This window comes from Finegoldia magna, from assembly GCF_003182075.1.
In the GTDB taxonomy this organism is placed as follows: domain Bacteria; phylum Bacillota; class Clostridia; order Tissierellales; family Peptoniphilaceae; genus Finegoldia; species Finegoldia magna.
This window is the reverse complement of record NZ_QGTH01000004.1, coordinates 1-57,671: the sequence shown is the minus strand read 5'-3', so window position 1 is coordinate 57,671 and position 57,671 is coordinate 1. Positions and strand designations below refer to the sequence as shown.

52 protein-coding genes, 1 pseudogene, 1 riboswitch and 1 other annotated feature are annotated in these 57,671 nt (G+C 30.6%); of the genes and pseudogenes, 1 reads left to right on the top strand and 52 read right to left on the bottom strand.

Annotated elements, in window-relative coordinates:
* The 33 genes from DES33_RS02500 to hflX form a co-directional block, all read right to left on the bottom strand.
* A complete protein-coding gene (locus DES33_RS02500) occupies window positions 1-2,142 on the bottom strand; it encodes a U32 family peptidase (RefSeq protein WP_227930680.1) in 2,142 nt (713 codons plus the stop codon).
* Window positions 2,126-2,758 (bottom strand): cell division protein ZapA, encoded by a 633-nt coding sequence (locus tag DES33_RS02495; protein WP_110057978.1) that lies wholly within the window; start codon window positions 2,756-2,758, stop codon window positions 2,126-2,128. The genes DES33_RS02500 and DES33_RS02495 overlap by 17 nt, the downstream gene beginning before the upstream one ends.
* Window positions 2,759-2,766: 8 nt before the next feature.
* Window positions 2,767-5,139 (bottom strand): phenylalanine--tRNA ligase subunit beta, encoded by a 2,373-nt coding sequence (gene pheT, locus DES33_RS02490; RefSeq protein WP_110057977.1) that lies wholly within the window; start codon window positions 5,137-5,139, stop codon window positions 2,767-2,769.
* 8 nt (window positions 5,140-5,147) lie between these two features.
* Complete coding sequence (gene pheS, locus DES33_RS02485) at window positions 5,148-6,170, bottom strand: phenylalanine--tRNA ligase subunit alpha (protein ID WP_110057976.1); 1,023 nt, start codon at window positions 6,168-6,170, stop codon at window positions 5,148-5,150.
* 37 nt (window positions 6,171-6,207) lie between these two features.
* Window positions 6,208-6,395: a binding site (T-box leader), on the bottom strand.
* A 19-nt stretch (window positions 6,396-6,414) separates the two neighbouring features.
* Window positions 6,415-7,146, bottom strand: a complete 732-nt coding sequence (locus tag DES33_RS02480; protein ID WP_110057975.1) for a TrmH family RNA methyltransferase — start codon at window positions 7,144-7,146, stop codon at window positions 6,415-6,417.
* Complete coding sequence (locus DES33_RS02475; protein WP_094205770.1) at window positions 7,124-7,801, bottom strand: potassium channel family protein; 678 nt, start codon at window positions 7,799-7,801, stop codon at window positions 7,124-7,126. Before DES33_RS02475 ends, DES33_RS02480 begins: the two co-directional genes overlap by 23 nt.
* Before the next feature lie 9 nt (window positions 7,802-7,810).
* The gene (locus tag DES33_RS02470) at window positions 7,811-9,145 is read right to left on the bottom strand and encodes a TrkH family potassium uptake protein (RefSeq protein ID WP_094224775.1); all 1,335 of its coding nucleotides are present in this window, start codon (window positions 9,143-9,145) and stop codon (window positions 7,811-7,813) included.
* 121 nt (window positions 9,146-9,266) lie between these two features.
* Window positions 9,267-10,277 carry an aspartate--ammonia ligase gene (gene asnA, locus DES33_RS02465; RefSeq protein ID WP_094205772.1) on the bottom strand — a complete coding sequence of 337 codons (1,011 nt, stop codon included), beginning with the start codon at window positions 10,275-10,277 and terminating at the stop codon, window positions 9,267-9,269.
* 124 nt (window positions 10,278-10,401) lie between these two features.
* Window positions 10,402-10,722: a septation regulator SpoVG gene (gene spoVG, locus DES33_RS02460; RefSeq protein ID WP_094207224.1), complete on the bottom strand. Its 321-nt coding sequence runs from the start codon at window positions 10,720-10,722 to the stop codon at window positions 10,402-10,404.
* A gap of 127 nt (window positions 10,723-10,849) precedes the next feature.
* Complete coding sequence (locus tag DES33_RS02455) at window positions 10,850-11,848, bottom strand: LTA glycolipid anchor biosynthesis glycosyltransferase, IagA/BgsA family (protein WP_110057974.1); 999 nt, start codon at window positions 11,846-11,848, stop codon at window positions 10,850-10,852.
* Window positions 11,849-11,854: 6 nt separating this feature from the next.
* The gene (locus DES33_RS02450; RefSeq protein WP_249033606.1) at window positions 11,855-12,376 is read right to left on the bottom strand and encodes a TVP38/TMEM64 family protein; all 522 of its coding nucleotides are present in this window, start codon (window positions 12,374-12,376) and stop codon (window positions 11,855-11,857) included.
* Window positions 12,377-12,458: 82 nt separating this feature from the next.
* Entirely contained in the window at window positions 12,459-13,613 is a 1,155-nt protein-coding gene (locus DES33_RS02445; RefSeq protein WP_094224778.1) for a glycosyltransferase family 4 protein, read from the bottom strand.
* A gap of 111 nt (window positions 13,614-13,724) precedes the next feature.
* Window positions 13,725-14,270 (bottom strand): hemerythrin domain-containing protein, encoded by a 546-nt coding sequence (locus tag DES33_RS02440; RefSeq protein ID WP_094224779.1) that lies wholly within the window; start codon window positions 14,268-14,270, stop codon window positions 13,725-13,727.
* A gap of 99 nt (window positions 14,271-14,369) precedes the next feature.
* Window positions 14,370-15,017: a redox-sensing transcriptional repressor Rex gene (locus tag DES33_RS02435; RefSeq protein ID WP_094205778.1), complete on the bottom strand. Its 648-nt coding sequence runs from the start codon at window positions 15,015-15,017 to the stop codon at window positions 14,370-14,372.
* Between the two features lie 121 nt (window positions 15,018-15,138).
* A complete protein-coding gene (locus DES33_RS02430; RefSeq protein ID WP_094224780.1) occupies window positions 15,139-16,605 on the bottom strand; it encodes a carbon starvation CstA family protein in 1,467 nt (488 codons plus the stop codon).
* A 192-nt stretch (window positions 16,606-16,797) separates the two neighbouring features.
* Window positions 16,798-17,616, bottom strand: a complete 819-nt coding sequence (folK, locus tag DES33_RS02425; RefSeq protein WP_094224781.1) for a 2-amino-4-hydroxy-6-hydroxymethyldihydropteridine diphosphokinase — start codon at window positions 17,614-17,616, stop codon at window positions 16,798-16,800.
* Entirely contained in the window at window positions 17,616-18,431 is an 816-nt protein-coding gene (gene folP / locus DES33_RS02420) for a dihydropteroate synthase (protein ID WP_094224782.1), read from the bottom strand. Before folP ends, folK begins: the two co-directional genes overlap by 1 nt.
* 11 nt (window positions 18,432-18,442) lie before the next feature.
* Complete coding sequence (locus tag DES33_RS02415) at window positions 18,443-18,922, bottom strand: HD domain-containing protein (RefSeq protein ID WP_094224783.1); 480 nt, start codon at window positions 18,920-18,922, stop codon at window positions 18,443-18,445.
* Complete coding sequence (folE, locus tag DES33_RS02410) at window positions 18,922-19,476, bottom strand: GTP cyclohydrolase I FolE (RefSeq protein WP_094223527.1); 555 nt, start codon at window positions 19,474-19,476, stop codon at window positions 18,922-18,924. Before folE ends, DES33_RS02415 begins: the two co-directional genes overlap by 1 nt.
* A gap of 101 nt (window positions 19,477-19,577) precedes the next feature.
* A riboswitch (THF riboswitch) is annotated at window positions 19,578-19,666 on the bottom strand.
* A 29-nt stretch (window positions 19,667-19,695) separates the two neighbouring features.
* On the bottom strand, window positions 19,696-19,911 hold the full coding sequence (locus DES33_RS02405; protein WP_094205784.1) for a hypothetical protein: 216 nt from the start codon (window positions 19,909-19,911) through the stop codon (window positions 19,696-19,698).
* Window positions 19,904-21,022 carry a YcjF family protein gene (locus DES33_RS02400; protein ID WP_094205785.1) on the bottom strand — a complete coding sequence of 373 codons (1,119 nt, stop codon included), beginning with the start codon at window positions 21,020-21,022 and terminating at the stop codon, window positions 19,904-19,906. Before DES33_RS02400 ends, DES33_RS02405 begins: the two co-directional genes overlap by 8 nt.
* Window positions 21,023-21,201: 179 nt before the next feature.
* A complete protein-coding gene (gene tnpA / locus DES33_RS02395; RefSeq protein WP_110058007.1) occupies window positions 21,202-21,651 on the bottom strand; it encodes an IS200/IS605 family transposase in 450 nt (149 codons plus the stop codon).
* Window positions 21,652-21,832: 181 nt separating this feature from the next.
* Window positions 21,833-23,452, bottom strand: a complete 1,620-nt coding sequence (gene groL / locus DES33_RS02390) for a chaperonin GroEL (protein ID WP_094224785.1) — start codon at window positions 23,450-23,452, stop codon at window positions 21,833-21,835.
* A 13-nt stretch (window positions 23,453-23,465) separates the two neighbouring features.
* Window positions 23,466-23,750, bottom strand: a complete 285-nt coding sequence (locus DES33_RS02385) for a co-chaperone GroES (protein WP_094207236.1) — start codon at window positions 23,748-23,750, stop codon at window positions 23,466-23,468.
* A 178-nt stretch (window positions 23,751-23,928) separates the two neighbouring features.
* Window positions 23,929-24,813, bottom strand: coding sequence for a DNA-3-methyladenine glycosylase family protein (locus DES33_RS02380; protein WP_094224786.1), 885 nt, complete (start codon window positions 24,811-24,813; stop codon window positions 23,929-23,931).
* Window positions 24,813-26,078, bottom strand: a complete 1,266-nt coding sequence (locus DES33_RS02375) for a Glu/Leu/Phe/Val family dehydrogenase (protein ID WP_094224787.1) — start codon at window positions 26,076-26,078, stop codon at window positions 24,813-24,815. Before DES33_RS02375 ends, DES33_RS02380 begins: the two co-directional genes overlap by 1 nt.
* A gap of 4 nt (window positions 26,079-26,082) precedes the next feature.
* Window positions 26,083-27,480, bottom strand: a complete 1,398-nt coding sequence (locus tag DES33_RS02370) for a glycine--tRNA ligase (protein WP_094207239.1) — start codon at window positions 27,478-27,480, stop codon at window positions 26,083-26,085.
* Between the two features lie 228 nt (window positions 27,481-27,708).
* Entirely contained in the window at window positions 27,709-28,302 is a 594-nt protein-coding gene (locus tag DES33_RS02365) for an SOS response-associated peptidase (protein ID WP_227930681.1), read from the bottom strand.
* A 30-nt stretch (window positions 28,303-28,332) separates the two neighbouring features.
* Window positions 28,333-29,079, bottom strand: coding sequence for a prolipoprotein diacylglyceryl transferase (gene lgt, locus DES33_RS02360; protein ID WP_110057972.1), 747 nt, complete (start codon window positions 29,077-29,079; stop codon window positions 28,333-28,335).
* Window positions 29,080-29,081: 2 nt separating this feature from the next.
* A complete protein-coding gene (locus DES33_RS02355) occupies window positions 29,082-29,807 on the bottom strand; it encodes a YebC/PmpR family DNA-binding transcriptional regulator (RefSeq protein WP_110057971.1) in 726 nt (241 codons plus the stop codon).
* 12 nt (window positions 29,808-29,819) lie between these two features.
* A complete protein-coding gene (locus DES33_RS02350; RefSeq protein WP_110057970.1) occupies window positions 29,820-30,545 on the bottom strand; it encodes an NAD+ synthase in 726 nt (241 codons plus the stop codon).
* A gap of 39 nt (window positions 30,546-30,584) precedes the next feature.
* On the bottom strand, window positions 30,585-31,229 hold the full coding sequence (locus tag DES33_RS02345; RefSeq protein WP_110057969.1) for a YigZ family protein: 645 nt from the start codon (window positions 31,227-31,229) through the stop codon (window positions 30,585-30,587).
* Window positions 31,216-32,472: a GTPase HflX gene (gene hflX, locus DES33_RS02340; protein ID WP_110057968.1), complete on the bottom strand. Its 1,257-nt coding sequence runs from the start codon at window positions 32,470-32,472 to the stop codon at window positions 31,216-31,218. The genes DES33_RS02345 and hflX overlap by 14 nt, the downstream gene beginning before the upstream one ends.
* A gap of 127 nt (window positions 32,473-32,599) precedes the next feature.
* On the opposite strand from hflX, the gene DES33_RS02335 reads away from it, so the two are divergent.
* Entirely contained in the window at window positions 32,600-35,515 is a 2,916-nt protein-coding gene (locus DES33_RS02335) for a transglycosylase domain-containing protein (RefSeq protein ID WP_110057967.1), read from the top strand.
* A gap of 62 nt (window positions 35,516-35,577) precedes the next feature.
* On the opposite strand, the gene DES33_RS02330 is transcribed toward DES33_RS02335, so the two are convergent.
* From DES33_RS02330 to DES33_RS02240, 19 genes and pseudogenes are all read right to left on the bottom strand, one after another.
* Entirely contained in the window at window positions 35,578-36,855 is a 1,278-nt protein-coding gene (locus tag DES33_RS02330) for a sensor histidine kinase (protein WP_110057966.1), read from the bottom strand.
* On the bottom strand, window positions 36,855-37,544 hold the full coding sequence (locus tag DES33_RS02325; RefSeq protein WP_002836609.1) for a response regulator transcription factor: 690 nt from the start codon (window positions 37,542-37,544) through the stop codon (window positions 36,855-36,857). Before DES33_RS02325 ends, DES33_RS02330 begins: the two co-directional genes overlap by 1 nt.
* 61 nt (window positions 37,545-37,605) lie before the next feature.
* A complete protein-coding gene (gene uvrA, locus DES33_RS02320; protein ID WP_110057965.1) occupies window positions 37,606-40,425 on the bottom strand; it encodes an excinuclease ABC subunit UvrA in 2,820 nt (939 codons plus the stop codon).
* Window positions 40,426-40,434: 9 nt separating this feature from the next.
* Entirely contained in the window at window positions 40,435-42,405 is a 1,971-nt protein-coding gene (gene uvrB, locus DES33_RS02315; protein WP_110057964.1) for an excinuclease ABC subunit UvrB, read from the bottom strand.
* 150 nt (window positions 42,406-42,555) lie between these two features.
* A complete protein-coding gene (locus DES33_RS02310) occupies window positions 42,556-43,806 on the bottom strand; it encodes a dicarboxylate/amino acid:cation symporter (protein WP_094207252.1) in 1,251 nt (416 codons plus the stop codon).
* A 414-nt stretch (window positions 43,807-44,220) separates the two neighbouring features.
* Window positions 44,221-45,780 (bottom strand): cell wall-binding repeat-containing protein, encoded by a 1,560-nt coding sequence (locus tag DES33_RS02305; protein WP_110057963.1) that lies wholly within the window; start codon window positions 45,778-45,780, stop codon window positions 44,221-44,223.
* 19 nt (window positions 45,781-45,799) lie between these two features.
* Window positions 45,800-46,552, bottom strand: a complete 753-nt coding sequence (locus DES33_RS02300) for a peptidylprolyl isomerase (RefSeq protein ID WP_094224797.1) — start codon at window positions 46,550-46,552, stop codon at window positions 45,800-45,802.
* Complete coding sequence (locus DES33_RS02295) at window positions 46,533-47,390, bottom strand: CvfB family protein (protein ID WP_094224798.1); 858 nt, start codon at window positions 47,388-47,390, stop codon at window positions 46,533-46,535. The genes DES33_RS02300 and DES33_RS02295 overlap by 20 nt, the downstream gene beginning before the upstream one ends.
* A 12-nt stretch (window positions 47,391-47,402) precedes the next feature.
* Window positions 47,403-48,293: a YitT family protein gene (locus DES33_RS02290; RefSeq protein WP_094224799.1), complete on the bottom strand. Its 891-nt coding sequence runs from the start codon at window positions 48,291-48,293 to the stop codon at window positions 47,403-47,405.
* A gap of 115 nt (window positions 48,294-48,408) precedes the next feature.
* Window positions 48,409-49,215, bottom strand: a complete 807-nt coding sequence (locus tag DES33_RS02285; protein WP_094207257.1) for a metal ABC transporter permease — start codon at window positions 49,213-49,215, stop codon at window positions 48,409-48,411.
* Window positions 49,208-49,849, bottom strand: coding sequence for a metal ABC transporter ATP-binding protein (locus DES33_RS02280; protein WP_094207285.1), 642 nt, complete (start codon window positions 49,847-49,849; stop codon window positions 49,208-49,210). The genes DES33_RS02285 and DES33_RS02280 overlap by 8 nt, the downstream gene beginning before the upstream one ends.
* A 1-nt stretch (window position 49,850) precedes the next feature.
* Window positions 49,851-50,903: a metal ABC transporter solute-binding protein, Zn/Mn family gene (locus tag DES33_RS02275; protein WP_110057962.1), complete on the bottom strand. Its 1,053-nt coding sequence runs from the start codon at window positions 50,901-50,903 to the stop codon at window positions 49,851-49,853.
* 141 nt (window positions 50,904-51,044) lie between these two features.
* Window positions 51,045-51,611 carry a hypothetical protein gene (locus DES33_RS02270; RefSeq protein WP_094207259.1) on the bottom strand — a complete coding sequence of 189 codons (567 nt, stop codon included), beginning with the start codon at window positions 51,609-51,611 and terminating at the stop codon, window positions 51,045-51,047.
* 11 nt (window positions 51,612-51,622) lie between these two features.
* Entirely contained in the window at window positions 51,623-52,936 is a 1,314-nt protein-coding gene (locus DES33_RS02265) for a sensor histidine kinase (RefSeq protein ID WP_094224801.1), read from the bottom strand.
* On the bottom strand, window positions 52,933-53,589 hold the full coding sequence (locus tag DES33_RS02260; protein ID WP_094203785.1) for a response regulator transcription factor: 657 nt from the start codon (window positions 53,587-53,589) through the stop codon (window positions 52,933-52,935). The genes DES33_RS02265 and DES33_RS02260 overlap by 4 nt, the downstream gene beginning before the upstream one ends.
* 77 nt (window positions 53,590-53,666) lie before the next feature.
* Window positions 53,667-55,043: an ABC transporter permease gene (locus DES33_RS02255; RefSeq protein ID WP_110057961.1), complete on the bottom strand. Its 1,377-nt coding sequence runs from the start codon at window positions 55,041-55,043 to the stop codon at window positions 53,667-53,669.
* A gap of 10 nt (window positions 55,044-55,053) precedes the next feature.
* Entirely contained in the window at window positions 55,054-55,698 is a 645-nt protein-coding gene (locus DES33_RS02250) for an ATP-binding cassette domain-containing protein (protein ID WP_110057960.1), read from the bottom strand.
* Window positions 55,699-55,708: 10 nt separating this feature from the next.
* Window positions 55,709-56,986: an ABC transporter permease gene (locus DES33_RS02245; protein ID WP_110057959.1), complete on the bottom strand. Its 1,278-nt coding sequence runs from the start codon at window positions 56,984-56,986 to the stop codon at window positions 55,709-55,711.
* A gap of 121 nt (window positions 56,987-57,107) precedes the next feature.
* Window positions 57,108-57,491 (bottom strand): annotated as a pseudogene (locus tag DES33_RS02240) (hypothetical protein); the annotation flags it as partial.
* Window positions 57,492-57,671: the final 180 nt, after the last annotated feature.

Below are 57,671 nucleotides of genomic sequence, written 5' to 3'. Positions count from 1 at the left end.
TTATAAAATTCCTTTTTTAAAATGAAATTCATTAGATTTTCCAGTTGCATATTTGTTTTTTCTAATTGAATATAAGTTGAAATCTATATCATTCTCGTCTATCTTAATTCTATCACAAGAATAAATTAAAGAGTAATCGTCCATTCTTACAACCTTATATTTAGAAAAATCTCCTTCAATATAACAATCATTAAACTTACAGAACTCACAATTTTTCCCATTACATTTTATTATGCTCGAAAAAGGACAATAAATAGTAATCATATTAACTAAGTTTTCTTCAACAACCAATTCATAATTGTAATTTGAATTTTCTACAATTTCTTTAATTTCAGATTTGTTTAATTCAACTGATAAAGTCATTACATCTACTCCCAAATCATTTAAAACTCTTGCTGATAAAGTATTAAATACATTCATCTGATAGTCACTAACAACAAAATCAGCTCTAATATCCCTAGCTATAATAATATCTCCAATATTATTGATTAAAAGTTTGGATACATTATTTTCTCTGCATTTTTTTATAAACTTATCCGTTTTTTCTTGATTTAAAAATCTTGGAACTCTCACGATGTATTCTGATGAAATTTTATCGCTGTAACCATCCACTTCATCTACATAAACTGTTTTATAACTTGAATTATTAATTCTATTTTTTTCTATTAGATTATCTAATTTTTTCAAATCAACATTTTTTTGTTTTCTATGATTAAAATCAGCTTTTTCTTCCAAATAGAATTCTATGAAATCTCTTCTTATCTGATTTATCTGACTTTTCGATAAAAATAATCCATCATCTAGTATAATTTCCAGCTCAGAAATATTTACTGGATAGTTTCCTGTTTTTAGTACTTGATTACGTATAAAATCATCATCTATTGGCTTATTTTTTGCGTCATCGCAAATTATATTAGTGTTATATATTAGATCATTTACAAATATTTGAATAGGTTGAAATTTTTTACAAATAAACTTGACTTGTAAATCAAATTTCACATTTTTTTCTTCATTTGACTCATCAACTATTTTAATGTGACTAACTCTTTTTACATCAGAATTTTCAAGAGCATCACCTATGTTTTTAAATGAAGCTATGCTATTTTTCGTATAATTTTCAGTTAATGTCAACGGAAAAGTATTTTTCCCATTAGAAAGTATTAGAATATCTTTCTTTAATACATCTTTTGTAAATTTTATTTTCCCTTTTCCTAATACTTTTCCTACTGTGTTACCTTTAATTTGATTTTTCCTACCAAGTTCAACGTAATTGTATCCATTTGTATTATTGATTAATCCTTTTGTAAATCCACGATTTTTAACTTCGTCTAAATAATAATCGTATTTACCATTGTCTAATTTTTCTCTGTAAGATTTTACAATAGAGTACACGTATTCCTTGGATTTCATTCTTCCTTCGATTTTCAAACTATCACAATATTTTGCGATTTCGTCAACATTATCAATAGTACACAAATCTTTTGGACTGAGGTAAGACAGCTTTGAATTAATAGTTTCGTTGGCTAAAATAATCTTGTAATCCTTCCTACAAGGTTGAGCACATCTTCCTCTATTTGCACTTCTATCACCATTTAATGAACTCATCAAGCATTGCCCTGATTGGCACACACATAATGATCCATGAATGAAAACTTCTATTTCAATGTCACAGTTTTTCCTAATATTTTTTAATTCTTCTAAATCAGTTTCCCTAGCCAATACAATTCTTTTGAAACCAAGTTCTTTGGCAATTAATGCCCCATTCAAATTATTAATGTTCATCTGAGTAGATGCATGTAAATCCAAATCAGGAAATAATTTGTTTACAAGATATGCCAGACCAATATCTTGAACAATTAGTGCATCAATATCGATATTATATAATCTGTTTACATAATCAATTGCCTTGTGAATTTCTGATTGCTTTATAAGAGTGTTTAATGTTACATAAACTTTTACGTTTCTTAAATGACAGTATTTTACAACTTCCTTAACATCTTCTACAGTAAAATTCTCAGCATAAGCCCTTGCGGAAAATTCTTTTGTTCCAAGATAAATGGCATCAGTTCCCGCACGGACACTTGCTTTTACCATGTCCCAATTTCCGCAAGGAGCTAATATTTCACTAATCAATGATTTCATCCCTTTGATAATCCATTAAAATATTTTCTAGCTTATTTTTTTCAAAAGCTAATTTATTATATTCATCTTTTAAATCTTTGTATTTTTGAGATATATCATCATTTTCTGTTTCGTAAAATTCAATTTGTTTTTTCAAATCTTCCGTAGTTTTATTCTCTTTTTTGAGTTTTGTATTTAAATCTGATGCTTTTTGTTCATATTGCGCTTTGATTTCGTTAGCGTATTTTTCAGCTTTTTTCTTTATATCTTCTTTTTCCTTTTCAGAATTTTCTTTAATTTCATTGTATTGTTTAGTCATTTGTTTTAAGTTTGTTTCTTTAATAACCAAATTTTGATATAATTTTTCGCAATCAGATTTTAAGTTAGAATAATCCTTGATAATTGGATCATTCTCTTTTTTGTATTCATTTAATTCAGTTGTTAAATTATCGTGAGTTTCTGCCAAATTCATAAGAGCTAAGATAGTTGCATTCAAAGTCGTTAATTTTGAATTTCTGTTTTTGCAATCTGCAATATCCTTGTTAATTTTCTCAACTATCTTATCTGTTTCTTCTTTAGATTTTTCAGTAACAATATTGTAAGTTGAACCTTGAATTACAACTTGTAATTTGTTCATATACATTCCTACTTTCTCAATGTTGCGTTGAATTTTTGTTCTAATGAATTTAATATTTCTTCTTGTATTTTTTCAATAGTTTTGTCTTTTAATGTTTCATCTTTTGATTGATATATAATTCTGTATGCTAAGCTCTTCTTATCATTATCAACATGTTCACCTTTATATTCATCAAATAAGTAAACATCCTTGATGATACCATTAGAGTGGTTTAGAATTTCTTTTTCAATTTCAATACTTTCCAATTCTCTATCCACCACAAGAGCTATATCTCTTTCAATTGAAGGATATTTACTAATTGGTGAGTAAAGCTTTTTGAAATCCATATGTTTAATTAATTCTGTAAAATGAATTTCTCCAATATAAACTCTATTATCAAAGTCATAGTTGTCTCTTACTTCATAACTTATTTCACCAAATGTTGCGATCAATTCACCATTTACCAATATATCAGCGCACCTACCGCTGTGATAAGTTTTATTATCTTTGTTTTTTACAATTTCATAATTATCAATTCCCAATTCGTTAAATAATGCCAAAATCATAGATCTAACATCGTAGAAATCATAATCTCCATACATTCCCAAAGCTAATTTTTTAGTTTCAATCCTTTTGTTTCCGACCAAGTGGAAAGTATTGCCCAATTCATATACGCAAATATCTTTGATTTTATTTTTATAATTCTTAGATAGTATATCCAAAATATTTGGTATAATTGTGGATCTCATCACAGAGAAATCTTCTCCTAGTGGATTGATTAGTTTGATCAATTTATCATCATCCATTTCAACCATTGCTTTAGAATAGGATTTTGGGCTGATGAATGAATAAGACAACACTTCAAAAGTATTCATAGAATACAAAGCTTTTTTCGTATTGTCTATGGCAATTCTTTCTTCGCTCTTAACACCTCTCTTTAGTTTTCCGATAAGAGGTTTAGCGCCAATTTTCTCAAATGTGTAAATTCTTCCAACTTCCTCAATTAAATCTTGATAAATTGAAACGTCTTGTCTGTGGAATGGAACTTTAACTTTGATTCTTTCGTCGTCTTCTGACACAATTTTAAATTCCAATAATTGTAATATATTTTTAATTTCTTCATTTGAAATATCTGATCCTAATAAATCATTGCATTTTTTGTAAGATAGCTCTACATCTTCTAATTTTTCTTTACATGTAATCACATCTATAGAATTATTAATCACAGTGGCATTTGTAATATCTTCAATTAATTTACAAACTCTCAATGATGCTAAATCACATAATTGTTGGCTTACACCCTTTTCAAATCTTGTAGAAGCATCAGTTCTTAAAGATAATCTTCTTGATGAAAGTCTAATTGTATCGCTATCAAAACTTGCAGCTTCAATAAGCACATTTGTAGTATCTGATGTTATTTCTGAATCAAAACCACCCATAATTCCAGCGATACCTAATGTGTTTTCACCGTCACAAATTATTATATCATCTGATAATTCACGTTCAACATCGTCTAGTGTTGTAAATTTTTGTGAACCAGATTCTTTTACTATAATTTTCTTATCTGCGATTTTATCCAAATCGTAGGCGTGAATTGGTTGACCAGTTTCCAACATTACAAAATTTGTAATATCAACAATATTGTTAATAGGTCTAATTCCAGATTGAATAAGTCTATTTTTTAGCCATTGTGGACTATCTCCTATCTTTACATTTTTTACAACTCTAGCCACATAACGAGTACACTTGTTAGTTTGAATATCAACAGAATTTACGTAATCATTAATATCTTCATCAAAGTTTTTGATTTCAATAGAAGGATATTTGATTTTTTTGCCAAAAGAGGCAGCATATTCTCTTGCCATTCCTAAAACGGATAAGCAATCCGGTCTGTTTGGTGTGATTTCAAATTCAATTATAGGCTCATTGATTTCAAGTGCATTAATAACAGTTTCGCCAATTTCGTTTTCAGATAAAACAGCGATTCCATCTTTGGAGTTTTTATCTACAACTGAAGTTTCAAATCCCATTTCTTCAAAGCTTGTCAACATTCCAGGGCTCATAATTCCTTTAAGATCAGCTTCTTTTAAAACAATACCTCCCGGAAGAGTTGCCCCTACCTGTGCATAACAAACAAACATATCTTCTTTGATATTTTTTGCACCTGTAACTACTTCGATATCTGAATTTCCTGTATCCAATGTAACTATCGATAATCTATCGGCATTTGGATGCTTATCAATTTTCTTTATTTGAGCTACAATTAATTTATCGTTTAAATATTTACTTTTATCTATAACCGATTCAACGTGACTTCCTGTTTCAGAAAGTCTGTCTGTAATAGCTTTTATCGATTCGTCTACATCGACGTAATCTTTAAGCCAATTAATAGGTAATAACATATTTCCTCCTAGAATTGTTCCAAAAATCTCTTATCGTTATCGTACAACAATCTTATATTGTCGATTTTGTGTTTTACCATTGTAATCCTGTCAACTCCCATACCAAATGCAAATCCAGTATAAACTTCAGGATCTATTCCACAATTTCTTAAAACATTAGGATGAACCATTCCACATCCTAAAAGCTCCATGCTCCAACCTGTATAATTGCAACTTGGGCATCCTTCGCCTTTACAATCGAAGCAAGTAACATCTACTTCCATTGAAGGTTCCGTAAATGGAAAATAATGTGGTCTAAATCTTGTTTCTATTTCTTCTCCAAATAAGTTTTTGATAAAAATATTGATTGTATCCATTAAGTTAGCCATAGTAACGCCTTTATCCACAACCAATCCTTCGATTTGATGGAACATTGGTGAATGTGTATCATCTACATCATCAAATCTAAAAGTTCTTCCCGCAGAAACCATTCTAATAGGTGGTTTTTGAGCTTTCATTGTTCTGATTTGTACACTTGATGTGTGTGGTCTAAGTACAGTTTTATCATCCAAATAAAAAGTATCAGATAAAGATCTTGAAGGATGATATTTCGGTGAATTTAATAAATCAAATGTATTTTCCACCGTATCAATTTCAGGGCCATCTACAATATCAAATCCCATTGTTTGGAATAAATTTTCCAATTGGATTATTGTTTCATTAAGTGGATGTCTGTGAGAGATCTCTCTGACGCCTCTATTTGCAGTTACATCTAATTCTTCTTCTTTTAATTTAATCTTTTTTTGCTCTTGTTTTAATTGTTCAAATTTATTGGACAACAATTCTTCTATTTCAGATCTAACTTCATTTGCTAATTGTCCCATAATCGGTCTTTCTTCTTTAGAAAGTTTACCCATATTTCTTAGAACAAGTGTCAAATCACCTTTTTTGCCAAGAACTTTTACTCTAATATCTTCTAAAGATTTTAAATCACTGGCATTATCGATTAAACCAACAGTTTCTTCTTTAATTTTCAAAATTTCTTCTTTCATTATTTTCTCCTTAAACAATAAAAAAATCCCTCATCCCATATGGGACGAAAGATTGTATTTCCGCGGTACCACCCAAATTATGATAACATCACTCGCAAGTTTAACGCACTCTACACGGCTATATTAGCAACTTCAAAGCGAACCAACAAAATTCGATAAATATGTCACACCAAACCATATCTCTCTTTGTATCTAGTTTTGTATTTTCTTCTTCAACATTTTTAATTATTGTATAATATAACTACTAATTTGTCAATTTTGATAGGTAAAACATGCTCAAACTAGCAGCTATGGAAGCATTTAATGATTCGGTTACATTGTCCATAGGAATTATTAAAAATTCATCAGCGTATTTTTTTATTTCATTACTAATTCCATTTGCTTCATTTCCAATTATTAGAACATGTTTTTCTTTGTCCTTAACCTCAAGAATACTTTTAGAATTTTTCTCCAAAGATGTCTCATAAATTTTAAATCCATTTGATTTATAATTCTCTAAAACATCAATACTTTCATAAGAAATATTTATTCTGAATAAGCTACCCATAGCACTTCTAATAGTTTTTAAATTATAAATATCGCAACTATTGTCAGATAAAATAATTTTATTATAATCAAATGCTTCTGCACTTCTTATTATTGTCCCCAAATTTCCTGGATCGTTTATACATTCGAGAAATAGAATTTTATCTGTATCCTTATCTTTGTTCTCAATGAAATCAACTACACAAATTATACCTTCAGGATTGTTCATTTCGCTGAGACTGTTGAAAGTTTTTGAATCAAAACAAACACAGCCATCAATAATTTCTTCCCCTTCTCTTAGTATTATTTGTTTGATATTTAAATTTGATTTAATCGCTTCTTCATAAAGCTTATAACCTTCTATTATAAATTCGTTACACTTGTACCTATATTTTTTCTTATAAAGTGATTTTACGTGTTTGTATATTTTATTTGAAGTAGAGGTTATCATCTTTATCACCTGTCTCAGTAATTTTATCCAAATCTTTATTTGATCCAATTACTATCAAGTAATCTTCAAACTTTACTGTATATTCTGGTGAAGGGTTGATATTCATTTCTCCATTATTCTTAACAGCAACTACGTTAATACCGTATTTACTTCTAATACCAATATCAATGAAGTTCTTTCCTATCCATTCTTTTTTTGGGGTAATCTCTGCAATTGAATAGTCATCTGTAAATTCAATATAATCGAAAATTTGATCACTTATCAAACTCTTAGCAAGTCTTACAGCTGAATCATTTTCTGGAATTATTGCTCTATCTGCTCCAACCTTAAGTAAAATATTACCATGAAGAGTATCCTTAGCCTTTGTGATTACTTTTTTTACCCCTAATTTTTTACAAACTACAGTAGATAGAATTGATGCTTCAAAATTTGAAGATATAGCAACTATCGCCACATCGAAATTTCCAACACCGACTGAACTCAATGAATTTTCTGTCAAATGTTCAATATACACCGCATGAGTAACAATACGACTCATTTCATCTACAGTATCTTCATTATTATCTATTAATAAAACTTCGTGGCCAGTATTGGATAATTCAATAGCACATGCTCTACCAAATCTACCACAGCCAACTACTACAAATTGTTTCATATTTAAAACCTAACCTATTATAATATTTTCGTGAGCTTCTTTATAAGCTTTTTTGTTTTTTGTATTGGATAGAGCATAAAGTATTGTTAAAGATCCAACTCTTCCAATATACATAGTTGAAATTATTAAAATTTTAGAAATACTATTGATTCCTGGAGTTAAGCTTCTGGTTAGTCCTACTGTACCAAAAGCACTTACTACTTCGAACACTACATCTAAGTATTTTGCTTTATCTATAACTAAAATTGCAAATGTAACAAAAATTACCCAAACCATTGATAAAGTAATGATACCTAAAGCTTTTTTAACTTGAGAAAATCTAATTCTACGATTGAACACTTCTACATCTTCTTGACCTTTAATCTCACTCAGAGCTACAATAATTAATAATGCAAAAGTTGTAGTTTTGATACCACCTGCAGTACCTGCTGGGGATCCCCCTATAAACATATTCAAAATAGATAACACGCTTGAACTGTCTAGTAATTTCGATTGATTAATTGATGCAAAGCCTGCTGTCCTCAATGTAATTGCTTGGAAAATCGAATTAGAAATTTTATCGATAAATCCCAAATTTCCAATTGTTCCCGGGTTCGAAAACTCCATAGCAAAAATTAAAATCGAAGTAATTGATAACATCAAAATAGTTGTGGTAAGTACAATTTTTGAATGCAAAGAATATTTTTTAAATTTAAAGTTATTATGTAATACATCAAGTATTACGTTAAATCCAATACCACCTATCACGATCAAAAGTCCAATTATCAATAAAACAAATACATTAGTATTAATATCAATTAATGAATTTGGCCCCAAAATATCAAATCCAGCATTACAGAAAGCTGAAATTGAATGAAAAAAGCTATAAAATATTCCCTTAAATCCATACATTGGTATAAATTTCGTCATTAACAAAAAAGCACCAATTGTTTCAATGGAAAAAGTAGATATCAGTATATATCTAATTAGTTTTACCATTCCTTGCATATCAATACTATTCGTTTGTTCTTTAATAATTAATCTATCTTTTAAGGTAATTCTTCTTCCCATTACAAGTGCAATTAAGGTTGCAAATGTCATAAAACCAAGTCCACCCATTTGGATCAAAATGATAATAATTAGTTTTCCTAAAACGCTCCAAGCACTATACGTTGCAACTGTAACAAGACCTGTTACACATACGGCAGATGTTGCTGTAAACAAACAATCAATGTATGGAACTTTTGTTGCATTTTGACTTATAGGAAGTGACAATAATAACGACCCTACTATAATCAAAAAAAGAAAACTTAGAATCAATACCAATGGTGGATTGTCTTCTAAATATTTTTTTAAATGTTTCATAAACAAATCATACTACAAAAGAATTTAAAAGTAAAACATATATTGAACATTTTACAAAAAAAGAGTTACTTATTTATTGAAATAAATAACTCTCTTATAAAACTAATTTTATAACTCTAAATTATAATAATTTAATTCCCAACTTGTCACATTCTTCAAGCATTTTTTTCGGCCAAATCGATGATTGAACTTCTCCTATATGTGCTTTTTGTAAGAAGAACATACAAATTCTAGATTGACCAATACCTCCACCTATAGATTGGGGAAGTGTATCATTAATCAGCATTTGATGATATTCTAAATTTTTCCTATCATTATTTTGTTTTTTGTCTAATTGATAAATCAATCTATCCTTATCAACTCTAATTCCCATAGAGCTTAATTCAAGGCAATTGTCTAAAACAGGATTATAAACTAATATATCTCCATTTAAGCTCCAGTCGTCGTAATCGGGAGATCTGTCAGAATGAGATTTCCCCGATTTTAAAGAATCACCAATTCCAATCAAAAATACAGATCCGTATTTTTTAGTAATCAAAGTTTCCCTTTCATCTGAAGTATTATCCGGATACATTTCTTCTAACTCTTCAGTAGTTACAAAAGTAATTTCATCTCTAAGTATTTTTTTGTAATCATCATAAGAATTAATCAACATTGTTTGAGTGTCTAAGAAACATTGATATATATTTCTTACTGTATCTTTTAAAAATCCGACATTTCTGTCTTCCTTTGAAATTACTTTTTCCCAATCCCACTGATCCACATACAATGAATGTGTGTTGTCACAAACTTCTGAAGGTCTGATAGCATTCATATCCGTATAAATCCCTTCTCCTACTGGAATCTCGTAGTTTTTTAATGCTATTCTCTTCCATTTTGCAAGTGATTGTACGATTTCCAACCTACTCATTGAACCATCTTCCAGGAATTCAAAACCTACGGGTTTTTCGATACCATTTAAGTTGTCATTAATCCCAGTATTAGCTCTAACAAATAGCGGAGCAGAAACTCTAGTCAAATTTAAAGTCTCAGACAACCTATATTGAAAAAAATCTTTGATAATTTTAATAGCTTTCTGTGTTTCTAATAAATCCAAAGAGGATTTGTATCCTTTCGGTACTTTTAATTCCATAAATATCTCCTTTATTCAAAATTAACCATATTTAATTATTATATCAAACATACGAAATATGTAAAATAATTTGAATCGAATAATTTAAGCACTAAAAAAAGCACCTTAATAGATGCTTTTTGTACTATTCATTTTCTGCAGTTTCTATATTTTCTTCAGTCACTGGCTCAGTTTCTTCAGAAGATTGCTTTTCAAATTCTTCATTGTATTTATTGATAACTGCCACTTCAATTTTTTCTCTGGCTGGAGAACTAATTGGATGAGCTATGTCACGATATTTATTATTACCGATTTTTCTACTAGGCATAGCTAAGAATAATCCCTCTTCACCTTCTATAACTTTGATGTCATGAATTACTATTTCGTCATCAAAAGTAACAGAAGCAATTGCTTTTAATCTGTTATCAATATTTAGTATTTTAACTCTAACATCTGTAATTTGCATAACCTCACCACCTTGTGTTTTATATATATAATTATACCGCTAAAAAACTCTTTTGTAAATAAATGTAAATATTAAACAAAACATTTATATATAATATATTTTTGTGAGATTAAGATGTCACTAAATCTTAGGCATCTTCTAATTTTAAATAAATGCTTTTCAATTTTTCTCCAATTTTCTGAACACTTCGTTCTTTAACATATCTATACGCTTCTTCAACAGTAGAATATTTGCCATTTATTATATTAACAATTTTGTTTTTAAACTCATCATTGGTTTTTGCTTTGATAACTTCTTTACCATCAGTAAACATATTTTCGTAAATCTTAATGTCTCTTACCAAAACTTTTATTTTAGAAGCGAAAGCCTCTAATAGCACAATTCCTTCTGTCTCTTCTCTGGTCATAAATAGGAACAAATCACTCCCTCGATAACAATCTACCAGTTCTTTTTGATCAACATATCCAGCCATAATTACATTATCCGGCTTATTTTTTATTGATTTTTTAATATTAGTAGTCAATAGTTTAGGATTAGTGTGACCAAACCAAATAAATTTGTATTGCGGAAGCTTCCTTGCAACTTCTATAAAATCATCCAGACCCTTTCTCTTCATCAAATGACCTACAGAAATAATAACTTTATCATCATCTTTAAAATTATACTTATCTCGAAATCTCTTTCTGCTATCTTTGTCGCCCTTAAATTTATCAAGGTCAATACCATTCGATAGGCTATATATTTTCTTATTAATTCCATATCCTTCAAGTATGTTTTTCGAATATTGTGATGGAGTTATAATAATATCTCCAATATTGTAGCAACTAATAATCCATTTTTTAAAAAGTCTGCTCAATAAATTCGCTCCACGAAAAGAATTTCTAAAATCTTCCATCGTGGAATGTCCATAATAAATAACTTTCTTACCTTGTTTCTTTGCTTTTCGTCCGAATTTTTTTGATTTTGGCATTATAGTATTTATATGAACAATATCATAATCGTCAGTTTCATCGGTTGTGTATGCAATATTATTTAGTTTCAAAGCTTTTTCCTGGTGTTCAATCGCTTGACCTACTCCACTTTGCTTTACTAAATCATAATCTCCTTTATATATCAAAATTTTCATTTATTCTTAAATCCTTAATACTAGTTTCTTAAATAATACTTCCAATCCTAATGAATAAAGAGCTATAGACATAGGCTTTCCTAATATAATTATCCAGAAATATTTTTGGAATTTCATTTTTGTTGTTCCAGCTATGTAACATAGCATATCATCTGGTGCAATTGGAAAAAATATCAAAGCCGCAAATACATGATCAAATCTGTTCTTTTTGGTAAGAATTTTGATGTATTTGTTATATGCCCTTTCTCCAAAAATTGCTATAATCAATGGAGTACCATATTTTCTGCCAATAAAAAATACAATTATTGATCCTATACAAATACTTACATAATTGTATACAAATCCCATCCAAGATCCAAATAAAATTACTCCACCCAGGCAAGTTATACCACCGGGAATTATTGGGATAATTACTTGCATAATCTGAAATAAGATAAACATCAGAACAGCTAATTTCCCAAACTGATTCATAAATTCTTGAAACTTATCGATATCTTTAAGTATTCCTGTTTTCCATGCGTAAATCATAACGCATATACTTAGTAATATTCCAATTGCATTTAGCACATGGATAATAATCTGAAATTTTTTGTTGTCAGCGTCAAGTATCTTATTGAACAGATTTTGCATGATTTTCAATTACCTTTTTATATATCTGCTCAATTTTATTTGCAAAAGAATCTTCAGTATAGTTTTCATATACTAATTGTTTACAATTTTTACCCATTTTATCTCTAAGTTTTTCATTGTCCAGAATTTGATTTAGATAATCGATAAATTCTTCTTCTGTATCGTAACCGAATCCTGTTTCACCATCAATCAACACCCCGTCCAAGCAGTCATCGTGCCTACAAATTATTGGTGTAGAACATGCCATTGACTCAATAAATGTCAAGCCTTGTGTTTCGGATGTCGATGCAGATACGAATACATCTGCTTTGGAGTAAAAGTTTCCTACTTTTGAAGAATCAATCATTCCTGTAAATATCAATCTATCTCTTATTTTTGAATTTGAACAAATATCCTTTAATTCTGAAAGAAATGGTCCTGCACCTGCAATAATGAACACAATATCATCTCTATCAATGTTTTCAAGATACTGTAGAATTTCAGTGATATTTTTTTCTTTTCCGATTCTTCCAAGAAATAGTACTATATGCTTATCTTCAGGAATTTTATAGCCACTTCGTATATCAAAATCGTCACATTCAGATAACTTATGAACATTAATTCCAGTTGGTGCTACATATATATCTTCGTGTATATTGTATTCTGTTAGCAAATTATATATTTTATTAGTTGGAACTACTACACCGTCAGTAGTTTTAATAATTTGTTTCGTAAATTGTTTTGCAAGTTCCTTGCCAATCTTTTTATTCAAAGAAAAATAATGAGTGTAATCCTCGTAAACAGTGTGGTAAGTATGCAAAAGTGGAATATCCAAATCCTTAGCAATCTTTTTTGCTTGGATAAACATAGTGAATTCTGTTTGTGAATGAACTATATCTGGTTTCCAATCCATAATATCTTCATAAAATCTATTATAAAATAACTTATTCATTCTAGCGTCTGGATAAAATTTTCCAGCTCCTAAAGAGCCCATATAATAAATGTCGCCTTCTTGTTTTGAATTAAAACTATCTGAAAAAGTTAAAATCCTAACATCGTGTCCTAATCTATCTAAAGCTTTTTTTAAAGATTCAATAGATGTTACAACTCCATTTATTGTCGGTCTGTATGTATCTGTAGTTATTAATATTTTCATAAAACACCTTCCACATAAAATTATAACATAAATGAAAGGTGTGTATTTGTTACAATAATATTACATTTTATGCAAATAAAAAAGGAATTATTACCTAATTCCTCTCATACATTACATATTAAATAATTTATCAATTTTCTTCATCAAATTAATGTGAACTTCTTTATTTTCTTCTAAAAATTTTATAGTTTCATCTTCAACTTCTTTTAATCTCTCATCAGATAAATTGTTCTTTCCATAAGGATACACCACTGTATTTTCTTTTTCAATGTGTTTTTGTAAATGTCTTCTGTATCGCATTAGATTTCCTATTACTTCAACAAAATTCTCATCCGATCTGTCTTTTTCGTATTCTTTAATACTTTGACCAAGGTCAAAAATTATACCTCTTGCTATTTCGTGTTCAACTAACATTCCATTCAAAACCATAACTTCACCAATTCTACCCAAATCTTCTTGCATCTTTTTAAACAATATTTCTTCTTCTTTTCTGTGGTGAAATTTATCTGCGTATTCTTTTAAAATATAAATCAATAATTCGACAAATTCAACATTTATATTTTTGTTATTGATAAATTCAATTGACTTTTCTTTCATTAAATCTATTATCTTACTTATATTTTCGTGTTCTTTTTCTAAAACCAATATACTATCCATATTATCACTCCTTTTATACAATAATTATATTATAAAAGCGTAAAAAATATTGTAACATTCGTTACAATAAAAAACGGCGTTATAAAACGCCGAATATAATTAATTTTTAGTTCCTGGATAATCTGCCAAATTATTCATGTAGTATGTTAATGTGTACAAACTTTCATCAAGATGTACATTTTCCAATACAACATTTTTTGGTAATTTCAAATCCAATGAAGCAAAATTCCAAATACCTTTTATGCCACCATCAACTAGCTTATCACAAACATCTTGAGCTACATCTGTTGGTAGGGCAATAACAGCTATTTCTGGTTTCTTTTCTTTTAGATACTCTTCAATTTTATCAATATCTTTGATTTCATAATCTGAAATTTTTGTACCTACCTTTTTTCCATGGTCAAATACATCAACAATATTAAAACCTGAAGATTTAAATCCTCTGTAGTTCATTATGGCTTTCCCAATATTTCCACAACCCAAAATAATTGCCTTATAAGATTTGTTTATCCCCATAATTTTTTCTATTTCTGATTTTAATTCTTCGACATTGTATCCGTATCCTTGTTGACCAAAACCACCGAAATGATTTAAATCTTGTCTAATTTGAGAAGCAGTTAAACCAGTAATGCTGCTCAATTCTTGACTTGATACTCTTATTATTCCCTTTTGCTCGATCATTCCTAAATATCTGTAATATTTTGGAAGTCTCTTAACAACAGCTAATGATACTCTTGCCCTTGCCATATTATCACTCCATTCATTGTTATTAATATAATTATATCAAAAAAATATTTTAATTTCAATAATTCTGCAATTAATTTGAATAACAAAAAATCAAGCAGACTTAGCTGCTTGATTTTTAAAATTATCCTATTAATTCTGATTTAGTTTGTCCAATTTTACCTTTTTTAATAACAAATACTGTAAATAAAACTACGAATATGAAACCTACAATATAACTTGCTAAGTATCCATCCATTCCTAATCTCTTATCAAGTGAGAATCCCAAATCAGCATGCGCAATATAACTTGAAACTATAAATGCATAAAACATTCCTGGTATCATTGTTATAAAGTAATTTTTCTTATTGATATATAAATATACTGTAATCAACATTAAAGCAAATACAGCTACCAATTGATTAGTAAAACCGAAGTATCTCCATAATAAGTTAAATCCATTTCCATTTGTCTTGGCAAAATAAAGAATCGCGATAGCAAAAACATAAATGAGTAAGCTTAACAAAATTCTATTTTTAACAGATTTCTGACTTATATTGAATTGTTCACCTATCATTAAACGAAGCGATCTAAATGCAGTATCTCCACTTGTAATTGGTAATACAATTACTCCTATAATTGCAAACAAGCCACCAATTTTGCCCATAAAAGTTTTAGAAATTAGACCAACCATTAAAGTAGCGTTAGTATCCAGTGCTGTACCTCTATTGAATAGTACCATGGCACCTGAAGCCCAACACATAGCTATAAGTCCTTCTACAATCATCATATTGTAGAATGTGGATCTTCCTTCATGTTCATTTTTTACAGTTCTAGAAATAAGTGTAATTTGTGATCCGTGAAATCCCGAAAGAATTCCACAAGCAACTGTGATAAAAAATACCGGAATAAAACTTTGACCCAAAGGATGCTTACTTAATAAAACCCCTTCAGTAATATTGTGCAAATTAGCTCCACCATCTATGAAAACACCGATTAATACACCAATAGCACTGACTATTAAAATAGCACCAAAAACAGGATAAACTCTTCCTATTATCTTATCAATTGGAAAAAGTGTAGCTAATAGATAATAAATCAAAATAATTCCATATATAACCCAAATTATTCCACCGTCGACATCCATATGTAGAATGTCATTAACAATTAAATCTCCTGGAGTATAAATAAATACTACACCAACTAAAAGCATTAATATCCAAATAATAATATTATAAACTTTATTAGTAGTTTTTCCCATATACTTTCTTATCATTTTTGGAACTTGAGCACCTTCATTTCTCATAGACATCATTCCTATGAAATAATCGTGAGTTGCTCCCGCTAAAACACATCCAATTGGAATAGTTAGAAAAGCTATAGGCCCAAATAAAATACCTTGAATCGGTCCTAAAATAGGTCCAGTTCCTGCAATATTCAGAAGTTCAATAAGTTGATTCTTCCATTTTTTCATTTCGACAAAGTCTACACCATCAGCCATTGATGTTGCAGGTGTTATTCTATCGTCTGGTTGGAATACTTTTTCGCAGTATTTTCCATAAAAATAACCGCCGACAAATAAAATTAATATACCGACTATAAATAAAATCATATTTCCCCCTAATTAAAAATTTACTATGATATTATAATAATATAAAGCCTATTAAAATTCAAAGAAAAATTTTAATTGAAACTTACTCATCACGATTTTATCTTATTTTTTATGTGATAATTTCAAGTTTTCATTTATTGTATTTTTAAATAAAAAAACAACGACTTAAAAATCGTTGTTTTTACAAATTTTCTATTTGCTTTCTGATTCATTCAGCAATTGCTTGAGTGTTTTATTTAAGACAGGATGTATCAAAAATTCAGCAAAATCATTCAAAGGTTCCAACACAAATTTTCTATCTTGAACATAAGGATGTGGAATTTTCAAATCATCAGTATATATTATTTCATCATCACAAAATAGAATGTCGATATCTATAGTTCTAGGTCCCCATTTTTCGTGTCTTTCTCTGCCAAGATCCAACTCAATTTGTTGAGTTATTTTCAGCAAATCTTCTGGCTCTTCGTATGATTCTATTTCAACGGCACAATTTAGAAAATCTTCCTGATCAGTTTTCCCCCAAGCTTTTGTAGTGTACATTTCAGACACGTTTTTTAATTCAATACTATTTGTGTTTTTCAATCTATCAATAGCAGAATTAACATATTCTTGTTTATCTCCAATGTTGGATCCTATTCCCAGAAAATATCTTCTTTTTTTTCTATTAATTGTCACTTTAACAGTATCAAGCGGCAAATTTATTGGAGCCCATGGTTTTTTAATTTCTACAGTAAGTTCTTGTACGATTTTGTATTTTTCAAATATAAACTCAATCAATTTATAAGCGACTGTTTCTATTAAATCTATGGATTCTGAACGAAAATAATCGTAAATTTCTTTACTCAAAACCCCATAGTGTATTGAATCTTCTAAATTATTGGAAGTTGCGCCTTTTTTCATGTTGTATCCCATTTTTAATGTCACCAAAAATTTTTGTCCCAATTCTTTTTCAGATTGAAATACTCCATGGTTAGCGTAAATTTCTAAATCTTTTACTAAAAGGTAGTCCATTATTTTCCTTCTCTTTTTATAGCCAAAGCCATTCTCATAGCATCATAACTTTCTTTTACATTGTGAACTCTGAAAATTGAACATCCATTCATTACACCAATAGCAGTTGTTATTGCTGTTCCAAAATCTCTTTCAGTAGCTACATCTATTCCCATAGCTTTACCAATAAATCTTTTTCTACTCGTTCCCAATAAAACAGGATATCCCAAATCGACAAATTCTTTGATTCTGTTTACAACGGTTAAATCTTTTTCGTAATCAAGTGCAAAGCCAACTCCCGGATCCAATATAATTAATTCATCTTTGATTCCCGCTTTTTTCGCTAATTCAACTGATTCTAATGTTTCTCTGTTTAAATCTTTCATTAAGTCATTGTAATTATTATTATCTTTGTTGTGCATCAATATTACAGGAATATCTAATTCTTTAGCAGTTTGTGCCATTTCTGGATCTGATTTCAATCCCCAAACATCATTTAAAATATCTGCCCCTTCTTTCACAACTTCTCTTAAAGTATTAGCTTTATATGTGTCTAAAGAAATTGGAATATCAAAGTTTTCTCTTATTTTTCTAATGATAGGAATTACTCTTTCAAGTTCTTCTTCAGAAGATACAGGAGTGTGTCCTGGTCTTGTGGATTCAGCACCAATATCAATGATACTAGCTCCTTCGTTTATCATATCTTCGACGTGTTTCACAGCTCTGTCAACTTCATTCCATTTTCCTCCGTCTGAAAAAGAATCCGGTGTAACATTTAAAATTCCCATTATATAAGCATCGTTTTTAAAATCAAATTCTTTGTTTCTAATTAACATTTTGTATCCTTTCAATATATAACTGTTTTATTTTTCTTTTCTTCTGGCCAATTACAAATACTTCTAGCAGGACATCTGAAACACATCCTCGATAACTTGTCTGCTTTGTAAAAAATCTCTATAAATCTATCGTCATTTTCTTCATTAGTTCTATGATGTTTAATAGCATTTATTATTCGTTGCTTTGATTCATCATTAAAATCTAAATCTTTCAAAATTTCTTGTGCAATTTCTTGTGATAATATACTGTGATTAATCCCTATATCTACTTCGTCAGCTCTTCCCAAATCATGCAAAAGCGCTGTAACATATATTAAATCCTTATCAATATTCAGATTCTCTTCTAAGTTAATAATATAGCAGATTCTAGCTACATCCATAAGATGAGAGAAATCATGTTTGCAAAACACACGAGTTTTCTCATCATCTTCAATTTTTTTTATTTTTTTATTAAATAATTTGTGATTAAGGACAATGTCGGTATTTTTCATTATAATCCCATTAATCTGTATGCTTCGTTTTTCAAATCCAAATCTTCTTCAAAAGCTCCTCTTGCTACTGAAGTCATTGTTGAAGTACCTGGTTTTTTAACCCCTCTCATATTCATGCACATGTGTTCAGCTTCAATAGTAACCAAACATCCTTTACAATTTAAATATTTCATTAATGCATCAGCTATTTCTATATTTAAACGCTCTTGTAATTGCGGTTTTTTTGAATAAACGTCAACAGTTCTAGCTAATTTTGATAAACCAGCAACTCTTTTATCAGGAATATAAGCAATATTAACTTTTCCCCAGAATGGTAGTAAATGATGTTCACACATAGAATAGAAAGGAATATCCTTTTCTATAACCATATTATCATCAACTATTTCAAAAGATTTTGACAAGTGCACTTTCGCATCTTGGTTTAGTCCACTAAAAATTTCTTCGTACATTCTAGCTACTCTTTGAGGAGTTTCCAATAATCCTTCTCTGTTTGGATTTTCACCAATAGCTTCTATTATCATTGACACTGCTTGTTCAATTTTTTCTTTATCCATTTAAATCCCTCTCTTTTATAAAAATATAGGAGCACTCGAGAGTGCTCCAAAAAAAAGCATTATCCTATTTTTCTAAGATAATGCTCCCACTAATTCATGTTATCAGCGGAAGCGGCATTGATATCGCAATAATTTCGTTAATGGGCAACTCCCTATCCCATTACACTAAACGCATCAACCCTACTCTGTAATTATTATTATACCACACTTATGTGATTTTTAATCTTGATATTTTAACCCATCAAAGTGAAAATAGTCAATCATATCATCATCTTCATAGATAATGATATCAGATGGTTCTCTATTTCTTTCAGCTACATTGAAACAGTCTTCAAGCTTTGCGTATTCAACAGCTCTGCAAGTATTTTGAACTGCAAAATCAAATTTTCCATCTTTGTATTTTTCAATAAAATCTTTTTTAGTTAAATCATTCATCGTCTTTCTTCTTCCTATTCTTCAAATATTCTGTGTAAGTTTTTTGCATTAATTTTTCAATTTCAGAAAAATCCATGTTAATTCCTAGCTTTTCTCTTTTAGCAATATAACTCAACACTTCTATATAGCTCATGGCTAATGCAGTAGTCATTATAGATGCAGTCGCTGCAGAAATTAATCCACCAGCCAAGCTACCTATTCCTGGAATAAACTTCAAAGCATTTGTTACTATAAATCTTCCTGCAAAAGTAGCCCCTCCAGTCCCTCCAATCGCCGCTATGATTGAAGCAACTCTTTGTTTATCCATCGATATTCCAAATATAGAATTAATATGAGCTATCATTCCAATTTGCATAGGCACTAAAATCGATGCATCTGAGAAAGGTATAGGAACAAATCCAATACCAAAAGCTGTTTTTATATATCTTTTTGCCCAACGTCTTGCCGTTTTTGTTTTTAAATCAATATCGACATGTTGGGCATTAATAAAAGAATTTTTAATTTCCTCATCTAAAAGTTCAAAACTTTTAGTCATCAGCTCTTTTAATCCTTTTTCTTCAATGACCATATCGTTAATTCGGTATGGCTTTGCAAGTATTTCAATAACATCTGCCACGTCTAAATTCAAATCTTGAATGTATTCTTTTAATTTTTCAGAATTTTCTCCTAGAGATTGTGTTAAGACTATAATTACTGGTGCGAACTGTTTTAAGGAGTTAATAAGAGATATTTCAGAATCTTCTATCCTAGATCCATTTGAGTTAATACAATAATATACCAAATGAATTCTATCTTTTTCGCCTTGACGTTTTAAATCTTTTAATAAAGTTGTTATTTCTGTAAGAACTTCTCTTTGATTTTGTGAGTTAAGTTCAAGTCCTTGAGTGTCGTATAAATTAATAGGAATATTTTCTTTAGTAATTTTTTGCAAATATTTAGTGACAGGCTTTCCAACTCCAGTCTCCACTAAATTATCTCTAAACATTCCATTAATTAACGTTGATTTACCAACTCCAGTTTTTCCAACCAATAATATATTTATTGGACTCATTTTTTGTATTTCTTCACTTGTTTTTCCAAGCACTTCATTTATTAAATCGTAATTATTCATTATCTCACCAACTTATTGTATATATACCCGATATCCATTTTCAACTAACATTTTTAGTTCCTTGCAAAATAATCATCCCCCGGCGTAGCCGGGGGTTTTTCTCATGCGACCCAAAGGGCCTGTATTACCAGCCACGCCTCAATGGCGTTGGTTAGTCCGCCACTTGCAACTTCTACTTGCTACCCTTTAAAAGGGTCAACTACATCAAATGTTAGTTGTTCACTTAACTGGTCTTGTTTTAATTGGTTTTGGATATATTCTTGGATTGCTTTTGCATTTTTACCTGCTGTGTCTACATAATATCCTCTACACCAAAACTGTCTTCCTCTGTATTTATATTTTAAGCTTCCCCATCTTTCATATATCATTATGCTACTCTTTCCTTTTAAAAATCCCATAAAACTTGATACTGATAGTTTCGGTGGTATTTCTACTAACATATGAATATGATCTGGGCATACTTCAGCTTCTATTATGTTTACTTCTTTCCAGCTACATAATTCTCGAAGTATTTGTCCTATTTCTAATCTTTTGCTTCCGTAAAATTCTTTTCTCCTATATTTCGGTGCAAATACTATATGGTATTTACAGTTCCATTTTGTATGTGATAAACTATGTTTGTCATTTATTGATGACATTTTCTTACCTCCTTGATATTTTTTATTGCAGTTGGCGAACTACAATTTAATTATATATCATAGGAGGTTTTTTGTTGGTTTTTCATCGCTAAAGCTATACTGAACCCCCAGTCTAACTGGGGGTTTTCTTCTTACAAAAAAGATGAGGAATATATCCTCACCTTTGATTTGTCTACATATACGCGCCAGGACCTGGTTGAGGCATAGCTGGTTCGTCTTCTTTTATTGAAACGACTGCTGCTTCTGTAGTCAATAATAAACTTGCAACAGATGCTGCATTTTGTAATGCAGATAATGTTACTTTTGTTGGATCTACAATACCAGCTTTTAACATATCTACATATTCGCCTTTGTATGCATCAAATCCGATTCCTTTGTCTTTATTTTTAACATTTTCAACTATAACAGATCCATCGATTCCGGCATTAATTGCGATTTGTTTTACTGGTTCTTCTAAAGCTTTTAGAATTATATTAACTCCTGTTTTTTCATCGCCTTCAACTTCATCGACAAGTTTTTCAACTTCTTCTAGAACATCTAATAGAACTGTTCCACCACCAGCTACAATACCTTCTTCAACGGCTGCTCTGGTAGCTGCAAGTGCATCTTCTATTCTCAATTTTCTTTCTTTTAATTCTGTTTCTGTAGCTGCTCCAACTTCAATTACAGCAACTCCACCAGATAATTTTGCTAATCTTTCTTGAAGTTTTTCTCTATCATATTCAGAATCAGTTTCTGGAATTCTGTTTTGAATTTGGTTAATTCTTTCTTCTATCTTAGATTGTTCACCATTTCCGTCAACAATAGTTGTCTTGTCTTTTGATACATTAACTTTTCTTGCTCTTCCAAGCATATCAAATGATGCATCTTTTAATTCGATTCCCAAATCTTCTGTGATCAATTGAGCTCCAGTTAAAATACATATATCTTCAAGCATTTCTTTTCTTCTGTCCCCAAAGCCTGGTGCCTTCACTGCTACACAGTTGAATGTTCCTCTGATTTTATTTAAAACTAATGTTGCTAATGCTTCACCTTCAACATCTTCAGCAATTATAAATAATGGCTTACCTTGTTGAACAACTTGTTCAAGTAATGGTAAAATATCTTGAATATTTGTAATTTTTCTGTCAGTAACTAAAATAAATGGATCTTCCATTGCTGCTACCATTTTATCTGAATCAGAAACCATGTAAGGAGATACATATCCTCTATCGAATTCCATACCTTCTACAACATTTAATGTAGTTCCCATAGATTTTGATTCTTCAACAGTAATTACACCATTGTTTCCAACTTTTTCCATAGCTTCCGCAATTAGTTTACCAATAGTTTCATCAGCTGCCGATACGCTACCAACATTTGCTATTTCTTCTTTTGTAGTAACACTGTGACTTCTTGCTTTAATAGCTTCCACAGATTTTTCAACAGCTTTTCGGATACCTTTTTGTAAAACAATTGGATTAGCACCAGCTGCTAAGTTTTTCAAACCTTCTCTAATAATTGCTTGTGCTAAAAGTGTTGCAGTAGTGGTACCATCACCTGCTACATCATTTGTTTTAGTAGCAACTTCTTTTACTAATTGTGCACCCATGTTTTCGTATTCATCTTCAAGTTCAATTTCTCTTGCAATTGAAACACCGTCATTTGTAATCAATGGTGCACCGTATTCTTTATCCAAAACTACATTACGACCTTTAGGTCCCAATGTTACTTTAACTGTATCTGATAATTTATTAATACCTTCTACCATGCTTTTACGAGCATCGTCTGAAAATTTGATTTGTTTTGCCATAAAATTTATCCTCCTATTCTACAACTGCTAGAATATCTTCATATTTAACTAAGATATATTCTGTGTCTTCTAGTTTTATTTCTGTTCCAGCGTATTTTGAGTATATAACTTTATCTCCAACTTTAATATTGCCTTTCATTTTTTCATCTTCTTCTACTTCAGATCCAATAGCTATTACTTCTGCATAAACAGGAGCTTCTTTGGCTGAAGATGGGAGAACTATTCCAGAGAATGTTTTTTCTTCTTCTTTTTCTTGTTTTTTTAATACTAATCTATCACCAATAGGTTTTAAATTCATGATATCCTCCTTCAGAATCTTTTGTTAGCACTCTAACCTGTTGAGTGTTAATCCTCTTATATAATAAACCACGTTTTTATTTTAATCAAACGTATTTATTAGCATTTAAAAGCAAATAACTCAATTTATTTTGATATTTCTTGCTTTAATTCTATTTTCTATGATGAAATTCTCAAAGTTATTTTCCGATAGTATTTTCTCTTCCATAGTAGAATAAATATTGCTGTGCATATCCAGCATAATCTCCAAACAAATCGTCCGCGTATTTTGCAATTAAATTTTTATTTGTTTCTTCTTTAATAAACAAAAATTCCATAACTCGTTTAATCCACACATCAACTGGAAATGTACTATGTCTGTTGTATGAAAAAAGCATAATACAATCAGCAACTTTTGGTCCGACTCCTGGAAGTTTGATTAGTTCTTTTCTTAATTCTTCATTCGAAAATTTATCTATTTCTAAAATATCAAACTCGTTATTTGCAACCATTTTTGACACATCTACAATTCTTTTATCTCTGAATCCAACACGGCACACTTCTCTCATTTCTTCTACTGGTACCTTTGCTAAATCTTCAGGCTTAGGAAAAGAATACAATTTTCTACCGTTAAATTCTCCCAAAAAATTTCCGTAATTTTCACAAATTATATTTACGGATTTCATAATTCTAGGTATTTGATTGTTTGCTGAGATTATGAATGAAATTATTGTAGAAAACTTATCTTGATTTAATATTCTGATTCCATCACCATATTCTAATGCGTTTTTTAAAGTTTCATTGAAAGATAATTTTTCTTTGATTTCTGAATAATCTGTTTTCAAATCAAAATAATTTTCCCATTTTTTATAGTAATCATCTTCTGAACAGTTTTTGATATAAACGTAATCTCCAACCAAACTTACATTACAGTACATGTCACCATCAACAGTTGTATAGGACATATCGTCTTCTTTGTACCATCTAAACGCCTGCCCACACTCAAAAATGTGGGTAGGGTTAAAAGATGATTGTTTAATTTTAGTAAGTTTTAATTCATCATTAAATTCTATTTGTGTTTGCATTAATACCATCCGCGTATTTTCATTGTCTCGCTAATCTTTTTTATTGAATTTACATAGGCAGCTTGTCTCAATGTTATATTAAGCTTTTCAGATAATTCCCAAATTTCATCAAATGATTTATTAATCAATTGATATTCTTTGTCTCTGACTTCTTCCTCAGACCAATAATATCCTGCTTTATTTTGTACCCATTCAAAATAAGATACAGTGACTCCACCAGAGTTTGCCAAAATATCTGGAACAATAACTACATTTTTTTCATTTAAGATTTCATCTGCATCCTTAGTTATAGGTCCATTTGCTCCTTCGACAATAATTCCTGCTTTTATCAAATTCACATTTTCTGTAGTGATTGCATTTTCCAAAGCTGCAGGTATAATAACATCTACATCTGCTGAGAAGAAATCTTCTGTTGAAATTACTTCGCATCCTTCAATACTAGCAAAATCTTTTTCTTTAGTTTGAGAAATTTTAAAACATTCATCAAAGTTGAATCCGTCTTTTTTATAAATTGCAAATACTCCTCTTTGTTTGTTATACTCCATTATATATTTTACTTTCATGCCATGTTCAAGAACGTATTTTAATGTATAAATCCCAACATTACCTAATCCTTGTAATGCAACAGTTGTTTCTTCTAATTTTTTATTTAAATTTAGAACAGCTTTTTTAGCGCTCAAAGCTACTGAAAATCCTGTAGCTTCTGTTCTTCCCAATGATCCCCCAAACTCAATTGGTTTACCAGTAAAAGTTCCAATTTGATTAGTCCCAGTTAATTTGTTGTACTCATCTGCCATCCAACTCATAATTTTTCCATTTGTATTAACATCTGGGGCCGGAATATCAAAATCTTCTCCTAAATACTTATACATTCCATCAACAAATCCTCTGGATAATCTTTCCAATTCCCCTTCAGAAAGCTTTGATGGATCTACAATTATTCCACCTTTTCCTCCACCATAAGGTAGATTAGTTACTTGGCATTTAAAAGTCATCCATATAGACAAAGCTTTAACTTCATCCAAGTTGACATCTTCTCTAAATCTCAAACCACCTTTTGTAGGACCCATTGCATTATTATGTTGTGATCTATAGCCCTTAAACACTTTCATTGATCCATCATCCATTTTCACGGGAATATTTATTTCAATGACTCTGTAAGGATCTTTTAATAATTCATAAACGCTATCGTCTAATTTTAAAATTTCGCAAGCTTTTTTAATTTGATATCTTGCATTTTCCAACGGATTTAATGTTTCTGTCATATAATTAAAACTCCATTTCTTTATTAACAAATTTTATAATTTCTTCAACTGTCATTCTTTTTTGTTCCATAGTATCCCTATCTCTGATAGTAACGGTATTATCTTCTAAAGTATCAAAATCAATAGTTACACAATATGGAGTTCCTGCTTCGTCTTCTCTTCTATATCTCTTACCAATTGAACCAGCATCATCAAAATGAGTCATGAAATTCTTAGCTAATTCATTATAAACTTCCATTGCCTTATCATTTAATTTTTTAGTTAAAGGAAGAACTGCAACTTTATATGCAGCTAATGCAGGATGAATTTTTAAAACAGTTCTTGTAGAGTTGTCTTCTAATTGTTCTTCTTCATAAGCATCACACAAGAAAGATAAAAACATTCTGTCTACACCTACAGATGGTTCTATACAATATGGAATGTATTTTTCATTTGTAGTTGGATCCATATATTCTAGCTTTTCTCCAGAACCTTCGCTGTGTTTTGACAAATCGTAATCAGTTCTGTCTGCAATTCCCCATAATTCTCCCCATCCAAATGGGAATAGATATTCAAAGTCTGTTGTAGCTTTTGAGTAGAATGATAGTTCTTCTTGTTCGTGATCTCTAAGTCTTAAGTTTTCTTCTTTCATTCCCAAATTCAATAAGAATTCTTTACAGAAATTTCTCCAATATTCGAACCATTCCAAATCAGTTCCTGGTTCACAGAAGAATTCTAATTCCATTTGTTCAAATTCTCTTGTTCTGAAAATAAAGTTACCTGGAGTGATTTCGTTTCTGAATGATTTACCGATTTGACCAATTCCAAAAGGAATTTTCTTTCTTGAAGTTCTTTGAACATTCTTAAAATTCACAAAAATACCTTGTGCAGTTTCCGGTCTCAAATAAATTTCTGATTTGTTATCTTCAGTAACACCTTGGAAAGTTTTGAACATCAAATTGAATTTTCTGATATCTGTAAAATTGTGTTTACCACACTCTGGACATTTTATGTTTTCTTTTTCAATAATATCCAATAATTCTTGTTCTGATTTTCCGTCTAATCCAGTTATTTCTTCATTTTTTTCATCCATGAAATAGTCTTCAATTAATTTATCAGCTCTAAATCTAGATTTACATTCTTTACAGTCGATTAATGGGTCTGAGAATCCACCAACATGACCAGATACTACCCAAGTTTGAGGATTCATAAGGATAGCTGCATCCAAACCAACATTGTAAGGGCTTTGTTGGATAAATTTTTTCCACCAAGCTCTTTTTATATTATTTTTGATTTCAACACCTAATGAACCGTAGTCCCAAGTATTTGATAATCCTCCATAGATTTCACTACCAGGAAATATTATTCCCCTTGATTTACATAAGCTTACTATTTTCTCCATAGTTTTTTCTTCGTTTTTCATAAAACCCTCCATTTTTTTAAATAATAAAAAATCCCCGAAGTAAAACTTCAGGGACGAAATGTAATTTCCGCGGTTCCACCCTAATTATGATAAAACATCACTCTTAGAATTATTAGCTCCAGACTGCCGTTATAACTTGTTAATTTTCACCACACATTAACTCTCTGTAATTGTTATATTATTTATCTTTCTTCGCTTTTCAATATTCATATAAATTATATCATAAATTTACAAAAAAGTTAATTGACTGTCTGATAAATTTTCCATATCTAAGTCAATAAAATTATCCAACAAAAACTCGTGAATTTCTTTGGAATTTTCTCCGTGCAAATATGTTTGTTCAAAAGATTGCGGCAATATAATTGGCATTCTAGTATGAATTTCAGCTATTAATCCTTTTGCTTCTGTGGTAAGCATACTCACATGTCTTATACTTGTTTCTTGACTTTTGTATTCTCTGAAAATACCTGCGATAGAAAATATTTGTTGATTCGCAACAGTTAATCTATACTTATCTTTGTTTTTCTGATTCCACTCAAAAAAAGCAGTTGCAGGAATCAAGCATCTTCTGCATTCGAAATCTTCCTTGAAAAACTTTGAAGTATAAATCTTTTCAATTCTAGAATTTATTATAGATTTTTTCATAAAATCAACATCTATTCCCCACCTCATATGATCAAATTCGTCACATAAAGTTAAAATTTGTTGACCAGGAAATACTTCTGTTGTTGGATTAAATTTTGTGATTTGTTTTTTATTGTATCTTTTCAATAAATCAAGTTTACTTATATTCAGTTCAAATCTAGAACACAAATATATCACCTCTTTTATATTTGTAAAAAGCCAGATGAGTTACTTTTCATCTGACTTAATAATTTGCTTTTTGTATTTAATTTGTAAAATTATTCCTGCAATTACAATTGCAATACTCACTAATTGACTCACTCTTAATGCTCCAATGTACAAGCTATCAGTTCTTAGTCCTTCTACAAAAAACCTCAATATTCCGTATAAAATCATGTACAAACTTGTTATTTGTCCATCGAATTTTTTCTTGTTTTTAAATATATACACCAATAATAAAAATATTATAAAATCTCCTAGTGATTCATATAAGAATGTAGGATGAACTTTTACACCATCTATTGTAATTGCCCAAGGAAGATTAGTTGGAGTACCATAGGCTTCTTTGTTAATAAAATTACCCCATCTACCAATTGCTTGTCCCAATGCAATCGCAGGCATAAAAATATCCAGCAACTTTAAAAATTTAAGATTTTTCTTTTTACAAATAACGTAACAAGTAATAACTGCGGCAATTATTCCTCCATAAATCGCTAATCCACCACCGCGAATATCGATGATTTCTCCTAAATTTTTGGAATAATAATCCCATTCGAATATCACATAATATGCCCTCGCTCCTACAATTGCAAGAGGAAGTGCCCACACTAAAATGTCCAATATGGTATTTTCTGAAATATTTTCTAATTTGGCTAACCTTACAGCTACTACATAGCCCAAAATTACCCCTAAAGTAATCAATATTCCATACCACATTATATCTATTCCAAAAATAGAAAAAGCTACCCTGTCCATTTTTATTCGTTATCCCAGTTATGACTTACTTGTTGAACGTCATCACTATCTTCAAGATTATCGATTAATTTTTCCATTTTATCTATATTGGATTCGTCGTTAATTTTAACGTAATTTGATGGTTCATAAACCAAGTCAGATTTTACGAATTTATATCCCTTATCTAACAAAGTATCTCTTACTTGTGCAAAATCTTCCATTGCTGTGTTGATTACAAAAATTCCATCATCAGCTTCAAAATCTTCTGCTCCAGCATCTAAACTGTCCATCATGACTTCTTCTTCATCCAAGGATTCTGCGTCAATTAGTAATAGCCCTTTTCTTTGGAACATAAATGATACAGAACCATTTTGTCCAAGATTTCCACCGAATTTATCAAAATAATGTCTTACATCTGAAGCAGTTCTATTTCTATTGTCTGTCAAACATTCAACTATAACTGCAACTCCTTCTGGACCATATCCTTCGTATACTATGTTTTCATAGTTTGCAGAATCTCCATCTCCACTCGCTTTTTTGATTGCTCTGTCGATGTTATCGTTAGGCATGTTTTCCGCACGAGCTTTTTCTATAACAGATTTTAAGCTAGGATTATATTCAGGATCAGCTCCACCTTCTCTAACAGCAACAGTTATCGCTCTTGCCATTTTTGTGAACACTTTACCTCTTCTAGCATCTTCACTACCCTTTTTGTTTTTTATTTTGCTCCATTTATTATGTCCTGACATAAAATCACATCCTTAATATTTATTTCTATCGAACTCAAATGATTTCGCAAATTTTCTTTTATGTTCGCTTTGTTTAATTTTTTTATCAATCAAATTTTTAGACTTAGTTTCAGAATTATTCATCAAATAATTATCTAGCTCTTCGTAAGTAAATCCAAACTCATCTTCATCTGTTTGACCTTCCCACAAACCAGCGCTAGGTTTTTTATTAATAATTACATCTGGAACGCCCAAAACTTTTGCCATCTCAAAAATTTCTGTTTTGTATAAATTCAAAAGTGGCATAAGATCAGCTCCACTGTCGCCGTATTTTGTAAAATATCCAGTCATAAATTCGGAACGATTTGATCCGGATAATACCATATAACCATTATTTTGAGCATAATAGTACAACGTCAACATTCTAAGTCTTGGCTTAATATTTGATACTGCCATTTCTTCAGAAGTTTTTTCAAAAGTTTGTATCAATGCATCAAAACCATCATTCAAATCGACTTTTTTACAATTCAAATCAATCGCTTCTGCTAATATTCTAGCATCTTCTTCATCTTTTGGATTGCTTTTTATCGGCATAATCAAACCTAACGCGTTATCTCCAAAAGCTTTTTTGCACAAACACGCTAATACAGCGCTGTCGATTCCACCGCTAATTCCAAAAACCGCTCCTTTTAAATTAGCTGATTCGACTTCTTCTTTTATCCATTTTGTTATATCTTCACATAATTTTGCGTAATTCATTTTAATCCACCCTCAAATTTTATCACAATTTACATCATTTTAAAATATTAACTTACCATTTAAAGATGATTGGTAAGTAAATTCAATCATTGTAAACTTTATGTTATCGCTTGTTAAATCAATTAACTTATTTTCTATTTCTTCGTATTTATCTTCATCTAATAAAATATGAAAAACAACTTTGTCTGAATATTGCTTGTCAGCTACGTAAATATCATTATTCATCAAAAAATTTTCAATACTTCCAACATTGGTGTAATCAAATTCTATCTGAAAATTTCTAAATATTTTCTTATCTACAATAACCGACTCATTCAAACACTCACTAGAAGCTTTTGTGTATGCTCTTATAAGACCACCAGCTCCAAGTTTAATTCCGCCGTAGTATCTTGTAACAACTACACAAACATTAGTCAAATCTTCTTTTTTAATTACTTCAAGAATTGGAATCCCTGCTGTTTGGGAAGGCTCACCGTCGTCGTCAAATCTCTGAATTAATTTGTCCTCTCCAATGATATATGCAGAACAATTGTGAGTTGCATCATGGTATTTTGTTTTTATACTATCCACAAATTCTAAAGCCTCTTTTTCTGTTTCAACAAACTTACAATTTCCGATAAATTCCGATTTGTTAATTACAAAAGAAAAAGGTATGCTTTTGTGAATACTCCTATAATTTTTCATATATAAATTCCTCGTATTTTTCTATCTCTGATTCAGAAATCTCAACCTTAAGACGTACATCTTCATTGTTGTATGAAACATCTTCACATTTAAAATTTTGTAAAATTGTGTTCAGAACGTCCTGATGATCGTAGTCAAATCTCATTTTAACACATTTGTAATTGCCATATAATTCTTCTTGAATTTTGTACAATAACATTTCGATGTCTTCATCGTTAAAAGCTGATATCTTAACTTTATTTTCCAAATTATACGGGAAAATCACGTTAGGATTTTTATCAGATTTATTAAATACCGTAACCATTGGTTTGTCCAATACTTTTAATTCTTTTAATATATCCATCGTTGTAGTGATTTGATTGTCCAAATCAGAACTTGAAGAATCTAATATAAATAAAATCAAGTCAGAATGTTTCAAATCCAATAACGTTGACTTAAATGCTTCGATTAAATCTGTTGGAATATCTTTAATAAATCCAACGGTATCTATTACAAGGCATTGTTTTTTATTTGGTAATGTACATTTTCTCAAAGTAGTGTCCAGTGTTTTAAATAGTAAATCCTCTGTTTCAAACTCTTCCGTGTACTTATCTTTGTAGAAATTCACCAATTTGTTGGACAAAGTAGACTTACCAGCATTTGTGTATCCAACCATACTCACCATTTTTATATCAGATTTTAGTCTTTGTTTTCTCATGTTTTCTTGACTTTTATCAATACTTTTTAATTCTCGTTTTATATTGTCAATTTTCTTTTGGATTGTTCTTCTGTCTACTTCAAGTTTTGTTTCACCGGGACCTCTAGTTCCAATTCCACCACCAGTTCTGGATAAGTGATCTCTGAATCCAATTAATCTTGGAAGTCTGTATTTGTATTCTGCAAGTTCAACTTGTAGCACACTTTGTTTTGTTTTAGCTCTACTTGCAAATATATCTAAAATTAAATTTGTTTTGTCTACTATTTTAAGTCCAGTTATATCTTCCAAGTTTTTTATATTTGAACCAGATAGTTCTACATTAAATATCAAAGTTGTTACGTCCAATTTTTTTGCAGCATCTTTAATCTCCAGACATTTCCCTTTTCCTATGTAATATTTTGAATCAATAAAGTTTTTTCTAACTTCTGAAATTGCGCAGACTTCACCGCCAGAAGATTCAATCAAACTTTCCATTTCTTTTATATCTTCATCGTTTATTTTTTTGTTTTTAAATTCAAAATAAACTAAAATTGTTTTTTCTTTCATTGTTGCTCCTTTATTTATATTATATAATAATCTGTCTTTAAGTAAAATGTACTTCGTATTTCTAGGAATATATGTTGAATCTACACTTTGTGGTATAATAGTGTATATACATTTTATGGAGGAATTTATGAATAAAGATAAAAATATAATATTGAAATCCATAAAAATTTTAATATTATGTTTGATTTGTATATTTGCATTTGTAGGTGGATTAATCGGAGTAGCTGGAGTTCGAGCTATGCAATTAGCTCCAAAGGTTAATCCAGAGGAAATCAATAATATGATGAATCAAACATCAGAAATTTTGGATCAGGATGGAAATTTAATCGAGAAAATCAAAACCACTGAATATAGAGAGGTTGTTAAATTAGATAAGATACCAAAATACATGATGGATGCTTTCACATCTGTGGAAGATGAAAGATTTTACAAACACAACGGTGTGGATCCTATCGGTATCACATCAGCTATTTTTGATAATTTAAAATCTGGTTCTATGAAACGTGGAGCGAGTACATTAGCTCAACAATTAGCTCGTAATTTGTACTTAACGAATGAAAGGTCATTTGATAGAAAATTCAAAGAAGCTTATTTGGCAATGGAATTGACAAACTACTTAGGCAGAGAAAAATTATTGGAAACATATATGAATACTGTTTTCTTGGGACAAAATGCTTACGGAGTTCAAGCTGCCGCCGAAATTTACTTCAAAAAAAACATAGATGAATTAACTTTATCAGAATGCGCTACCCTTGCAGGAATCGTAAAGAGTCCTACTAACTTAGCATTATACAAGGCGATTGAACCAGGTCAAGTAAAAGATCAGTCAAAAATCGTCGGAGAAGTTACTTTAAGTGGTGAAACATACAAAGCTGTCTACAATCAACAAACTATCGACAGAAGAGATTACGTTCTTAAAAAAATGCTAGATAACAATAAAATCACAAAAGAAGAATACGACAAAGCTCTTCAAGAAAACATCGCAGCTAATATAAAACCGGGAATTAAAAACGTAGATAACCTGTCCAACTACTATTCAGATATTATCTATGAACAAGTTATTGCAAAACTTATCGAAAAAGGTTACTCACAACAAGAAGCTAAAAGCAAACTAATCAATGGTGGACTAAAGATATATTCATGTGTTGATATGAATATGCAAAGTAATTTGGAAAAATTATACGATAAAAAAGTCGATGATATTATCGCAGATGGTTCATCAGCAAATTTATTAAAATGGTCAAGCGATGACGGCAGAAACATTACAAACGCTTTAAATGAAGTTATTTATTTTAGAAAGAAAAATATAATCAATGACAACGATGAGTTCTTTATTTCACCAGATCAATACACTAAAAACCCAGATGGTTCTGTCACTTTTAATTATTCAAAATCAATTAAAGTAAAACAATATGGAAAATATTTGGATTTGAAAGATTATTACTCAGTAAACGATAGTAATAATTTGGTAACTCATAAAATATCTTCAATCAATATTGGTGGCAAAAATTTGAATACAGATGGTGAAGGTAACATCACAATCTCAAGCCAATATATAAAAGAAAATCCAAATTTAATCAAATACGACAACAATGACAATTTGATTTTTGCTAAGGATTTCTACACTATAAATGAGGATGGAATCAAACAACCACAATCATCAAGTGTGGTTGTCGATAAAACAACTGGACAAATCAAAGCTTTGGTCGGTGGAAGATATTCAGATAATAAAGATACTACTAACAGAGCATCTGATATTCCTAGACAAGTTGGTTCTAGTATGAAACCTTTAGGTGTATATACTCCAGCATTAGACAATGGATATTCCCCTGCATCAGGCTTAGATGATTTACCTCACTACAACGAAAAGCACGAATTATGGCCACAAAACTGGTACGAAGGTTATGAAGGTTTAGTTTCACTTAGACATGCTGTTGAAAATTCAATCAACGTTACTGCCGTAAAAGTTTTGGAAGACATTGGAATTGAAAAATCAAAAACTTATTTAGAAAAATTTGGATTGATTAATACAAAAAATCCTAAAGCCGATAATTATATAAGTGCAGCTGAAAACACTTCAGAAAACGATGAAAACACATCAGCAATGGCACTCGGCTCATTAACTAAAGGATTTACACCTGTTGAAATGGCGGGAGCATATAATGCTATTAATAACAGTGGACAATACAGAGAGCCTATTTCATTTTCAAAAGTTACTGATAGCTTAGGAAAAGTTATAATCGAAAATCCTCAAAAACAAAATGAAGTTGTAAGCCCTCAAATCGCATATATAATGAGAGATATTCTTAGAACTTCTACAGATTATAACTATTCAAAATATGCAAGATTAGACGGATTCGATATCGGTGGTAAAACTGGTACTACAACAGACTACCAAGACGTATGGTTCGTTGGAATGAGTCCTTACTACACAATTAGTACTTGGTTGGGATTTGATAATCAACAATTGAAGATGACTCAAATCAGTCAGAAAAAAGTTGTACAAATTTGGAGTGCAGTCAACAAATATACTTTGGAAGATAAAATTCCGATTAAGTTTGATGAGCCTGATGGAATTGTGCGAGTTAAAGTTGATACTTTGGCAAATAAATTGCCAAGCAAATATAGTTGGAGGGATCCTCGTGGAATTGTAAAAGAAGAAATTTACAAAGCAGGCACAGAACCTACTGAAGTTTCTGATTTATATGAATCTAAACGAATTGATGTTGTGGATGGAAAATTGGCAACTGACAATACTCCTCCTTGGGAATTAGGATGGGGAGTTTTCATAAAAAGAGATCCTCCATACAAACCATCAGAACATAACAACATTATTCCTAAAGACTGGAAATACAGTATGCCTGGTTATTCTGATAGAACAATCTTCAATATTTTTAAACCTAAGGATAAAAAAGATAAAAACAAAGATGACGAGGACAGAGACGACAAGGACGAAAAAGATAACGACAAGAAAGACGACGACAAAGAAAACAATAGAAATAATAGAGACCGAGATCGTAAACGTAATCGTGACCGTGATTAGTCAAATAATAGAAATAATTAAAAAAAGGTTAATTTTGGAAAATTCCAAAATTAACCTTTTTCTTATTTATCTATCTTTTTCTTTCTAGTAACTTTAAAATTAATCTCATAAACAAATCTATCTTCTTCAATTGATATTTTACTTGTTCCCCCAAGCAACTCTATCAAATTCTTCGCAATATATAAACCAAGTCCACTACCTTCAGAATGGCGAGACCTTTCCCCTCTTACAAATTGACCCATCAATTCTTCTGCACTAACCTCAATTTTATTCTTAGATATATTAGAGAATTTGAGGATAATATTGTCATTGACTACATCACATTCTCCGTAAACTTTTGTGTTAGGTTTGGAATATTTCACAATATTACTGAAAATATTTTCGATTACACGAGATAACTTTGCACCATCTGTCATCATCAAAACAGTTTTCCTTTTATCATTATATTCGAATTCCAATCCCATCTTATTGAAATCAGAATCAAATTGACCGTAAACTTGTAATACTAATTCATTTAGTTCCACAACTTCCATTTCAATATCAATATTTCCCGTTCCAGTTTTGGAAGCATAAATCAAATCTATTACCATTGTTTTCAATCTTTTAGCATTATATTCTAGAATTTCTATATATCTTTTCTTTTCTGATTCATCAGTTTCATGATTCAGCAAATCTACGTAATTTATAATGGAAGTTAAAGGCGTTTTGATATCATGTGAAATATTTGTGATTAGTTCCGTTTTCATTTTTTCTGAATTAATTTTATCTTGCATCGTGTTGATAACTGAATCATGCAAATGGTTTATAAGGTACACAGAATCTTTGTAAATTTCATCATCTATGAACACATCAATATCTTTTCCAGAATACATAGCCTCCACTTTTTTGTTAAGCAGTATTTTGCCCAGATTATTAATCAAAATTGATATGTAAATTTTCGCTAAAATTGCACCGATGAATACAATCCCAAACAAATTCCTGTTTGCAACCATAATAGTCGCCATCGTATACATCAAAAATATCAAAGTTAATAATGACTCAACATAAATGTTGTAGTATTTTCCTTTGAAATTACTTATGAATTGATATATTAAAAAAGCATTTTTCTTCTTTTTGTAAATAGTTCTTACAACCTTAACCATTGAATAAACGAAAGCAAACATAGTATATATCAACGTTATGGCAACCGAAAAATTATATACATTAATTATATTTTCAATAAAAAATGATACAGTGAATACAAGAATGAAGCCAAAACTAAAATACAGTAGTAGATCTACCAGTTGTTTTTCAACATAACCATCGATAGAACGAAAACTTTTTTTAATCCAATTTATCATTAAATGTCCTCTATCTTATATCCCATACCATATACAGATTTAATCAAATCAGGTCTTCTAGGATTGATTTCAACTTTTTCTCTGAGTCTTGATATATGGACTGAAACTATTTTTTTTACATCATAAGGTGGAGCTTCCCACACATTTTCATATATTTCTTCTGATGTGAATACTATTCCTTTGTTTTTCAATAAAAGTAAAATTATTCCGTATTCATAAGGAGTTAACTTTATTTCTTCACCATCAATCAATACTTCTTTTTTGTCGTCGTTGATTGTCAATCTTCCTGCTGAGAACACATTTCCATTTAGAGAATTGTCCTTGCTAAGTTCCAATCTTCTCAAACATGATTTTATTCTAGCCAATAATTCTACAGCATCGAAAGGTTTAGTAATATAATCATCAGCACCCAAATTCAATCCCATAACCTTATCATTCAATTCGCTTTTCGCAGACAAAATTATGATTGGTGCATTTGATACTTCTCTTATTTTTTGTGTTAGTTCTAAGCCGTCCATTCCTTCCATCATTATATCTACCAAAAATAAATCTATTTTATTCTTTTCCATTAATTCTAACGCATCATAGCCATTATAGGCTTTCAACACATTGTAATTATCTGTTTTTAAATATATTTCTATGGCTTTTACTATATCTTTTTCATCGTCGACAACCATAATATTGTACATAAAAATCACCTTCTCAACTTTTATTATACACTAAAAATCAGAAGGTGATTATTACAAAAATTTAACGATTCAATTTTGGAGCCAAATATTGACCAGTATAAGAATTTTTCTTGCTAATTAATTTTTCTGGAGTTCCTTGGAAGATAACTTTTCCTCCACCATTTCCTCCTTCAGGTCCCAAATCGATAATATAATCCGCAACCTTAATAACATCTAAATTGTGTTCAATAACAATAACAGTATTTCCTTGATCAACAAGTCTTTGCAATACTTCAATTAATTTGTCAATATCTGCTGAATGAAGACCCGTAGTTGGCTCATCTAAAATATACACAGTTTTTCCTGTACTTTTTTTAGATAATTCACTGGCTAGTTTTACTCTTTGTGCTTCTCCTCCAGACAATTCCGTTGAAGATTGTCCTAATTTAATATAACCCAAACCTACATCTTGTAAAGTTTGCAATTTATTTTTTATAGGAGGGAAGTTTCTAAAAAATTCTAACGCTTCATCAATCGTCATATCTAACACGTCGGCGATATTTTTGCCTTTGTATTTTACTTGCAAAGTTTCTCTGTTGTATCTTTTTCCTTTACAAACATCACATGGAACATAAACATCTGGTAAAAAGTGCATTTCTACTTTTAAAGTTCCGTCGCCTTTACAAGCTTCACACCTTCCACCCTTTACGTTAAATGAGAATCTTCCTTTTTGATATCCTCTCATATTTGCTTCAGGTGTTGACGCAAACAAATCTCTTATCAAATCAAATACTTTTGTATAAGTCGCTGGATTACTTCTAGGCGTTCTACCAATCGGAGATTGATCTATTTGTACAACTTTATCCAAATTTTCAATTCCAGTAGCCGATTTGAATTTACCATTTTTCATCTTAGCATTATTCAAATCTCTGGCTAATTTCTTGTAGACAATTTCGTTAACTAATGAAGATTTTCCAGATCCTGAAACCCCAGTAACACAGTTGAAGCATGAAAGTGCAAATTTTGCATTTATGTTTTTAAGATTATTTTCTTTACAACCTTTAAATTCCAAATATCCATTTGGTTTTCGTCTTTGTTCAGGAACAGGAATTGCCAATTCGCCCGACAAATACTTCCCTGTAATTGATCTTTTTTCTTTTATAATATCATCAATAGTTCCACAAGCTACGATTTCGCCTCCATGAACACCAGCTCCCGGTCCGATGTCAACAAGATAATCGCATTCTTTCATCGTATCTTCATCGTGTTCAACTACAACCAAAGTATTTCCAATATCCGTCAAATTTCTAAGCGCTTTAATTAATTTGTCATTATCTCTTTGGTGAAGTCCGATTGAAGGTTCATCTAATACATACACAACGCCTACCAATGCAGATCCAATTTGTGTTGCCAATCTAATTCTCTGAGATTCTCCACCTGATAAAGTAGAAGCAGATCTATCCAAAGTTAAATAATCAAGCCCAACATCGTTCAAAAATTGAAGTCTGCTGATAATTTCCTTCAATATTTCATCTCCAATAAATTTCTTGGACTCTTCCAATTCCAAATCTTTGAACCATTGAAGAGAATCTTTTACAGGCATTTGACAAATTTCGTAAATATTTTTTTCATTTATGCGAACTGACAAATACTCATCTTTTAATCTAGCTCCATGACAATAATCGCATTCAACGTCAGTCATATACTCACCAATTTTTTGATGCATAGAATCTGTCGTGCTTCTATTGTATCTTTCTTCTAAGTTTTTCAAAACTCCTTCAAATTTACCGTTGAATTTTTTTCTTCCAGAAAAATGACTATCGAAAATAAATGAAAGATTTTTCTTTGATCCATTCAAGATTTCATTTATCATTTTCTTTGGAGCATCCTTAATTGGTTTGTCCAATGGAAAGTCATAAGAATCTGCGATTGCTTTTATTATTTCGAAATAATATCCACCTGGTTTCGAAGATTGATAAGGATCTATTGCGCCTTGTAAAATCGACAACTCTTTATTTGGAATTACCAAATCTTCATCAACTTTTTTATGAAAACCAAGTCCATTACAATGAGGGCACATTCCAAAAGGATTATTGAATGAAAAATCTCTTGGCTCTAATTCTTGGTAAGAAATATGTCCGTCTGGACAGCTCATTGATGTACTATAAGAAATTACATCTTTGCCAATAACATCAACTTTTACATTATTTTCAGACAATCTAAGAGCTGTTTCTATGGAATCTGTAAGCCTTGAATCAATTCCATCTTTAATTATGATTCTGTCGACAATTACATCAATATCGTGTTTTTTGTTTTTATCAAGTTCGATATCTTCTGCTAATTCAACTTGCTCACCATCCACAATCGCTCTTATGAATCCATCTTTTCTCAAATTTTGAAGAAGTTTCTTGAATTCACCTTTTTTGCCTTTTACTACGGGACTTAAAATTTGAATTCTGGAACGTTCCTCTAATTCTTTCACACTGTCTACAATTTGGTCGACAGTTTGGCTAACAATTTCTTTCCCGCAAACAGGACAATAAGCAGTTCCAACTCTTGCGAAAAGTAGTCTAAAATAATCGTATATTTCTGTAACAGTTCCCACTGTTGAACGTGGGTTGTTGTTAGTTGTTTTTTGGTCTATAGAAATCGAAGGCGACAATCCTTCAATGTACTCTACATCTGGTTTATCCATTTGCCCTAAAAATTGGCGTGCGTAAGAACTCAAAGATTCTACATATCTTCGTTGCCCTTCCGCATATATAGTGTCAAATGCCAAAGAAGATTTACCTGACCCACTCAATCCAGTGAACACGACCATTTTATTCCTAGGAATTGTAAGGTCCACATTTTTTAGATTATTCTCCTTAGCACCTTTTATAACAATTTTATCTTTGCTCATTTTGCTCCTTTAGTAAGTGTTTTTCAAATTCCTGATTTGATCTCTAAGTGTAGCAGCTCTCTCGAAATCCAATTCTTCTGCAGCTTTTAACATTTCTGTGTTCAAATTTTCAATAATAACTTCTATTTCGTCCTTTGAAAATTCCGTAACTTTATTAACATCATAACTTTCATTTTCTTCTGCCACGAAAGTATTTTGGATTCTTTTTCTAACAGATTTATTAATAGTAGTTGGAATAATGTTGTGTTCTTCGTTGTATTCTTCTTGTATTTCTCTACGTCTATTAGTTTCTGTGATAGCCACATCCATCGACCTAGTAATAGTATCACCGTACATTATAACGTGACCATTTGAGTTTCTAGCAGCTCTACCTATAGTTTGTATAAGAGAAGTCTCTGAACGTAAGAAACCTTCCTTATCAGCATCCAAAATCGCAATCAGAGAAACTTCTGGTAAATCCAATCCCTCTCTCAGAAGGTTAATTCCTACCAGTACATCGTATTTTCCTTCTCTCAAATCTCTTATAATTTCCATTCTTTCAATTGTATCAATATCTGAATGCAAATAAGTTACTTTTATATCCAAATCTTCAAGATAACGTGTCAAGTCTTCACTCATCTTTTTAGTAAGAGTTGTGATAAGAACACGTTCACCTTTTTCAATAGTTTTATTGATTTCACTAACCAAATCGTCGATTTGTCCTTTAGTAGGACGAACCTCAATTTTTGGATCTAGTAATCCCGTAGGTCTAATAATTTGTTCAACCACTTCATTAGTTTTTGCTTTTTCATACTTTCCTGGAGTTGCCGACACATATATTACTTGATTCATCATCGATTCAAATTCGTTGAATCTCAAAGGACGATTGTCCAATGCAGATGGCAATCTGAACCCATAATCAACCAAGCTAGTTTTTCTGGACCTATCTCCTTCGTACATGCCTCCGATTTGTGGAACAGTAACGTGTGATTCATCAATCATTGTCACGAAATCTTTTGGGAAATAGTCGATAAGAGTGTAAGGTCTGCTACCAGGCTTTCTCTGAGACATATGTTTTGAATAGTTTTCTATTCCTGTACAAAATCCCATTTCTTTTAACATTTCTATATCGTATCTAGTTCTTTGCTCTAGTCTTTGAGCTTCCAATAGTTTATTATTGTCTTTAAAGTATTTTAATCTATCTTCTAATTCTTCTTCAATAGTTACGATAGCTTTTTCGACTTTTTTCTGAGTCGTTGCATAGTGACTTGCAGGATAAATCGCAACGTGATTTCTTTCCCCTACAATTTCTCCAGTCAAAGCATCAATTTCAGTAATTCTATCTATTTCGTCACCGAAAAATTCTATCCTAACGCTTTTTTCTCCACTCGATGCTGGGAAAATATCCAAGCTATCTCCTCTTACTCTGAAAGTTCCTCTGGTAAAATTAATGTCATTTCTAACGTATTGAATGTCAATTAATTTTTTCATAACTTCAGTTCTATCTTTTTCCATTCCTGGACGCAAAGATATAACCAAATTTTCGTAATCAATAGGATCTCCCAAACCATAAATACAAGATACAGAAGAAACTATAATTACATCTCTTCTTTCGAATAAACTCATCGTAGCACTGTGGCGAAGCTTGTCCAATTCTTCATTGATACTTGAATCTTTTTCAATATAAGTATCTGATTGAACCACGTATGCTTCTGGTTGATAATAATTGTAATAAGAAACGAAAAATTCAACCGCATTTTCTGGGAAAAATTCTCTAAACTCACTAGCCAATTGATATGCCAAAGTTTTGTTGTGAGCTATAACCAGAGTTGGTCTTTGAACTTTTTGAATAATATTCGCCATCGTAAAAGTTTTACCTGAACCAGTAACACCTTTTAAAATCTGATGATTTTTTCCATTTTCCAAACCATTTGCAAGTTTATCAATCGCTTGTGGTTGATCACCTGTTGGCTTGAATTTTGAATGTAATTTAAATTCCATAACTCACCCCTTGAACATATGTTTTACTTTAACATTATATATCATCTGTGTATTTAATTCAATAAATAATAATTCGTGTTCATTCTCGAAAAAACAAAAAAATTTCCTAAACAAAAAGCTAGGCTCACAGAGCCTAGCCAAATATTTTTATTATAAATCTTCTTCATTTATCACTTTTTCATTGAAACCGTCTTTATACTCATCATTTTTTACAATATGTCTGTTAAATATTTTATCGATAGCCACTGAAATAGCAGTATCTCCAGAAATATTTGCAGCAGTTCCAAATGAATCCTGTGTCAAATAAAGTGTCATCAACAATGATGCAAGTTCACCTTCAGATGGAATTCCAACTACTGGCAAAAATGGCAATGCACTCATAATTGCTCCACCTGGAGCTCCTGGAGCAGCAACCATAGCTATCCCAAGAATTGCCATATATTTTAACATTAGTAAATAAGAATGTCCCATTCCATACATTGTTAAAATTGTAAAAGTACAAGCTGTAATTGTAATCATTGAACCTGGCATATGAACAGTAGCTCCCAATGGAATTACAAAATCTCTAATACTTTTACTTACTGAATTTTGCTTAGCACATTCCAAGTTTACTGGAATTGTTGCAACAGATGATTGAGTTCCTATCGCTGTTAAATATCCTTTTACTTGATTTCTGATTAACTTTACAGGATTTTTCTTCGTGTAAGTACCACTTATTATAAATAATACAGAAACATATATTAAGTGAAGTGCAATTACGCATAAGAATATCTTCCAGAAAATTGAAAGAACTGCAAATACAGATCCAGTGAATGCCATTTTTGAGAAATTACCAAAAATAAAGAAAGGTAACAATGGTACAATTGCAGTTGACAATACTTTTGTGATTATGTCATTAAATTCTGAGATTAAATTGTAGCAATATTCTCCTTCACCGTGTTTTCTTAACCATGATATTGAAATCCCCATCATAAAAGCAAAAATAATTGATGAAGTTACATCAAAAAATGGTTTGATTGGAATTTCAAAAAACGGATCCATGCCTATCTTAGTTGAGGCTTGAATCTTAGAAACTTGGTCTGGACTTATAAATGCTGGGAATACATTTGAGCTCATAACATATGATAATGACCCACCAATAAGAGTAGATGCATAAGCAATTACAACAGTTACTAATAATAATTGTCCAGCTCCCTCTCCAAGATCAGCAATTCCCTTTGTTACAAAAGCAATAATCATAAGTGGAATAACAAAGTTTAGAAATGCGCCGAACATTGATGAGAATGTTACAGCAGTCTTCACGAACCATTGAGGCATATACAAACCAGCTAAAGTACCTAATCCAATCGCGATTAATAATTTTGGTATTAATCCTAGTTTTTTCTTTTCAGTTTTACTCATTTTCTTTAAATCACTCCTTATTTTATGTTGTTTTATATGTAAAATACATATTGCATTTTAAACCCAAATTATTTTACAATACAATTTAAAAAAGAGCAAGTAATTCAATAGATTTTTAACAGATTTATTTAAATTTTGTTATATTCTTGGTTTTATTTTATTTTAATAACGTATATAAAATCACTAATATCATAATATTTTATCAAACTGCCGTAATTTCCCACTATTTTTAATGTAAAAAAAGAGACTCATACTGCCCCCAATCTTACAATAATCTGTAAATATTGTGTTAGGGTCATATTATGAATCTCGTATATTTTTTATTAAATTGCAAAAATTAAATATTTCTTTTAATTTATATTTCGATTTCTTGTCAATATTATAACATCATATAATTTTAGATAAAATCTGATATCAAATTCCGAATATTTGAACTGCGTAATATCTGTCATAAGTTTGATCAGAATCTTCGTAATATGCTTTTGTAACGAATACTTTTATTTTAACTCTTGTGAACACTTCTCTCAACATATTCTCATTATGTCCTTCAGAATTTTTCCAAGCTTCCATTGCACCGCTAGCAGTGTATGGCCCATTATAGATATTTTCTCCATTGATGTTAGAAATATCTGTTACCAATCCACCTCTTGGTCTAACGTGTTCAAATAAATGAACAATTTCAGTTGCCCTTGTTTTTGCAACTGGTGATAATGAATTATCTTGTTTTAATGCTTTTAATCCATTTTCTTTGCGATATTGATTCAAAAGTCTTAGTATTTCATCCGCCATTTCGTTATCGTAATGACCACGTACCATTACAATTGTATCATCACTGATTTGAACAGGAAATTCTTGTTCATTTTCTAATCCTGGCAATGGCTTTGTACGTTTTATTTTCTTGCCTGGATATTTTGGATCAGTTGTAATGGTTTCGTCTGAATCGTTATATAAAATCAAATTTTTTACTTCTTCAGATACTGTCTTTTTTCCACCTACAATGAACATTTCTTCAAAAGAATTACTACCGATGTAGGATTTTACATCACTTGTAATGGATGATTTTGAAACCAATAGTATTGGTGCTTTTAGCTTTTGTGAAAGTGGTGCCGCTACCAATGCATCTACAAAAACCTCCCCACTAGCAAATATCGCTTTAGTTGGTGCAGTAAAACTTGCGTTTGCAACTCTGACAGATGTCATATATCTGTTAGAGCCAAATATTCTTTGTGGTTCGACATTAGTAATAGCTTTGATTTCTTGTAGCACTTTGTCAGAAACTGTATTTTGTCCACCAACTACAAATATTTTTCCTATATTTCCTTTATAGAAAGATTGTAAATAATCTTTTGTGTCGCTAGAAATCTTGTTTTTTGATACCAATAATATTGGTGCATTGTGTTTTTGTGCTAAAGACGTAGCGTTAATAGCATCTGCAAATACTTCTCCACTAGCTACAACCAGGTTTTGTTTTTCAGCACTTTTGCTAGAGAACTTTTCAGAAACTATTTTTGAGTTAACCACATATCTATCATATCCTGCATATCTTACAACTTTTATTTTTAAATCATTTTCAATATGATTTTGTACATCCTTACTTACAGATTTTTCCCCACCTATAATTATAACCTCATCCAAATCTTTTGATTTCAAAAGCTCTTCAGTAGAATCATCTAATTTGTCTGGAAAAGTGTACAATATTGGAATTTCTCCCTGACTCATGACAGTAGAACTGATATTGTCAGGAAATTTTGTAGCTGATACAAGCAATACTTTTTTAGAGTTTTCATAATAATCTTCCATCACTTTATTTGCAACGGCAAATCTATCTCGCCCTTCAATTCTATTCATAGTTGACTCTACTTTTTTAGGACTTGCATTATCATCTTGTTCCTTCGCAAATACAGCAGTACCTGTACTAAATACCATACTAAATGTTAGACATAAAGCTACTATCTTCTTCTTAAGATTATTCATTTAACTTCTCCATTTGTTATTAATAAAATTTTTCGATTTTGTATTCTTTTTGTAATTTGTCTGTAGCGTCTATATATGCTTGTTGTTGTCTCAATTGTAATAGTGTTTGTTTAACTTCATTCTTAGCTTCTTCAAAAGATTTTACTTTTCCTTCAGTTTTATCGTTAATATTAATAATGTGATAACCGAATTGCGTTTTAACAGGTCCTACGATATCTCCGATTTCATTTTCAATCAAAGCATTTTCAAATTCCTTAACCATTTGACCTTGTTGAAATGTTCCCAAATCTCCACCTTGTTCTTTTGATGGACATGTAGAATACTCTTTTGCTAATTGTGCAAAATCACCATCGTTATCGATTTTTTCTTTAATTTCGTTAGCCAAATCTTCAGATTCAACTAAAATGTGAGAAGCTGTGAATGTTGGTTGAACTTTGAAATTATCTTTGTGGTTTTCATAATATTCCTTCAAATCTTCATCTGATACTCTAACAGAATTGATTATGTTAGCCATAGCAAAATCCTTCAACAATTCTTCGGATTGTTTTTTAACTTCTTTTACATATATTTCATCTTTATCTAAGCCAGATTTCTTAGCATCAAAGAATAAAAGTTTTCTGTTGATTAATTCATCAGTTAATCTTTTTCTTCCTTCTTCGTTATTGAATTGTGCTCCTCTATAACCTAAAGCTTGAATAAAATTATCAACTTCTGATTGTTTAATTTCTTCACCATTTACTACTGCTAATACTTTATCTTTGTTGTCTTCCATTATTACCTCTCCCTTTACTAGTTAATTTTATTCCGTCTTTATAAAATTGTATCATATTTTCTTTTAATAGTCTTCCAACAGCTCTTTTGAAACTGGATTTTGACATATTAAATACAGATTTAATTCTATTGGCGTCTGTTTTATCGTTAAAATTAATGAATCCATCTGAGTTTTTAAGTTCTTCCATAATAACATCAGCATCTGATGAGATATGCTTATATGCAGGTTCAAAAAATGACAAATCTAATTTTCCATCAGACTTCACATCTGTAACTCTACATTTGACCTCTTCTCCAAGGTCTACAACGCCCGTTAATTCACTTGCAGGAATAAGTCCTTCGTATTTATTGTCTACAGCTACAAAAGCTCCTAGACCGTCCACTATGTTGTATATAACGCCTTCTACCCAATCGTTCTTAACATAACCACTGTCGTTTTTCAATAAATTTTTAATTCTCATAGTAAGTGCCAATCTGTTCGACTTATCAATATACAAATACACTAAATATTTTTGACCTTTTACCAATTTTGAAGTTTGTTCCTTAAATGGCAACAAAATATCCTTATCTAAGCCACAATCTAAGAAAGCACCAATTCTAGTAATGTCTTTTACTTCTAGTCTTGCAATCTTACCAAATTCAATCTTAGGTTGCTTCTTCGTTGCCATTAGTTTTTTATTGTCATTGTAAATGAATACATCGACAACATCGCCAACTTTTTCTCCAGAAAGTTCATCTACATTCATTCTAACAAAATTATTTTCGTTGTCTTTTTTCAACAAAACTTCCGTATTTATCTTATCAATTTTTAAATTCTCTCTTTGTCCTAATTTATACATTTCTTCTCCATTCTAACTCATTCCACCAGGAAGTATTTCAAGCTCTGGATTATCCACTGGATCGTAAGTAAATCCTTCACCAAGCACTTCACTTACATACGAAATACATACGAATGCTTTAGGATCAATAGATTTCACGTAGTTTTTAATCTTAATATACTCTCCTCTTGAAACAATCGTATTAATAACAAATTTTTCATTATCAGAAAAACCACCAACTGCTTTATAAATAGTGGATCCTCTTGAAATTTGATCTATAATATAAGCGTTAATTTCCTTGTATTTATCGCTCGTTATCATCATATTTACCCTTGTATTTAGACCAGCGATAGCCTTGTCAATGACAATTGAGTTGATACAAATACCAAGCATTGCATACATTCCACTTTTTGTTCCGAAAGTATACATACCAAGTAACACAACAAAAAAGTCTGCTACAAGCATACATTTGCCCACATCAATTGAAAAATATTTTCTGATTATCATTGCGATAATATCCGTACCGCCAGTCGATGCACCTTGGTTGATAACCAATGCCATACCAGCAGCGGAAATAATAATTCCAAAAATCAAATTAATCAAAATATCATCAGTTAAAGGTTTGAAATTTGGTAGCAAAATTTCAAGTAACGTCGTTGAACTTGCAAAAATAAATGAACAATATATCGACAAAACCCCAAAGCTTTTTCCCAAAATAATAAACGCTATAATATACAAAATAGTATCCATAATCATAACGAAAATACCCGTTGGAATTTGTGGAACAAAAGCATTCAAGCTAATCGCGATACCAGAAATTCCACCAATCGTTAAATTAAAAGGCATTATAAAAAAGAAAAAGCCAAAAGTAAGTATTAATGTTCCCAATGTTAATATCATTATTTTTTTAATCATTTTATTCATGCTATCGCCTCCTATCATTTTATTATACTTGTAAAAATTGCAAATTACAACGTTTTATACACCAAAAAACACCACAAAACAAATTAATTCAAAATTCATAATGCAGTGTTTACAGTTAATTATTTTTTCTAAATTTATTTACTATCATCAAAATTATCAGAACTAAAAGTCCTGTCAACACAATTGAGCCACCTGGTTTTAATTGAAAATAATAAGACATATTGATACCTATAATCGTAAACAATACTCCAAATAGCGATGAATTAATCACAGTTCTTTTAAAAGAATGAGAAACCATTATTGCACAAGACACAGGAATAACCATCAAGCTTGAAACCATAAGTGCACCGACAGTTCTAGACGCAATAGCAACAGTGATAGCTATCAAAAAAGTAAATATTTTATTGATAAGTCCTACGTTGATATTGGACAATCTAGCTCCATCTTCATCAAAAATAATATACACTAATTTTTTGTACAACAGCACATAAGTCACAATAACAATAAAACTCACAATAATTACTGTGTACAATTCAATATCTGGAATAGCTACAATAGATCCGAACATAAATGATTGAAAATTCGCAGCGCCAGGAACAAAATCTGACAAGATTGCCGCAAGTCCAATACCGCTACTCATCACAATCGCAGTTGACAAATCAGAACTCTTGGCAAAGTTTTTTCTGATGATTTCTATTCCAAAAGCTGCAATCACGCATACGAAAATCGCCGCTATAACAGGATTTATTCCAAAAATAAGTCCCAAGGCAACACCAGCTAAGGAACTGTGACTCAAAGCATCTCCTACCATGGAGTTTTTCTTGTTAACGACAAAGGTTCCTATCAAAGGAACAATAATTGACACTAGTATCCCCACGATAAAAGCTCTTCTCATAAAATCATAAGAAAACATCTCAAACATGTTTCACCTCAACAAATTCATTATCCAATCTAAAAATCCTGTTAAAATAATCTTTAGTAAAATCCAGCTCATGAGTAACCACCAGAATCGTTATATTATGATGAATATTCAAATGCTTCAACAAATCAAACAGATTTTCCTTGCTTCGTTGATCTAGTCCTGCAGTAGGTTCGTCAAAAATCAAAATTTGTGGATCGTTAGCCAACGCCTTTGCAATCATGACTCTTTCCTGTTCTCCACCGCTCATCTTATTGTAGTCGTAATTTTTCTTATCTTTCATTTCTACAATAGACAACGCGTTTTCGATTTTTTCATTAGCTTTCATATTCTCATCATCGCTTACATTCATAGCCACGATTTCCCATGCAGTAATAGGAAAAGAAATGCTCTTTTCGTGATTATTTTGAGGAACATATCCAAAACTAAAATTGTCCCTTCCTCCGGCAAATTTAATCTCACCACTATCTGCTTTCAGAAATCCTAAAATAAGTTTCAATAACGTAGATTTACCGGAGCCATTAGCTCCGGTTATCCCTACGAAATCTCCCTTTTCGATATTAAAATTTATATCCCTTAATAGTTTTTCGTTTCTATACGAAAAATTCAAATTTTCTACACTAATTATACTATTCATATTATTTTGCTTGTGAGATTGCATCCAAGTTTTTCTCTAACAATGAAAAATAATTGTCCTTTCCATCTTCGATATCTTGAGTCTTAGCTTCTATCGTGGACAAACCAGCAGTTTTTGCGTTGATTTCCTTAGCCAAAGAATTTGCAATCTTATCGCTTTCTCCCATTTCATAAAATACTGTATTTATCTTATGTGATTTTGCGAAATTAGTCAATTCTTTCATCTTATTTAAATCAGGTTCTGAATCTGAATTAATACCCTCAATAGGTACTTGTTTTATTTCATAATCTCTAGCTAAATATCCAAAAGCTTCATGTGGCACGATGAAATATTTGTCCTTTTGTGGTGCCAAAACTTCAGCGTATTTTTTGTCTAATTCTTCAAACTTTTTATCTAATTCTTTGTAATTCTTTTCATAGAAATCTTTGTTTTCAGAGTCAAATTTAATAATAGCTTCATACACATTTTTCATTTGAATTCTAGCTTGTTTTGGACTCATCCAAACATGTGGATCAAATTCACCGTGGTGATGATGTTCATGATCATGTCCGTGTTCTTTTTCTTCGTGATAATGATCGTGACCTTTTTCTTCGTGGTCATGGTCGTGGTCGTGTTCTTCATGGTCGTGGTCGTGGTCTTCTTCAGCTTTAATCTTATCAATATTTGTAGATGAATCAACTATTTCCGTGTTTTTTAAACTAGATTTAACATCTTCTAACCAACCTTCCAATCCAAGACCGTTAACAATAAGCATCTTTGAATCAGATAAATTTTTAATATCTTGTGCAGTTGGTTCCCAATCATGAACTGTAGCGCCTTTTGGCATAACATTTACCACTTCAATTTTATCCTTAGCGATTTCTTTTGCCATATATTCAATCGGATAAAAACTAACATATAATTTCTTTGAATCTGACTTTTCAGTTGATTTGTCATCACTTTTTTCTTTTTGTTCTTGTACTTTTTGATTGTTAACATCATTGTTTTGTCTAGTACATCCTGATGCCACACCAATCATAAGAGCTAATAATAATATTCTATAAATTTTTTTCATAAACCCTCCAAATAATAATTTATTAATGCAAATTATTTGCATTATCATTTTAGAGTGTTTTTATTATTTTGTCAAGGATTATATAAAAATTAAAAAGCTCTTCTTATTTTCTTTAAGAAGAGCTATGCTATTTTATTCTATTTAATTTAAATCTTCTTCTATCTCGTCGATTATTTCTTGTGGTGTTTTGTCTTCAAAAAATGAAGGATCCATATGTGTTAAGAAGTGCCATTCATCTTTTTCGTTTTTTCTGTAGACTATTGCTTCTCCATCTTCTGATCCGAAGTAAGCCCTGTCTACGTCATATCCTTTTTCTTGCAAGTATTTTTTTACTTCGTTGTAGGATTTTTCTCTTGCTTCAATATAAGTTTTCACATCTTTGTTAGCTATTACATAAGCGTCTACTCTCGTAGAACTATCTACTATTCCATTTCCTTTTTCTGAAAGATTCGGAATTTCTTTCCAAAATATTTCCGCTTTTCCTTCTTCTGTAAACATGAATTTGGTTATTGGAATTATATTTCCATTGTATTCTAGTTCAACGTATTCACCTAGTTTTTCAGGAATGATATATTCATATACAAACCCATCTTCTTCTGTGATTTCGTAGCAGTTTGTTTTCTTGATAAATTCTCTTCCTTCTTCAATTGTGTCAAATAACGCTAATTCTGTCGCTTCACCATTTTGATTCAATTCTAAAATATACATTTTGTTCTCCTTTATAACTTGATTTTGAATGTTACGTTTTCTTCTTGTGTTTCAATGATTGCATCGATTTTGTAATTATTTAATAAATTTCCCACGATATACAACCCAAGTCCATTGCTGTTTTCTTTATTCAAATCACAATTCACATCAAACACTTTAGTGGTATCTAATTCGCTTGCCTTTGCGCAAGTATTAATTACTTCAAACCATTCTCCATCTGATTTGATAGTAATTGTCCCATATTCATCAGTGTATTTTACGGCGTTTCCAATCACATTAGATAGTATTATTTTAAGTGCTGATTTACCAATAAAAATCGTTTCATCTGTGATCTGATTGTCGATTGTGATGTGTTTTTGATTTGCAATTACTTCCTGCTTATTAATTATATCATTTAATATTGGTAAAATCTCTACATTTTCTTCGTCATTCTTTAGATTTTCAATTGATGACAATGTTAGTATTTGCGAAATACTATGTGATAATCCATCAATTATTTTAAGAGATTCGTCAATGTACAAATCCCTGTTTTTGTATTTTCCTATGTTGTACTTCATATTTTCCAAAATTATTTTGAGGCTCGCTACAGGAGTTTTGAGTTCGTGTGATGCTCCTCTAAAAAAGTCATATTTTAGTTTTTCAAGTTTGATAATTTCTTCGTTTTTTGATTCTAAATCGTCAATGGAATGTAACAATGTAGTGTACAAATCATTGATTTGCACTTTTAACTGTCCAATCTCATTGGTAGAATCTACTTCCAGTAGTGCGTTTTTGTCCCTATTCATCATTTTGTCAGTAATATGTTTTATTTCTTGTATATTATTGTTGATTAACTTAGCATAAATTAATGAAATGATTGCTGAGAAAAACATAGAAATTAAAAGCGAAAACGGAAGAAATCTTAGACTCAAATTCTTGGCATCTTTTTTCATATCAGCTGTTGATACGAATTGAAGTGAGATTTTCTCTCCAGTGTTAATTGTAATATCTCGTTCTTCAATTATAAGTGAATTGTTTTCACTTTTTTTGTCAAAATCGATGATTTCTTTGATTTGTAATTCGTTGTCGTTGTTTTTATTCTTAACATAAGCTTTAATGTCGTTATTATTAGAATAAAAATCCAAAGACTGTGTAACATATCCTATATCTTTATTTGTTAATGTCTTGGATATTTCATTTGCTTTTTTATTTATCTCTTGTTTTCTATCTTCCAAATATGTTTTAGGAAATATTAAAAACACCATAAAATGTATAAACAAAACGGTGAGCGTTAATGCTGTAAATATTTGAAGGAACATTTTCGGAAATATTTTTAAATTTTTCATTTTCTCTCCAATTTATAGCCAACGTTTCGGATGGTTACTATGCAATCTAGTTGCAATTTTTTACGTAATTCTTTTATGTAAACATCAATTACTCTGTCAAATGGTATTTCGTCGGTTTCTTTCCATACACTATCGATTATTTGCATTCTCGTGAGTGCTTGACCTTCATTTTCTATCATATATTTGAGTATTTCTAGTTCTTTGGCATTTATATCAACTTTTTCACCATTTATTTTAGCAGTGTAGCTTGTGAAGTTAACTTCGGTGTTTTTGTAATTAAATGTTTCATTATTTCCATAATGTTTTTTAATTAAAGATTCTATTCTAACTTTGAGAACAGGAAGTGAGAATGGCTTTTCAATGTAGCCATCTGCTAAGCTTGTAAATGCGTTGATTTTATATTCTTCATCACTGAATGCAGTCAACATTATAGCTGGAATATCACTTGTTTCTCTGATTTTTTTGAGAACTTCAAGTCCATTTATGTATGGAAGTTGAATGTCTAATATTGCTAAGTTGATTTCGTTATTTTCAAATATGGATATGGCTTGTTTCCCGTCTTCTGCTTGATATGTTTTGTATCCAAATTCAGACAAAAATTCACAAATTCCTTCACGTATCATTTTGTCATCTTCTACTACAAGTAAGTTCATAATTTATTCCTCTCTTTTATTTATTATACAATATTTATTTTAATTACAAAATTATCGGAGCATATGCCCCGATAATTTTACTTAGTATCTATTAATAAATCTTTTGGATTTTTCCTAAGAATATTTGTTGATGAAATAATCAATGATATGAGCAACACAATTGTCATGAATACTACTACATAAACTAAGGCTTTTGATGAAATGTTAATATCTAGACTTGTCAATGTTTTATTGAATCCATCAACTTCAGCACCGCTACCAAGTCCAGTTGACGCTGATTGCTTGGCGATTTTTTCTGCGATATTTCCTGTAACTTTTTGTAGTATATTATTTCCAATTTTATCTCCTGCAAATCTAGCCAAGAAGAATGAACCAATGTAAGCCGGTACAACAACTAACAATAATTCTGTGACAAATTGTCCGAATATTTTCGCTTTGGACATGCCTAACGACAACAATACTGCAATCTCTTTCTTCCTTGCGTTCATCCATAAGAACAATAATAAAGCTACTACCAATCCTGCAAATGCAAGTGATCCTACAAATAATTTATCTGCTATTGCATATATTCCACTGATTGATTCTTGTAATGCTGGATAGTTTGATGAACTTTTTATTAAATTATATTCTTGCCAATTGATATCAAGTTTGGAAAGATTTTTCATGACATCTTCTAGTTTTTTGTTACCTTTTACGAAAAATGTAGCGTCTTGATAGACAGCACTATCTTCGGTGTTACCGTATACTTTGGCTGCCGTATTCAAATCAGTAATCAATGTGTTTTCGTACAATTCTTGTGCGGCGCTCACACCTCCATTATTGTGTCCATCAAACAAACCTTTAATTGTAACTTCTACTGTTTCATTGGCTTGTTTTTCATTATCTGCATCAAACAAATTGGATTTTAATTTTAATTTGTCACCTATTTTCAAATTGTTTTTGGCTGCCAAATCTTTGTGCATAAGAATCTTATTCTTATCATCATTTTTCAAGTGCTCCCCTTCTACCAATTTATATGCTCCAGATACAAATTTTGTTTCCTTGGATGATTCATTAACTCCAGTCAACATTACAGTGCTTTTAAAATTTTTAGCACGTTCTGGGGATTGGTTTGCCAAAGTTTCTTGTGTTTCAATTATATCCAATCCATCCAGATCAGCCACGCTATTTATTCTTTTTACATAGCTTTCAATATCAGGTGAGTCTGTGATTTTTTTGATGTCTTGTCCTTTGACATTTCCACCGCCTCTTGGTGTTCCTGGATTTACTTGTCTGTTAATTTCCATTGAAAAACTGTTGGTAATATTTCCAAATGTTTTTTCTGAAGCTTTGTCAGTGGCATCTTTGATGGATAAACTAATCAAACTTAAAGCTGACATCAACATTATTACAATTAATATAATTATCGATTTGAGACTTTTTCTAGTTACATAAGCAAATGCGTTTTTTATCATAATTTCCTCCCTAAATATTGTCAACTACTTCTTGTAGTTTTCTATCTTTTAATTCAAGAACAATATCTGCTGCTTTTGCTACTTCTTTACTATGAGTAACAACTATTACGCATTTGTTTCTTTCCATTGCGAGTTGCTTCAATATATCTATAATTTCACCAGCAGTCACATCATCCAAGTTTCCAGTAGGCTCATCTGCCAATATGATTGGTGCTTCTGAAACTAAAGCCCTCGCTATCGCAACTCTTTGTTGTTGTCCACCAGAAAGTTTCATAACATTTCTTCTTGTTTGACTTTTATCCAATCCTAATTCCAATAAAATATCTTCTGATGCATTTTTATTTACTAATCTTATATTTTCAAGAGGAGTTAGATAATCTATTAAGTTATAGTTTTGAAAAACTAACGATATATTGTTTTTTCTATGATAGCTGTGTCCTTTTTCTTCGATGTTGTTGTTTTTGAATAAAATTTGACCTGTATCTGGTGAATCTAATCCAGCCAATAAAGATAAAAGTGTTGACTTACCAGTACCTGATTTCCCAATTATTGCATAAAATCTTCCTTGTTCAAATCCTCTGTTAACTAATGACAAAACTTCTTCGTTTGAACTTGAATAACTGTATGATACGTTTTTGATTTCTAAAATATTCATTTTATATCTCCTAACTTATTTGTGATAATATTTGTTTTGGTTTTTTGATTAATATCATTATCGATGCGATAATCACAGAAACTGCTATTATTAATAGAAGCAATCCGTAGCTTTTGATAAACACTTCTAATTTATCTGATATTTTAGTAATTAATAGGCTACCTGTAAATGATGCATTTTCCGATTCTGTTATTCCTGATGCAATTAGTTTGATAATGAAATCTCCACTAATGAACGATAAAACTGCCGCAGGAACGGATACAAATACAAGCTCCATGATGAATTGTCCTATGATTTTAGATTTACTAAAGCCAATTGATAAAAGTATTCCTATTTCGTAAATTCTTTCTCTTAGCCATAATATTAAAATCAACGATAAAACTACAAGTCCTGCAACCATTATGGAATATGTCATCATCTGTATGATGTGCTTAACGCTGTTTATCGAATCAATAGCTTCTTTGAATGCATTGTCATCTTTTTCGATAATGTATTTCGAAGAATTCCCAGTTTGGTTTTTGATTTTAGTTACTATATTATCCATTGAATCTGAATTCTGTGTGTAAACAGATATTTTATTGGCAATTTTGTTACCGTCTTTTATATTCAACGAATTTTGAGCTGAATTGTAATTCACAAACATTGAGTTTTCACTAAAATCAGAAGACAAACCTGTATATTTTTCTTGTTTTTTTCCTGAAAATATTCCAACTATCTCATATTTTGTCTCTTTATTTGTATCTCCATTTCCATTCATATTCATGAACTTTAGACCTATTTTGTCGTGAAGTTTGAGCTTGTTTTTCTTTGCAAATTCTTCATGAACTAGAATCTTATTGTCATCATTTTTATCCAAATTCTTGCCTTGTTTTATAGTAAACACGTTACTTGTGAACAATGTGTTACGTTTTTGATCTGTCATAGCATCTATCGATACTAAATTTTTCATATTTGTAGACAAATCTTCACGCATAACTTTCTGATTACTTTCAACGACATTGGTATTTGTTGCGTTGGCTAATCCCTCATAATGATATGAAACCTCTTTTATATCTTTGATCTGTTTCAATTTGTCAAATTCTTTTATATCAAAATATCCGTTATTGTCTTTTTTCGTTATTGAAATAGATGAATTCGATGTTTCATACAGTGATTTCTCCAGTGTTTTCTGTGATTTCGTTATACTCAAACAAGCATACAAACATGATAAGACAAGTGTTAGAATTATAAGTATTATCAAAGATCTATTTCTTTTTCTTGTTATATAAGCAATCGCATTTTTTATCATAAATATCTCCTTAACTTTGTTACATGTATATGTTACAAAAGTTTTATGAAATGTATATGAAATTCATAGCAATAAAAAAAGACGACAGAATATATTTCTATCGTCTAAGGATTTTATTTAATTAATAAATTTTTGATCCTGCTGGAATATTTGAATCTAACATTATAAGATTCAATACTTCTTCTCCATCATATTCGCAAATTGCAGATAAAAGCATTCCGCAAGATTCTTCACCCATCATTTTTCTTGGTGGTAAGTTAGTGATTGCAAGTAATGTTTTACCTACTAAGTCTTCTGCGCTGTAGTAGTTTTTAATTCCTGATAATATGATTCTGTCTTTTCCAGATCCATCATTCAATGTAAATTTTAATAATTTCTTGGATTTTGGAACTTCTTCACAAGATTTTACTTTTACTACTCTGAAATCAGATTCTGAGAATTTGTCAAAATCTACAAAATCTTCAAATAATGGTTCAACTTTCACTTTTGATAAGTCCAATTTCTTAGCTTTTGTATTGTCTTCACCATCTTTTGAATTGCTAGAAGAATTACTTCCAATTGGCTTCATTGTTGGGAAAATCCCCTTTACTTTAGATAATTGTCTAAATCTCTATAAAAGTCTATTTTATGGTACTTCTCCATTTACGACAATTTGCTAACTCTCTATAAGTGCCTATAGATTTCT

Excerpts from the sequence above, each read along its gene's own strand:
- DES33_RS02500 (WP_227930680.1), bottom strand. The coding sequence starts at position 2,142 with ATGAAATCATTGATTAGTGAAATATTAGCTCCTTGCGGAAATTGGGAC.
- DES33_RS02495 (WP_110057978.1), bottom strand. The coding sequence starts at position 2,758 with ATGAACAAATTACAAGTTGTAATTCAAGGTTCAACTTACAATATTGTT.
- pheT (WP_110057977.1), bottom strand. The coding sequence starts at position 5,139 with ATGTTATTACCTATTAATTGGCTTAAAGATTACGTCGATGTAGACGAA.
- pheS (WP_110057976.1), bottom strand. The coding sequence starts at position 6,170 with ATGAAAGAAGAAATTTTGAAAATTAAAGAAGAAACTGTTGGTTTAATC.
- DES33_RS02480 (WP_110057975.1), bottom strand. The coding sequence starts at position 7,146 with ATGATAACCTCTACTTCAAATAAAATATACAAACACGTAAAATCACTT.
- DES33_RS02475 (WP_094205770.1), bottom strand. The coding sequence starts at position 7,801 with ATGAAACAATTTGTAGTAGTTGGCTGTGGTAGATTTGGTAGAGCATGT.
- DES33_RS02470 (WP_094224775.1), bottom strand. The coding sequence starts at position 9,145 with ATGAAACATTTAAAAAAATATTTAGAAGACAATCCACCATTGGTATTG.
- asnA (WP_094205772.1), bottom strand. The coding sequence starts at position 10,277 with ATGGAATTAAAAGTACCGAAAGGATACAAATCCTCTTTGGATTTATTA.
- spoVG (WP_094207224.1), bottom strand. The coding sequence starts at position 10,722 with ATGCAAATTACAGATGTTAGAGTTAAAATACTAAATATTGATAACAGA.
- DES33_RS02455 (WP_110057974.1), bottom strand. The coding sequence starts at position 11,848 with ATGAAAATTTTGATATATAAAGGAGATTATGATTTAGTAAAGCAAAGT.
- DES33_RS02450 (WP_249033606.1), bottom strand. The coding sequence starts at position 12,376 with ATGATTTACGCATGGAAAACAGGAATACTTAAAGATATCGATAAGTTT.
- DES33_RS02445 (WP_094224778.1), bottom strand. The coding sequence starts at position 13,613 with ATGAAAATATTAATAACTACAGATACATACAGACCGACAATAAATGGA.
- DES33_RS02440 (WP_094224779.1), bottom strand. The coding sequence starts at position 14,270 with ATGGATAGTATATTGGTTTTAGAAAAAGAACACGAAAATATAAGTAAG.
- DES33_RS02435 (WP_094205778.1), bottom strand. The coding sequence starts at position 15,017 with ATGGCAAGGGCAAGAGTATCATTAGCTGTTGTTAAGAGACTTCCAAAA.
- DES33_RS02430 (WP_094224780.1), bottom strand. The coding sequence starts at position 16,605 with ATGATTTTATTTATAGTCGGTATATTAATTTTATTTGTCGGCGGTTAT.
- folK (WP_094224781.1), bottom strand. The coding sequence starts at position 17,616 with ATGGACTACCTTTTAGTAAAAGATTTAGAAATTTACGCTAACCATGGA.
- folP (WP_094224782.1), bottom strand. The coding sequence starts at position 18,431 with ATGTTAATTAGAAACAAAGAATTTGATTTTAAAAACGATGCTTATATA.
- DES33_RS02415 (WP_094224783.1), bottom strand. The coding sequence starts at position 18,922 with ATGAAAAATACCGACATTGTCCTTAATCACAAATTATTTAATAAAAAA.
- folE (WP_094223527.1), bottom strand. The coding sequence starts at position 19,476 with ATGGATAAAGAAAAAATTGAACAAGCAGTGTCAATGATAATAGAAGCT.
- DES33_RS02405 (WP_094205784.1), bottom strand. The coding sequence starts at position 19,911 with ATGAATGATTTAACTAAAAAAGATTTTATTGAAAAATACAAAGATGGA.
- DES33_RS02400 (WP_094205785.1), bottom strand. The coding sequence starts at position 21,022 with ATGAATAATTACGATTTAATAAATGAAGTGCTTGGAAAAACAAGTGAA.
- groL (WP_094224785.1), bottom strand. The coding sequence starts at position 23,452 with ATGGCAAAACAAATCAAATTTTCAGACGATGCTCGTAAAAGCATGGTA.
- DES33_RS02385 (WP_094207236.1), bottom strand. The coding sequence starts at position 23,750 with ATGAATTTAAAACCTATTGGTGATAGATTAGTATTAAAAAAACAAGAA.
- DES33_RS02380 (WP_094224786.1), bottom strand. The coding sequence starts at position 24,813 with ATGCAAACACAAATAGAATTTAATGATGAATTAAAACTTACTAAAATT.
- DES33_RS02375 (WP_094224787.1), bottom strand. The coding sequence starts at position 26,078 with ATGACAGAAACATTAAATCCGTTGGAAAATGCAAGATATCAAATTAAA.
- DES33_RS02370 (WP_094207239.1), bottom strand. The coding sequence starts at position 27,480 with ATGAAAAACGAAGAAAAAACTATGGAGAAAATAGTAAGCTTATGTAAA.
- lgt (WP_110057972.1), bottom strand. The coding sequence starts at position 29,079 with ATGGACAGGGTAGCTTTTTCTATTTTTGGAATAGATATAATGTGGTAT.
- DES33_RS02355 (WP_110057971.1), bottom strand. The coding sequence starts at position 29,807 with ATGTCAGGACATAATAAATGGAGCAAAATAAAAAACAAAAAGGGTAGT.
- DES33_RS02350 (WP_110057970.1), bottom strand. The coding sequence starts at position 30,545 with ATGAATTACGCAAAATTATGTGAAGATATAACAAAATGGATAAAAGAA.
- DES33_RS02345 (WP_110057969.1), bottom strand. The coding sequence starts at position 31,229 with ATGAAAAATTATAGGAGTATTCACAAAAGCATACCTTTTTCTTTTGTA.
- hflX (WP_110057968.1), bottom strand. The coding sequence starts at position 32,472 with ATGAAAGAAAAAACAATTTTAGTTTATTTTGAATTTAAAAACAAAAAA.
- DES33_RS02335 (WP_110057967.1), top strand. The coding sequence starts at position 32,600 with ATGAATAAAGATAAAAATATAATATTGAAATCCATAAAAATTTTAATA.
- DES33_RS02330 (WP_110057966.1), bottom strand. The coding sequence starts at position 36,855 with ATGATAAATTGGATTAAAAAAAGTTTTCGTTCTATCGATGGTTATGTT.
- DES33_RS02325 (WP_002836609.1), bottom strand. The coding sequence starts at position 37,544 with ATGTACAATATTATGGTTGTCGACGATGAAAAAGATATAGTAAAAGCC.
- uvrA (WP_110057965.1), bottom strand. The coding sequence starts at position 40,425 with ATGAGCAAAGATAAAATTGTTATAAAAGGTGCTAAGGAGAATAATCTA.
- uvrB (WP_110057964.1), bottom strand. The coding sequence starts at position 42,405 with ATGGAATTTAAATTACATTCAAAATTCAAGCCAACAGGTGATCAACCA.
- DES33_RS02310 (WP_094207252.1), bottom strand. The coding sequence starts at position 43,806 with ATGAGTAAAACTGAAAAGAAAAAACTAGGATTAATACCAAAATTATTA.
- DES33_RS02305 (WP_110057963.1), bottom strand. The coding sequence starts at position 45,780 with ATGAATAATCTTAAGAAGAAGATAGTAGCTTTATGTCTAACATTTAGT.
- DES33_RS02300 (WP_094224797.1), bottom strand. The coding sequence starts at position 46,552 with ATGGAAGACAACAAAGATAAAGTATTAGCAGTAGTAAATGGTGAAGAA.
- DES33_RS02295 (WP_094224798.1), bottom strand. The coding sequence starts at position 47,390 with ATGTATAAATTAGGACAAAGAGAGAATTTAAAAATTGATAAGATAAAT.
- DES33_RS02290 (WP_094224799.1), bottom strand. The coding sequence starts at position 48,293 with ATGAATAAAATGATTAAAAAAATAATGATATTAACATTGGGAACATTA.
- DES33_RS02285 (WP_094207257.1), bottom strand. The coding sequence starts at position 49,215 with ATGTTTGAGATGTTTTCTTATGATTTTATGAGAAGAGCTTTTATCGTG.
- DES33_RS02280 (WP_094207285.1), bottom strand. The coding sequence starts at position 49,849 with ATGAATAGTATAATTAGTGTAGAAAATTTGAATTTTTCGTATAGAAAC.
- DES33_RS02275 (WP_110057962.1), bottom strand. The coding sequence starts at position 50,903 with ATGAAAAAAATTTATAGAATATTATTATTAGCTCTTATGATTGGTGTG.
- DES33_RS02270 (WP_094207259.1), bottom strand. The coding sequence starts at position 51,611 with ATGTATATTTTAGAATTGAATCAAAATGGTGAAGCGACAGAATTAGCG.
- DES33_RS02265 (WP_094224801.1), bottom strand. The coding sequence starts at position 52,936 with ATGAAAAATTTAAAAATATTTCCGAAAATGTTCCTTCAAATATTTACA.
- DES33_RS02260 (WP_094203785.1), bottom strand. The coding sequence starts at position 53,589 with ATGAACTTACTTGTAGTAGAAGATGACAAAATGATACGTGAAGGAATT.
- DES33_RS02255 (WP_110057961.1), bottom strand. The coding sequence starts at position 55,043 with ATGATAAAAAACGCATTTGCTTATGTAACTAGAAAAAGTCTCAAATCG.
- DES33_RS02250 (WP_110057960.1), bottom strand. The coding sequence starts at position 55,698 with ATGAATATTTTAGAAATCAAAAACGTATCATACAGTTATTCAAGTTCA.
- DES33_RS02245 (WP_110057959.1), bottom strand. The coding sequence starts at position 56,986 with ATGATAAAAAATGCGATTGCTTATATAACAAGAAAAAGAAATAGATCT.